The sequence below is a fragment of the Geodermatophilus sp. URMC 65 genome, from assembly GCF_053502545.1.
Genome location: NZ_CP199954.1, coordinates 4593694 through 4651364 on the forward strand (window position 1 = coordinate 4593694; position 57671 = coordinate 4651364).

At 73.9% G+C, this 57671-nt stretch carries 44 protein-coding genes and 1 riboswitch (2 of these 45 only partly in view); of the genes, 32 read left to right on the forward strand and 12 right to left on the reverse strand.

What is annotated here, in order from left to right; genetic code table 11:
- On the reverse strand, nt 1–263 hold the 5' portion of the coding sequence (locus tag ACWIX7_RS22290; protein WP_448618581.1) for a dihydrofolate reductase family protein. 472 nt of this gene lie to the left of the window's left edge; only the first 263 of its 735 coding nucleotides appear in the window; it begins with the start codon at nt 261–263; the stop codon falls past the left edge of the window.
- A 1-nt stretch (nt 264) separates the two neighbouring features.
- The gene (gene treZ, locus ACWIX7_RS22295) at nt 265–2019 is read right to left on the reverse strand and encodes a malto-oligosyltrehalose trehalohydrolase (RefSeq protein ID WP_448618582.1); all 1755 of its coding nucleotides are present in this window, start codon (nt 2017–2019) and stop codon (nt 265–267) included.
- 172 nt (nt 2020–2191) lie between these two features.
- On the opposite strand from treZ, the gene ACWIX7_RS22300 reads away from it, so the two are divergent.
- The 3 genes from ACWIX7_RS22300 to ACWIX7_RS22310 all read left to right on the forward strand — a co-directional run bounded on the left by ACWIX7_RS22300 (nt 2192) and on the right by ACWIX7_RS22310 (nt 5275).
- Nucleotides 2192–3238 carry an efflux RND transporter periplasmic adaptor subunit gene (locus tag ACWIX7_RS22300; protein WP_448618583.1) on the forward strand — a complete coding sequence of 349 codons (1047 nt, stop codon included), beginning with the start codon at nt 2192–2194 and terminating at the stop codon, nt 3236–3238.
- Nucleotides 3239–3311: 73 nt separating this feature from the next.
- Nucleotides 3312–4058 (forward strand): ABC transporter ATP-binding protein, encoded by a 747-nt coding sequence (locus tag ACWIX7_RS22305; protein WP_448618584.1) that lies wholly within the window; start codon nt 3312–3314, stop codon nt 4056–4058.
- Nucleotides 4055–5275 carry an ABC transporter permease gene (locus tag ACWIX7_RS22310; protein WP_448618585.1) on the forward strand — a complete coding sequence of 407 codons (1221 nt, stop codon included), beginning with the start codon at nt 4055–4057 and terminating at the stop codon, nt 5273–5275. The genes ACWIX7_RS22305 and ACWIX7_RS22310 overlap by 4 nt, the downstream gene beginning before the upstream one ends.
- A gap of 167 nt (nt 5276–5442) precedes the next feature.
- Here the strand turns inward: ACWIX7_RS22310 and ACWIX7_RS22315 are convergent, their stop codons facing one another.
- The 3 genes from ACWIX7_RS22315 to glgX all read right to left on the reverse strand — a co-directional run bounded on the left by ACWIX7_RS22315 (nt 5443) and on the right by glgX (nt 10961).
- A complete protein-coding gene (locus ACWIX7_RS22315) occupies nt 5443–6003 on the reverse strand; it encodes a transglycosylase family protein (RefSeq protein ID WP_448618586.1) in 561 nt (186 codons plus the stop codon).
- 27 nt (nt 6004–6030) lie between these two features.
- Nucleotides 6031–6198: riboswitch (cyclic di-AMP (ydaO/yuaA leader) on the reverse strand.
- 291 nt (nt 6199–6489) lie between these two features.
- Nucleotides 6490–8844, reverse strand: a complete 2355-nt coding sequence (treY, locus tag ACWIX7_RS22320) for a malto-oligosyltrehalose synthase (protein WP_448618587.1) — start codon at nt 8842–8844, stop codon at nt 6490–6492.
- Nucleotides 8845–8846: 2 nt separating this feature from the next.
- Nucleotides 8847–10961 carry a glycogen debranching protein GlgX gene (gene glgX / locus ACWIX7_RS22325; protein ID WP_448618588.1) on the reverse strand — a complete coding sequence of 705 codons (2115 nt, stop codon included), beginning with the start codon at nt 10959–10961 and terminating at the stop codon, nt 8847–8849.
- Nucleotides 10962–11421: 460 nt separating this feature from the next.
- Here glgX and uvrB point away from each other — a divergent pair, with 460 nt between their 5' ends.
- The 8 genes from uvrB (at nt 11422) to ACWIX7_RS22365 (ending at nt 21645) form a co-directional block, all read left to right on the forward strand.
- Entirely contained in the window at nt 11422–13536 is a 2115-nt protein-coding gene (uvrB, locus tag ACWIX7_RS22330) for an excinuclease ABC subunit UvrB (protein WP_448618589.1), read from the forward strand.
- A 381-nt stretch (nt 13537–13917) separates the two neighbouring features.
- A complete protein-coding gene (locus tag ACWIX7_RS22335) occupies nt 13918–15075 on the forward strand; it encodes a TerC family protein (RefSeq protein ID WP_448622182.1) in 1158 nt (385 codons plus the stop codon).
- A 336-nt stretch (nt 15076–15411) separates the two neighbouring features.
- Complete coding sequence (locus tag ACWIX7_RS22340; protein WP_448618590.1) at nt 15412–16518, forward strand: TerC family protein; 1107 nt, start codon at nt 15412–15414, stop codon at nt 16516–16518.
- 24 nt (nt 16519–16542) lie between these two features.
- The gene (locus tag ACWIX7_RS22345) at nt 16543–18549 is read left to right on the forward strand and encodes a S9 family peptidase (RefSeq protein WP_448618591.1); all 2007 of its coding nucleotides are present in this window, start codon (nt 16543–16545) and stop codon (nt 18547–18549) included.
- Nucleotides 18550–18731: 182 nt separating this feature from the next.
- Entirely contained in the window at nt 18732–19733 is a 1002-nt protein-coding gene (locus tag ACWIX7_RS22350) for an acetamidase/formamidase family protein (protein WP_448618592.1), read from the forward strand.
- An 18-nt stretch (nt 19734–19751) separates the two neighbouring features.
- Nucleotides 19752–20513 carry an SDR family NAD(P)-dependent oxidoreductase gene (locus tag ACWIX7_RS22355; RefSeq protein ID WP_448618593.1) on the forward strand — a complete coding sequence of 254 codons (762 nt, stop codon included), beginning with the start codon at nt 19752–19754 and terminating at the stop codon, nt 20511–20513.
- 11 nt (nt 20514–20524) lie between these two features.
- The gene (locus ACWIX7_RS22360) at nt 20525–20803 is read left to right on the forward strand and encodes a hypothetical protein (RefSeq protein WP_448618594.1); all 279 of its coding nucleotides are present in this window, start codon (nt 20525–20527) and stop codon (nt 20801–20803) included.
- A gap of 578 nt (nt 20804–21381) precedes the next feature.
- Entirely contained in the window at nt 21382–21645 is a 264-nt protein-coding gene (locus ACWIX7_RS22365) for a hypothetical protein (RefSeq protein ID WP_448618595.1), read from the forward strand.
- Between the two features lie 419 nt (nt 21646–22064).
- Here the strand turns inward: ACWIX7_RS22365 and ACWIX7_RS22370 are convergent, their stop codons facing one another.
- Nucleotides 22065–22721, reverse strand: coding sequence for an MBL fold metallo-hydrolase (locus tag ACWIX7_RS22370; protein WP_448618596.1), 657 nt, complete (start codon nt 22719–22721; stop codon nt 22065–22067).
- Between the two features lie 50 nt (nt 22722–22771).
- Here ACWIX7_RS22370 and ACWIX7_RS22375 point away from each other — a divergent pair, with 50 nt between their 5' ends.
- From ACWIX7_RS22375 to ACWIX7_RS22450, 16 genes are all read left to right on the forward strand, one after another.
- Nucleotides 22772–24184 carry an amidase gene (locus ACWIX7_RS22375; protein WP_448618597.1) on the forward strand — a complete coding sequence of 471 codons (1413 nt, stop codon included), beginning with the start codon at nt 22772–22774 and terminating at the stop codon, nt 24182–24184.
- A gap of 129 nt (nt 24185–24313) precedes the next feature.
- On the forward strand, nt 24314–27205 hold the full coding sequence (gene uvrA, locus ACWIX7_RS22380; RefSeq protein ID WP_448618598.1) for an excinuclease ABC subunit UvrA: 2892 nt from the start codon (nt 24314–24316) through the stop codon (nt 27203–27205).
- 33 nt (nt 27206–27238) lie between these two features.
- Nucleotides 27239–28468 (forward strand): saccharopine dehydrogenase family protein, encoded by a 1230-nt coding sequence (locus ACWIX7_RS22385; RefSeq protein ID WP_448618599.1) that lies wholly within the window; start codon nt 27239–27241, stop codon nt 28466–28468.
- Between the two features lie 59 nt (nt 28469–28527).
- Entirely contained in the window at nt 28528–28884 is a 357-nt protein-coding gene (locus ACWIX7_RS22390; RefSeq protein ID WP_448618600.1) for a hypothetical protein, read from the forward strand.
- An 85-nt stretch (nt 28885–28969) separates the two neighbouring features.
- Complete coding sequence (locus ACWIX7_RS22395; RefSeq protein ID WP_448618601.1) at nt 28970–29890, forward strand: alpha/beta fold hydrolase; 921 nt, start codon at nt 28970–28972, stop codon at nt 29888–29890.
- 69 nt (nt 29891–29959) lie between these two features.
- Nucleotides 29960–32101 (forward strand): excinuclease ABC subunit UvrC, encoded by a 2142-nt coding sequence (uvrC, locus tag ACWIX7_RS22400; RefSeq protein ID WP_448618602.1) that lies wholly within the window; start codon nt 29960–29962, stop codon nt 32099–32101.
- A 76-nt stretch (nt 32102–32177) separates the two neighbouring features.
- A complete protein-coding gene (gene rapZ / locus ACWIX7_RS22405) occupies nt 32178–33185 on the forward strand; it encodes an RNase adapter RapZ (RefSeq protein ID WP_448618603.1) in 1008 nt (335 codons plus the stop codon).
- The gene (locus ACWIX7_RS22410; protein ID WP_448618604.1) at nt 33185–34273 is read left to right on the forward strand and encodes a gluconeogenesis factor YvcK family protein; all 1089 of its coding nucleotides are present in this window, start codon (nt 33185–33187) and stop codon (nt 34271–34273) included. The genes rapZ and ACWIX7_RS22410 overlap by 1 nt, the downstream gene beginning before the upstream one ends.
- A 27-nt stretch (nt 34274–34300) precedes the next feature.
- Complete coding sequence (gene whiA / locus ACWIX7_RS22415) at nt 34301–35281, forward strand: DNA-binding protein WhiA (protein WP_091217613.1); 981 nt, start codon at nt 34301–34303, stop codon at nt 35279–35281.
- Between the two features lie 178 nt (nt 35282–35459).
- Nucleotides 35460–36164, forward strand: a complete 705-nt coding sequence (locus tag ACWIX7_RS22420; protein WP_448618605.1) for a GGDEF domain-containing protein — start codon at nt 35460–35462, stop codon at nt 36162–36164.
- A 111-nt stretch (nt 36165–36275) separates the two neighbouring features.
- Nucleotides 36276–37280 (forward strand): type I glyceraldehyde-3-phosphate dehydrogenase, encoded by a 1005-nt coding sequence (gap, locus tag ACWIX7_RS22425; RefSeq protein WP_448618606.1) that lies wholly within the window; start codon nt 36276–36278, stop codon nt 37278–37280.
- A 2-nt stretch (nt 37281–37282) separates the two neighbouring features.
- On the forward strand, nt 37283–38476 hold the full coding sequence (locus ACWIX7_RS22430) for a phosphoglycerate kinase (protein WP_448618607.1): 1194 nt from the start codon (nt 37283–37285) through the stop codon (nt 38474–38476).
- Nucleotides 38477–38491: 15 nt separating this feature from the next.
- Nucleotides 38492–39319 (forward strand): triose-phosphate isomerase, encoded by an 828-nt coding sequence (gene tpiA, locus ACWIX7_RS22435; protein ID WP_448618608.1) that lies wholly within the window; start codon nt 38492–38494, stop codon nt 39317–39319.
- A 33-nt stretch (nt 39320–39352) separates the two neighbouring features.
- Nucleotides 39353–41140: an ABC transporter substrate-binding protein gene (locus tag ACWIX7_RS22440; RefSeq protein ID WP_448618609.1), complete on the forward strand. Its 1788-nt coding sequence runs from the start codon at nt 39353–39355 to the stop codon at nt 41138–41140.
- A 161-nt stretch (nt 41141–41301) separates the two neighbouring features.
- Nucleotides 41302–41535 carry a preprotein translocase subunit SecG gene (secG, locus tag ACWIX7_RS22445; protein WP_091376136.1) on the forward strand — a complete coding sequence of 78 codons (234 nt, stop codon included), beginning with the start codon at nt 41302–41304 and terminating at the stop codon, nt 41533–41535.
- A gap of 286 nt (nt 41536–41821) precedes the next feature.
- Nucleotides 41822–42163, forward strand: coding sequence for an RNA polymerase-binding protein RbpA (locus tag ACWIX7_RS22450; RefSeq protein ID WP_091217129.1), 342 nt, complete (start codon nt 41822–41824; stop codon nt 42161–42163).
- Between the two features lie 398 nt (nt 42164–42561).
- On the opposite strand, the gene pgl is transcribed toward ACWIX7_RS22450, so the two are convergent.
- The 5 genes from pgl to tkt form a co-directional block, all read right to left on the reverse strand.
- Nucleotides 42562–43431, reverse strand: coding sequence for a 6-phosphogluconolactonase (pgl, locus tag ACWIX7_RS22455; RefSeq protein WP_448618610.1), 870 nt, complete (start codon nt 43429–43431; stop codon nt 42562–42564).
- Nucleotides 43428–44549 (reverse strand): glucose-6-phosphate dehydrogenase assembly protein OpcA, encoded by a 1122-nt coding sequence (locus tag ACWIX7_RS22460; RefSeq protein WP_448618611.1) that lies wholly within the window; start codon nt 44547–44549, stop codon nt 43428–43430. The genes pgl and ACWIX7_RS22460 overlap by 4 nt, the downstream gene beginning before the upstream one ends.
- Before the next feature lie 40 nt (nt 44550–44589).
- Nucleotides 44590–46107, reverse strand: coding sequence for a glucose-6-phosphate dehydrogenase (gene zwf, locus ACWIX7_RS22465; RefSeq protein ID WP_448618612.1), 1518 nt, complete (start codon nt 46105–46107; stop codon nt 44590–44592).
- Nucleotides 46108–46335: 228 nt separating this feature from the next.
- Entirely contained in the window at nt 46336–47442 is a 1107-nt protein-coding gene (gene tal, locus ACWIX7_RS22470; protein ID WP_448618613.1) for a transaldolase, read from the reverse strand.
- A gap of 86 nt (nt 47443–47528) precedes the next feature.
- On the reverse strand, nt 47529–49754 hold the full coding sequence (gene tkt, locus ACWIX7_RS22475) for a transketolase (RefSeq protein ID WP_448618614.1): 2226 nt from the start codon (nt 49752–49754) through the stop codon (nt 47529–47531).
- Nucleotides 49755–50140: 386 nt separating this feature from the next.
- On the opposite strand from tkt, the gene ACWIX7_RS22480 reads away from it, so the two are divergent.
- Both ACWIX7_RS22480 and ACWIX7_RS22485 read left to right on the forward strand, forming a co-directional pair.
- Nucleotides 50141–51061 (forward strand): heme o synthase, encoded by a 921-nt coding sequence (locus ACWIX7_RS22480; RefSeq protein WP_448618615.1) that lies wholly within the window; start codon nt 50141–50143, stop codon nt 51059–51061.
- Nucleotides 51062–51164: 103 nt separating this feature from the next.
- The gene (locus ACWIX7_RS22485; protein WP_448618616.1) at nt 51165–52163 is read left to right on the forward strand and encodes a ScyD/ScyE family protein; all 999 of its coding nucleotides are present in this window, start codon (nt 51165–51167) and stop codon (nt 52161–52163) included.
- Nucleotides 52164–52421: 258 nt separating this feature from the next.
- Here ACWIX7_RS22485 and ACWIX7_RS22490 read toward each other — a convergent pair whose 3' ends face one another.
- Nucleotides 52422–53366 carry a COX15/CtaA family protein gene (locus ACWIX7_RS22490; RefSeq protein WP_448618617.1) on the reverse strand — a complete coding sequence of 315 codons (945 nt, stop codon included), beginning with the start codon at nt 53364–53366 and terminating at the stop codon, nt 52422–52424.
- Between the two features lie 239 nt (nt 53367–53605).
- Here ACWIX7_RS22490 and ACWIX7_RS22495 point away from each other — a divergent pair, with 239 nt between their 5' ends.
- The 3 genes from ACWIX7_RS22495 to sufB all read left to right on the forward strand — a co-directional run.
- Nucleotides 53606–56149, forward strand: coding sequence for an ATP-dependent Clp protease ATP-binding subunit (locus ACWIX7_RS22495; protein WP_448618618.1), 2544 nt, complete (start codon nt 53606–53608; stop codon nt 56147–56149).
- Between the two features lie 143 nt (nt 56150–56292).
- The gene (locus tag ACWIX7_RS22500) at nt 56293–57261 is read left to right on the forward strand and encodes a helix-turn-helix transcriptional regulator (protein WP_448618619.1); all 969 of its coding nucleotides are present in this window, start codon (nt 56293–56295) and stop codon (nt 57259–57261) included.
- Nucleotides 57258–57671, forward strand: the 5' portion of a protein-coding gene (gene sufB / locus ACWIX7_RS22505) for a Fe-S cluster assembly protein SufB (RefSeq protein WP_448618620.1). The gene runs 1029 nt beyond the window's last position; 414 of the gene's 1443 nt are visible here — the first part of the coding sequence; the start codon lies at nt 57258–57260; its stop codon lies beyond the right edge, outside the window. Before ACWIX7_RS22500 ends, sufB begins: the two co-directional genes overlap by 4 nt.

A 57671-nucleotide genomic window follows, 5' to 3' on the forward strand; every position in this document is an offset into this window, starting at 1 on the left:
ACCGGGCGGTAGCCCTCGGCCGCCGCCGTCCCGTGCCCGACGAGGACGACGTCGGCGAGCGCCCGCAGCGTGCGGAACACCCGCTTGTCGCCGGGCGAGCCGAGGCCGCCGCTGCGGCCCTGCACCGTGATCGAGCCGTCCAGCGAGGCGACGAAGTCCACGCGCAGCGACCGCCCGGCCGGCAGCCGGTAGGCCTCGACCAGTGCGTCGTCGTCGAGGTCCTCCGTGTCCTCCCCACCCGCCCCGGGCAGCAGCCGGCGCACGTCAGGCGGTGGTCAGCACGGCCGCGCTCTCGGCCGGCATCGTCACCGTGGTCCCGGCGAGGTCCGGCTGGTTCCCGGTCGCGAGGAGGACGCCGGTCGCTGCGCGGTCGAGGTCCACCTCCCGCGCGTCGCCGGACAGGTTGACCACCACGCGCAGCACGCCGCGGTGCACGACCAGCCAGCGGTCCTCGTCGTCCCAGGCGACCTCCACCTGCGACAGGTCGGGGTCGACCAGGTCGGGGTGCTCCCTGCGCAGCGCCAGCAACGCCCGGGTGGTCGCGAGCAGCCGGGCGTGCGGCTCCCGCGCCACCTCCGACCAGTCCAGCTTGGAGCGGCTGAAGGTCTCCGGGTCCTGCGGGTCGGGCACCTCGTCGGCGTCCCACCCGTGCTCGGCGAACTCGCCCTTGCGCCCCTCGGCCGTCGCCCGGCCGATCTCCGGGTCGGTGTGGCTGGTGAAGAACTGCCACGGCGTCGAGGCGCCCCACTCCTCGCCCATGAAGAGCATCGGGGTGAACGGGCTGGTGAGCACCAGCGTCGCGCCGACGGCGAGCAGGCCGGGGGAGAGGGACGCCGAGATGCGGTCGCCCACCGCGCGGTTGCCGATCTGGTCGTGGTCCTGCAGGTAGCCGAGGAACTTCCAACCCGGCAGCAGCGCGGTGTCGACCGGCCGGCCGTGGTGCCGGCGGCGGAAACTGGAGTACGCGCCGTCGTGGAAGAACGCGCCGGTCAGCGTCTTGGCCAGCCCGGACAGACCCGCCGCGGCGAAGTCGCCGTAGTAGCCCTGGCCCTCACCGGTGAGCACCGAGTGCAGCGCGTGGTGGAAGTCGTCGCTCCACTGGGCGTGGATACCCGTGCCGTTGGCCACCCGCGGGGTGACCATCCGCGGGTCGTTGAGGTCGCTCTCGGCGATGAGCGTCAGCGGCCGGCCGAGCGCCACCGACAGCCGGTCGACCTCCTGCGCCATCTCCTCGAGCACGTGGGTGGCGCGCTCGTCGACCAGCGCGTGGACGGCGTCCAGCCGCAGCCCGTCGACGTGCATGTCGCGCAGCCACATCAGCGCGTTGTCGAGGATGTAGCGCCGCACCTCGTCGGAGTCCGGGCCGGAGAGGTTGACCGAGCTCCCCCAGGTGTTGGCGCCGCCCTCGCTGAAGATCGGCATGAACAGCGGCAGGTAGTTCCCGGACGGGCCGAGGTGGTTGTAGACGACGTCCTGGATGACGCCGAGACCGCGCTGGTGGCAGGCGTCGACGAAACGCTGGTAGGCCGCGGGGCCGCCGTAGCTCTCCTGCACCGTGTACCAGAGGACGCCGTCGTAGCCCCAGTTGTGCGTGCCGTCGAAGCCGTTGACCGGCAGCAGCTCGACGAAGTCGACGCCGAGGTCGACGAGGTGGTCGAGCTTCCCGATGGCGGCGTCGAGGGTGCCCTCGGGCGTGAAGGTGCCGACGTGCATCTCGTAGACCACGCCCCCGGCCAGCGGGCGGCCGGTCCAGGCGCGGTCGCCCCACTCGTACGAGGCGGGGTCGTAGCGGCGGGACAGCCCGTGCACGCCTTCGGGCTGGCGGCGCGAGCGCGGATCCGGGCGCGGTGTGTCGTCGCCGCCGAGCAGGAAGCCGTAGTCGGCCTCCGGGCCGGCCTCGACCTCCGCGCGCCACCAGCCGCCCTCCTCCCGGCGCATGTCGTGCACCGACCCCTCGACCTGCAGCCGGACCCGTTCCGGGACCGGCGCCCAGACGGCGAACTCGACGGCAGCGGACATGCAGGGGCCTCCAGAGGACTGATGGGTGGTGCGGGGGGTCATGCCCCCGCGGACGGCCGCCAACCACGCGATCCCGGCGTGCCATGCGCCACTGGCCATCCGGACCGTCGTGGTGTCGTTACCGTGCGCACCCACCGGTGCCGGAGGGCACCACCCCGCCCCGAGGAGCGCCATGAGCCGCGCCATGAACACGGTCCGCACCGTCGTCTTCCCAGCACTGCGCCTGCTGGTGTGGACCGTCATCGCCGTCGCCCTCGTGGTGCTCGCCTTCCGCGGCGGCACCGGCGAGGCGGCGCCGGCTTCGGGCGGGGCGCCGCCGGTCGACCTGACGTCCCCCGTGGTCCCCGTCGCCCGCGGCACGGTCGCCAACACCGTCACCGTCCAGGGCACCGTCGTCGCCGACGCCACCGTCCCGGTCAAGGCCACCAAGGCCGGCACGGTCCGGCGGGTGCTGGTCGGGGCCGGCGACGTCGTCGACGAGGGTGACGCGGTGCTCGAGGTCCGCTGGGAGGAGGAGCGCGAGCCGGTCGCCGGCACCGACGCCGACGGCAACCCCACCAGCACGCCCCGCGCGCCGCTCGTCCGGACGGCGAGCGTCCCCGCGCCCACGGCCGGCACCGTCACCGCCGTCGACGTGCTGGTCGACCAGGTCGTCGCGGTCGGCGACCGGGTCGCCGGCATCTCACCGGGTTCGCTGTCGGTCACCGCGACGCTGACCCAGGACGACCAGTTCCGGCTGCTCGCGCCGCCGTCCACCGCGCAGGTCGAGGCGCAGGGCGGGCCCGCCCCCTTCACCTGCACCGACCTCACGCTGGGCGCCCCTGCCCCGACGGACGGCGCCGGCGGCGACCAGGCCACCGCCGGCGCCGACCCGGCGTCCACCGGGTCCGGGCAGGGCGGCACGACCGCCCGCTGCCGTGTCCCCGCCGGGACGACGGTGTTCGCCGGCATGGCCGCCACCGTGGTCGTGGACGCCGGGGTCGCCGAGGACGTGCTGGTCGTCCCGGTGACCGCGGTCCAGGGCTCGGTGCAGCAGGGCAACGTCTGGGTGGTCGGGGCCGACGGCACCCAGGAGCAGCGCGCCGTGGTGCTCGGGATGACCGACGGCGACCAGGTCGAGGTGCGCGAGGGCCTGGCCGAGGGCGATGAGGTGCTCGCGTTCGTGCCGGTGCCCGACGACACCGTGGAGAGCCCGGGCATGGCGGGGCCGTTCGGATGAGCGAGCGTGCGAGCTCATCGATGGGCAGTGCAGCCCGGCGGACGCCGGCGACGAGCGCCAGCGAGGAGGCGGCGTGAGCCTCCTGTCGCTGCGCGGCATCAGCCGCGAGGTCGCGCTGCCCGACGGCGGCGTGCTGCCGATCCTCACCGGGGTCGACCTCGAGGTCGCCGCGGGCGAGCACGTGGCGATCGTCGGCCGGTCCGGGTCGGGCAAGTCGACGCTGCTCAACATCCTCGGGTTGCTCGACACCCCCACTGGCGGGGAGTACCTGCTCGACGGGGAGCCGACCGACGCGCTGCGGGCCCGCCGCCGCGCCCGGCTGCGCGGCGAGGTGTTCGGGTTCGTCTTCCAGCAGTTCAACCTGCTGCCCCGGCGCACCGCGGAGGAGAACGTCGCCGCGCCGCTGCTCTACGCCCGTGGCCGCGACTACCTGCACCGGCGCCGGACGGCGCGCGACCTGCTCGACCGGGTCGGCCTGGGCGCGCGCGCCGACACCGTCCCCGAGCGGCTCTCCGGCGGCGAGCAGCAGCGGGTCGCCATCGCGCGGGCGCTGGTGCGCTCCCCGCGGGTCGTCCTCGCCGACGAGCCGACCGGCGCCCTCGACGTCGAGACCGGCGCCCAGGTGATGGCGCTGCTCGCCGAGGCCGCCGCGGAGGGCGGCGCCGCGCTGGTCACCATCACCCACGACCTGAACGTCGCCCGGCTGGCCGACCGTCGCTACCGGCTGGACGCCGGCCGGCTCACGCCGCTGGAGGACCCGACGCCGACCCTGGTCGCCCCGGCCCCTGCGCCCGCCCCGCTCGAGGAGGCGCTGCCGTGATCCCGGTGCTGGCCACCGTCGCCGAGGCGTGGAGCGAGGTGCGGGTGCACAAGGCACGCGTGGTGCTCTCCCTCGTCGGCGTCTTCCTCGCCGTCTTCGCCATGACGACGGTCACCGCGCTGGGTCTGCTCGTCGCCCAGGTGCAGCAGGAGCAGGGGGAGCGGATGGGCGGCCGCGCGGCGACCATCGCGGTCACCGCGTACGACCCGCAGACCGGGATGCCGCCGGCCGCGCAGGAGTGGGACGCCGCCGTCGCCGACCTCACCGAGCGGTACGGGATCACCGCCACGGCCAGCATCGGCTACGAGGAGACCCGCTTCCGGCTGCCCGGCGGCACCCAGGCCGTGCAGACCAAGCGAGTCTCGCCGTCCTACGGGCAGCTGCACCGCATCGAGCCGATCGAGGGCCGCTGGCTGCGCGAGGGCGATCGCGCCAGCCTGGCCCCGGCCGTCGTCGTCAACGAGGCGTTCCTCGGCGCGCTCGGCGTCCCGGACCTCTCCTCGCAGCCGACGGTCGTCATCGGCGGCCGCACCCCGGTGCGCGCGGCGGTCGTCGGCGTCGTCCGCGAGGGGTACGCCGACGAGCTGCTCGCCTACCGGGTGGACCGCTCGGCCGGCCCGTGGGACGCGCCGCGCGCGGCCGACCCGTCGGAGACGGTGTCCGGCCCACCCACGCTGGAGCTCTGGGTGCCGCCGGAGCAGGCCGACGAGGTCATGGCGGTGGTCACCAACGACCTCGGGCTCGCGCTCGGCGGCGTGCAGGTCGACGCCTACCGGCAGGACTCGCAGGGCCTGGAGGAGACCCTCGGCATGCTGCGCCTGGCGATCCGCGGGGCCGGCGTCGTCGTGCTCGTCCTCGGCGGGCTCGGCGTGCTCAACATCGGGCTGGTGACGGTGCGCCAGCGGATCCGGGAGATCGGCGTCCGGCGCAGCTTCGGTGCGACCTCGGCGCGGGTCTTCTCCGCGATCGTGCTGGAGAGCGTCTGCGCCACGTTCCTCGCCGGGCTCGCCGCCGTGGCGCTGTCGGTCGTGCTGGTGCGCAACCTGCCGTTGGAGCGGCTGCTCAACAGCGGCGTCCCGCTGGCCGACACCCCCGGCTTCCCGGTGGCCGCGGCCGTGGAGGGGCTGGTCGCGGCGACCGCGGTGGGCGCGCTGGCCGGGCTGCTGCCCGCGGTCATCGCCGTCCGGGCGCGGGTCATCGACGCCATCCGCTTCTGAAGAAGGACCCCGCGGCCCCCACCGCTCGCAGGCTCGCGGCGGGACCCTGCAGCGGGGCCGTTCCAGTCCGTCGCCAGGCTCGGCGCAGGACCCGCAAGGGTGGCCGTTCCAGTCCGTCACCGGCACCCGGCGGCCGGGGGAGTGCGTCCCCCGGCCGCCGGTCCGCCTCACGGCAGCTGCAGCACCTGGCCGACCGCGATGCGGTCCGGGCTGCTCAGCTGGTCGTCGTTGGCGGCGTACAGCGCCTGCCAGCCACCCGCGACGCCCTGCTCCGAGGCGATGCGGCCGAGCGTGTCACCGGCCTGCACCGTGTAGGTCCCGCCGGTGGCGGCCGGTGCGGGGGCGGCCACCAGGGCCGATGCGGCCGGAGCCGAACCCGCCTCGGGGGCGGAGGGGTCCAGACCCTTGCCGCAGGTCGGCCAGGCACCCGGGCCCTGCACGTCGAGCGTGCGCTCGGCGACGGCGATCTGCTGCGCCTCGGTGGCCAGGTCGGCGCGCGGCGCGTACTCGGTGCCGCCGAACGCGGCCCAGGTGCTCTGGCTGAACTGCAGGCCGCCGTAGTAGCCGTTGCCGGTGTTGATGGCCCAGTTGCCGCTGGACTCGCACTGGGCGACGGCGTCCCAGTCGTTGGGGGCCGCCGCCGAGGCCGGGGCGGCGAGGACGCCGAGGGACACGGCGGCAGCGCCGCCGAGCACCACGGCGCCGCGGCGCAGGGCGCGTGCGGGCATGCGGGAAGACGAGGACGAACGCATGGAGGACTCCCGATCCGCCGCCTGCGAGGTGAGCTGTCGGGTTCGGAGCGATCGGTGCCCCGGCCGTGCGCGCACGGCTTCACCCCGAGGTGCCCGGCCGGACCGGCCGGACACCGAGATGGGTCCCCCACCCCCGTCCTGGCTGTGCAGGAGGTACGGCGGCCGACGGACGGGGTTCGGCGGATCGGCTCCGGCACCCGGTCCCGGACGGGGGGTGCCGGGACAAGGTAACGGTCAGGTCACGGCGGTTCACCTCGTGCCCCCGGGGCAACGGGGGTGACACGGCCGGCCGTCGGGACCGGGAGCGAACGGATCACCTGGTCACGTCCCCGCGGGCGCGCGTGCACCCGCGGGGACGTGAACTGCGTCTCAATCCGGCCGCCTGTGGCCCCGTCCAGGGCCCTGGCCCCCTGCAGGGCCCCGCCGCGAGCCTGCGAGCGGTGGGGGGCAGGGGGTCCTTCTTCAGTCGCGGACGAGCAGGGCCACCGGGAGCCGCTCGAGGAGTCCCGCCACCGGCAGCCCCTCGGCGTCGGAGACGAACCGGCCGCCGGTGAGCAGGTCCCGCCAGGCCCCGGTCGGCAGCTGCAGCGCGGTGTCGCCCCAACCGACGATCGACAGGCCCACGGGCAGCCGGGTCGCCACGGGCACCACACCGCCCCGGTCGAAGGCGAGCAGGTGCTCGGCGGCGACCCCGGTCGCCGCCACCGGCTCGTACCCGGCGAACCACTCCGGGTGCTCCCGCCGCGCCCGCAGCACGCGGGAGACGACGAGCAGCTTCGCCGCGCCGGTCTCGTCGACCGGGGGGACCTCGCCGGCGTCCAGCTGCGCCAGCAGCCGGCGGCGTTGCTCGTAGTCGACCGGACGGCGGTTGTCCGGGTCGACCAGGGAGAGGTCCCACAGCTCGGTGCCCTGGTAGACGTCGGGAACGCCGGGCATCGTCAGCTGCAGCAGCTTCTGCGCCAGCGAGTTGGACCGGCCGAACGGCGCGATGCGGGCGACGAACCGCTCGATCTCGGCGTTCGTCCGCTCGTCGTCGTAGGCGGCGTCGACCATCTCCTGCAGCGCCGTCTCGAACTCCTCGTCGACGTCGGTCCACGTCGTCGACGTCCCCGCCTCGCGGGCCGCCTTCTCCGCGTAGCCGTGCGCCCGCTCGCGGGACAGCGGCCAGGCGCCGACCAGGTTCTGCCACACCAGGTGCGCCAGCGGCCGGTCGGGCAGCGGGTGCCGGGTCAGCAGCCCGCGGACCAGGTCGGCCCACTCGGCGCCCAGCTCGGCGAGCACGGCCAGCCGGGCGCGGGTGTCCTCGCTGCGCTTGGTGTCGTGGGTCGACAGCGTGGTCATCGACGCGGGCTTGCGCTCCACGCGGCGCTGCTGCGCCTCGTGGAACTCCTGCACCGTGCTGCCGAACCGCGCCGGGTCGCCGCCGACCTCGTTGAGCACCACGAACCGCGCCCACCGGTAGTAGGCGCTGTCCTCGACGCCCTTGGCCATGACCGGGCCGCTGGTCTGCTCGAAGCGGGTCGCCGCCTCGGTCCCGGCCTGGGAGAGCACCGGGTGCAGCGCGTCCACCGCGGCGGCGAGGTCGGGACGGCGCTCCCGCACGGCGGCCACGGTGGCGTCCAGGTGCTCGCGCCCGTCGGGCAGGTAGGTGCGGTAGACCGGGAAGCTGGCCAGCAGCTCGGCCAGCGCCTCGGTCTGCTGCTCCCGAGGAACGCCGGGCAGCTCGCCGATGACCCGCACCAGCCGGGCCACCTCCGAGCCGAGGATCCCGTCGGTCACCTCGCGCTTGCAGTCGTGCACCAGCCGCGCGTAGTCGACCGGCGCGCCCGTGAGCTCGGTGTCCAGCGCGCTCAGCACCGCCTCCCCGGCCGGGTCGACCAGCACGTCGTCGACCTCGGCGAGGGCGTCGTAGCCCGTCGTCCCGGCGGTCCGCCACGACTCCGGGAGGTCCTCCCCGGGCTCGAGGATCTTCTCCACCACGGTCCAGCGGCCGCCGGAGGCCTCGGCCAGCCGGTCGAGGTAGCCCTTGGGGTCGGCCAGGCCGTCGGGGTGGTCGATGCGCAGTCCGTCGACCGCGCCCTCCTCGACCAGTTGCAGCACGAGCCGGTGCGTCGCCTCGAAGACCGCCGGGTCCTCCGTGCGCAACCCGGCCAGGGTGTTGATCGCGAAGAACCGGCGGAAGTTGAGGTCGCGGTCGGCGCGCCGCCAGTCGACCAGCTCGTAGTGCTGCCGGTCGTGCACCTCCTGCGGGGTCCCGCGCTCGGTGCCCGGCGCGACGGGGAAGCGGTTGTCGTAGTAGTGCAGCTCCGGGCCGTCCGGTGTCTCGACGACCTCGAGCTTCTCGACGTCGTCCGCCGACCCGAGCACCGGGATGCGCACCCGGCCGCCGCCGAAGTCCCAGTCGACGTCGAAGGCGGCCGCGTGCGCGCTGTCCCGCCCGTGCTTGAGCACGTCCCACCACCAGGGCGCCTCGGCCGGGTCGGCGACCCCCATGTGGTTGGGCACCAGGTCGAGCACCAGGCCGAGGCCGTGCTCGTGCAGCGCCGCGACCAGCCGGTCGAAGCCGGGCCGACCGCCGCGCGACTCGTCGATGTGCGCGTGGTCGACGGTGTCGTAGCCGTGCGTGCTGCCCGACGCCGACCGCAGCAGGGGTGAGGCGTAGGCGTGGCTGACCCCGAGGTCGGCCAGGTAGCCGGCGAGGGACGCGGCGTCGTCCAGCGTGAAGTCGGCGGTGACCTGCAGCCGGTAGGTCCCGGTGGGGACGTCCCGGCGGCGGGCGGCGCTGTCCGGCGGCTCGGCCGCCGGTCCCGTGGACACCCTCACGACCGGCGCGGCGCGCTGAGCACGACCATCGAGCGGTCCTGCAGCGTCAGCGACTCGCCCGGTTTGAGCTCGCGGGGCTCCACCGCGCCCATCTCGGCGGTGTCGACGACGACGGTCCACGCCTGGGCGTACTCCTCCGACGGCAGGGTGAACTCGATCGGCTCGTGGTGGGCGTTGAAGGCCAGGTAGAAGTGGTCGTCGACCACGTACTCCCCGCGCTCGTCGGTCTCCCGGATGCCGTGCCCGTTGAGGTACATGGCGATCGTCTTGGCGTAGCCGGCGTCCCAGTCGTCCTCGGTCATCAGGTCGCCGGACGGGGTCAGCCAGGCGACGTCCTGCACCGGGTCCTCCGCGCCGCGGCGCACCGGGCGGCCGTGGAAGAACCGGCGGCGGCGGAACGTCGGGTGGTCGTGGCGGAGTTTGGTGACCAGCTTGGTGAACCCCTGCAGCCCCTCGTCCACCTCGTCCCAGTGGATCCAGGTCAGCGGCGAGTCCTGGCAGTAGCCGTTGTTGTTGCCCTGCTGGGTGCGGCCCAGTTCGTCGCCGTGCAGCAGCATGGGGACGCCCTGGCTGAGCATCAGCGTGGCCAGGAAGTTGCGCCGCTGCCGGGCGCGCAGGTTGAGCACCTTCTTGTCGACGGTCGGGCCCTCGACGCCGCAGTTCCAGCTGCGGTTGTGGCTCTCGCCGTCGTTGTTGCCCTCGCCGTTGGCCTCGTTGTGCTTCTCGTTGTAGGAGACCAGGTCGTTGAGGGTGAACCCGTCGTGCGCGGTGACGAAGTTGATGCTCGCCACGGGGCGCCGGCCGGAGTGCTGGTAGAGGTCGGCCGAGCCGGTGAGCCGGCTGGCGAACTCGCCGATGGTGGAGGGCTCGCCGCGCCAGAAGTCGCGGACGGTGTCGCGGTACTTGCCGTTCCACTCGGTCCACAGGGCCGGGAAGTTGCCGACCTGGTAGCCGCCCTCGCCGACGTCCCACGGCTCGGCGATGAGCTTCACCTGGCTGACCACCGGGTCCTGGTGCACCAGGTCGAAGAAGGCCGACAGCCGGTCGACGGCGTGCAGCTCGCGGGCCAGCGTGGAGGCCAGGTCGAAGCGGAACCCGTCGACGTGCATCTCGGTGATCCAGTACCGCAGCGAGTCCATGATCAGCTGCAGCGCCTGCGGGGTGCGGGCGTTGAGCGAGTTCCCGGTGCCCGTGTAGTCCATGTAGTACTGCGGGTCGTCCTCGACCAGCCGGTAGTAGGCCCGGTTGTCGATGCCCTTGAACGACAGCGTGGGGCCGAGGTGGTTGCCCTCGGCGGTGTGGTTGTAGACGACGTCGAGGATGACCTCGATGCCCGCCTCGTGCAGGGTGCGGACCATCCCCTTGAACTCCTGCACGTGCATGCCGTTGTCGGTGTTGCTCGCGTACTCGTTGTGCGGCGCGAAGAACCCGATCGTGTTGTAGCCCCAGTAGTTGCGCAGGCCCTTCTGCTGGAGGGTGTCGTCCTGCACGAACTGGTGCACCGGCATGAGCTCGACGGCGGTCACGCCGAGTTCCTGCAGGTAGGAGATGACGGCCGGGTGCGCGATGGCGGCGTAGGTGCCGCGCAGCTCCTCCGGGACGTCGGGGTGGGTCATCGTCAGGCCCTTGACGTGGGCCTCGTAGATGACCGTCTTGTGGTACGGCGTCCGCGGCGGCCGGTCGACGCCCCAGTCGAAGTACGGGTTGACGACGACGGACTTCGGCATGTGCTCGGCCGAGTCGTCGTCGTTGCGCTCACCGCTGTCGAAGTCGTAGCCGAAGACCGACGGGTCCCAGTCGATCTGGCCGTCGATCGCCTTGGCGTAGGGGTCGAGCAGCAGCTTGTTGGGGTTGCAGCGCAGGCCCTGGGACGGGTCGTAGGGGCCGTGCACCCGGTAGCCGTAGCGCTGCCCGGGCTGGATGCCGGGCAGGAAGGCGTGCCAGACGTAGCCGTCCATCTCGGGGAGCCGGATGCGCTCCTCGTTGCCGTGGTCGTCGAAGAGGCACAGCTCGACCTTCTCGGCGACCTCGCTGAAGATCGCGAAGTTGGTGCCGGTGCCGTCGTAGGTCGCGCCGAGGGGGTAGGCGGTTCCAGGCCAGACCTGGTTCATGGACGGGGTCCTCCTGTGCTGGCGCCCCCGGACGCCGGGGGCCGGTGGCCTCCCCGCCGCGGGGCGTCGTCGGGGAGGTCGGTGCGCGTGGTGTTCCGGACCGTCCTGCCCGAGCGCGCCGCCGTCCAACCCTCTCCGAGGTCAGGGCTCGGAGACGTCGGTCACGCCCCCGGAGGGAGGAGCCGTGGTGGGACGACGACGCCCCCCGCGGAGGTCTCCGTGGGGGGCGTCGTGCGCAGGTCCGGCCGGGGCAGTGACGCCGGGTCCGACCTCGTCCTGGGCGCAGGGCCCCGGGTGGCACTGGTCCTCGGCGGTGACCGCTCCTGCGACCGGGGACGCTAGGCGGCGACCCCAGCACGTGCAAGCACCGGACGCCAGCCCCGCAGTCCCACTCGTCCCTCGCGTCCGCCCACCGCTCACGGACGGCTTCCTGTCACTGGGGGGTCGTACCGTCGACCCCGTGCGCACGACCACCGACCTCCGGCCCACCCGCGGGCGTTTCCGCGTCGTCAGCGAGTTCGAGCCCTCGGGCGACCAGCCGGCCGCGATCGAGGCGCTGGCCGAGCGGGTCAACTCCGGCGCGACCGACACCGTCCTGCTCGGTGCGACCGGTACCGGCAAGTCGGCGACGACGGCCTGGCTGATCGAGCAGGTCCAGCGGCCGACGCTGGTGATGGCCCCGAACAAGACGCTGGCCGCGCAGCTGGCCAACGAGTTCCGGGAGCTGCTGCCCGACGCCGCGGTGGAGTACTTCGTCTCGTACTACGACTACTACCAGCCCGAGGCCTACGTCCCGCAGACCGACACCTACATCGAGAAGGACTCCTCGATCAACGAGGAGGTCGAGCGGCTGCGGCACTCCGCCACCAACAGCCTGCTCACCCGGCGCGACGTCGTCGTCGTCTCCACCGTCTCCTGCATCTACGGCCTGGGGACGCCGGAGGAGTACGTCGACCGGGCGCTGAAGATCAAGGTGGGGGAGGAGCGCGACCGCGACGAGCTGCTGCGCACCCTGGTCACCGAGCAGTACACCCGCAACGACCTCTCGTTCACCCGCGGCACCTTCCGGGTGCGGGGCGACACGATCGAGGTCTTCCCGGTGTACGAGGAGCTCGCCTGCCGGATCGAGATGTTCGGCGACGAGGTCGAGCGGCTGTACTACCTGCACCCGCTCACCGGTGAGGTGGTCCGCGAGGTCGACGAGCTGTTCGTCTTCCCGGCCACCCACTACGTCGCCGGCCCGGAGCGGATGGAGCGGGCGATCGCCTCCATCGAGGCCGAGCTCGAGCAGCGGCTGGCCGAGCTGGAGCGGCAGGGCAAGCTCCTGGAGGCCCAGCGGCTGCGCATGCGCACCACCTACGACATCGAGATGATGCGGCAGGTCGGGTTCTGCTCCGGCATCGAGAACTACTCGCGGCACATCGACGGGCGCGCCCCCGGCAGCGCCGGCGCCTGCCTCATCGACTACTTCCCCGACGACTTCCTGCTGGTCATCGACGAGTCGCACGTGACCGTGCCGCAGATCGGCGGCATGTACGAGGGCGACATGAGCCGCAAGCGGACGCTGGTCGAGCACGGCTTCCGGCTGCCCTCGGCCATGGACAACCGCCCGCTGAAGTGGGAGGAGTTCACCGACCGGATCGGGCAGACGGTGTACCTGTCGGCGACCCCGGGGCCCTACGAGCTCGGGCGGGTCCAGGGCGACGTGGTCGAGCAGGTCATCCGCCCGACCGGCCTGGTCGACCCGGAGGTCGTCGTCAAGCCGACCAAGGGGCAGATCGACGACCTGGTGCACGAGATCCGGGTGCGCACGGAGAAGGACGAGCGGATCCTGGTCACCACGCTGACCAAGAAGATGGCCGAGGACCTCACCGACTACCTGCTCGAGCTGGGCATCAAGGTCCGCTATCTGCACTCCGAGGTCGACACCCTGCGCCGGGTGGAGCTGCTGCGCGAGCTGCGGCAGGGCGAGTACGACGTGCTGGTCGGCATCAACCTGCTGCGCGAGGGCCTGGACCTGCCCGAGGTGTCGCTCGTGGCGATCCTCGACGCCGACAAGGAGGGCTTCCTGCGCTCCGGCACCTCGCTCATCCAGACGATCGGCCGCGCGGCGCGCAACGTCTCCGGCCAAGTGCACATGTACGCCGACACGGTGACCCCCTCGATGGCGCTGGCGATCGAGGAGACCAACCGGCGGCGGGAGAAGCAGATCGCCTACAACCGCGAGCACGGCATCGACCCGCAGCCGCTGCGCAAGAAGATCGTCGACATCCTCGACGGCATCTACCGGGCCGCGGAGGACGCCGAGAACATCGAGCTGGTCGGCGGCTCGGGCCGGCAGCAGTCCCGCGGCAAGGCGCCGGTGCCGGGGCTGTCGTCGAAGAAGGCGGGCAAGGCCGGCGGCATCGACGTCCAGGGCCTGCCGCGGGCCGAGCTGGCCGACCTCATCACGCAGATGAACGATCAGATGCTGGCCGCCGCCCGCGAGCTGCAGTTCGAGGTGGCCGCCCGGCTGCGCGACGAGCTGACCGAGCTGAAGAAGGAGCTGCGCCAGCTCGACGCCGCGCACGCCTGAGGAAGGACCCCTCTGCCCCCCGCCACTCGCAGGCTCGCGGCGGGACCCTGCAGAGGAGCCGCCCTCCGCTCGACCCGGATCGCGGCCACCGGGCCGGTGGTCCATGTCACGCCGGACGAATTGGTTTCCCTTCGAGGAATGCAACGCATCGCGGTAGCGTCATGGGGTAAGCAACCCGCTCGACGGCGGCCCTGCAGTGGGGGTCGGCGTCGGCGGTTCCGTGGAGGGGAGTATCCCCGCGCGGCGGTGTCGTCAGTACGGGGTCCCCATGGACCCCCGGCGCCGCTGGCCACCTCAGCAGTGAGGGGGCGGGAGAGACCTCTGGTTCGACATCGCGGCGCCTCGTGCGCCGCCGAGTCACCGGAGGTATCTGCCTTGGACGTGCCCTTCTGGGTCTGGGCCCTGACGATCGCCGCGATCGTCGGGATGCTGGTGTTCGACTTCGTCGGTCACGTGCGCACCCCGCACGCACCGACGCTGCGCGAGTCGGCGATCTGGTCGGCGGTCTACGTCGGCATCGCCGTGGTCTTCGGTCTGCTGGTCCTGTGGTTCTCCGGTGGTCAGTACGCCGGTGAGTACTTCGCCGGGTACATCACCGAGAAGAGCCTCTCGGTCGACAACCTCTTCGTGTTCGTCCTGATCATGGCCAGCTTCGCGGTCCCACGGGAGCTGCAGCAGAAGGTGTTGCTGTTCGGCATCGCTTTCGCCCTGGTCCTGCGGACGGCGTTCATCTTCGTCGGCGCGGCCGCCATCGAGCAGTTCAGCTGGATCTTCTACGTCTTCGGCGGGTTCCTCATCTGGACCGCGTGGGCGCAGGCGCGCAGCGGCGGCCACTCGCACGACGAGGAGTTCAAGGAGAACGCCGCGCTGCGGCTGGCCCGCAGGGTCTTCCCGACCACTGACGAGTACCACTCCGACAAGATGGTGACCAAGCTCAACGGCCGGCGGTACATCACCCCGCTGGCCATCGCCCTGGTCGCCATCGCCAGCGCGGACATCCTCTTCGCCGTCGACTCGATCCCGGCGATCTTCGGGCTGACCCAGGAGACCTACCTCGTCTTCACCGCCAACGCCTTCGCGCTGCTGGGCCTGCGGCAGCTGTTCTTCCTCATCGACGGCCTGCTCGACCGGCTGGTCTACCTGTCCTACGGGCTGGCCGTGATCCTCGGTTTCATCGGCGTGAAGCTGCTCATCCACGCCCTGCACGAGAACGAGCTGCCGTTCATCAACGGCGGTGAGCACGTCACGGTCATCCCCGAGGTGCCCACCTGGCTGTCGTTGACGGTCATCCTGGTCACGCTCCTCGTGACCACGGTGGCGAGCCTGGCGAAGAACCGGCGTGACGCGGCCCGCGGCCTCGAGTCGCCCACCGGCGCGGGGGACGCGGCGGCCGGCCGCGAGGGTCTGGCGGCGCAGGGGCCCGGCGACCGCGACCCGCGCGCGCGCCGTCCCGACGAGGTGCCGCCCTCGCCGCACGACGTGCCGGTGACCGGTGCCCCCGAGCCCGCGGGCAGCAGCTCCACGCGTCACCGCGGCTGACCGCCTCCGCACCACCACACCGGGCCCGTCCTCTCCCGAGGGCGGGCCCGGTGCCGTCTGCCGGCCGACCGTGACCAACGGCGCCAGGGAGATCACCCGGGACGTCGCGTCGAGGGACGACGAGCGGGCGGGTACGGTGGGCGCGGCTTCAGAAGGCCGCAGCCAGCGACGACTGCGCCGGTCCGGGGCCGTTCGATGGAGGGGAGTATCCCCCCGTGGCAGTGTCGTCATCACGAGGTCCCATGGCCTCCGGTGCTGCCGATCGCCGGCCCTCGGGCCGGCGGTGGGAGAGACCTCCGGTGCTGACACCTGCCTGTCCCCGGAGGAAATGGCCGTATGGAACTCCCCGTCTGGTTCGAGATCGCCACGTTCGTGGGCCTCACGGCCCTGCTGCTGGCCGACCTCGCCATCGTCGCGCGTCGCCCCCATGAGCCCTCCGTCAAGGAGGCGAGCATCTGGGTGAGCTTCTACGTGGCCCTGGCCCTGCTGTTCGGGCTGCTGCTGCTGAGCTTCACCAACGGCACCTACGCGACGGAGTTCTACGCCGGCTGGCTCACCGAGTACTCGCTGTCGGTGGACAACCTCTTCGTCTTCGTGATCATCATGGCCCGCTTCCGGGTGCCCCGGCACCTGCAGCAGGAGGCCCTGATGGTCGGCATCATCATCGCCCTGGTCCTGCGCGGCATCTTCATCCTGCTGGGCGCCGCGGTCATCGAGCGCTTCATCTGGGTCTTCTACATCTTCGGCGCGTTCCTCGTGTACACCGCCATCAACCTGGTGCGTCACCGCGGCGAGGACGAGGACTACGAGGAGAACGCGTTCATCCGGCGGATGCGCCGCGTGCTGCCGATGACCGACGACTTCCAGGGCGCCAAGGTCCGGGTCACCGAGAACGGCAAGAAGCTCTGGACGCCGATGGTCATCGTCTTCCTCGCCCTGGGGACGACGGACCTGCTCTTCGCGCTCGACAGCATCCCGGCGATCTTCGGCCTCACCCGGGAGCCGTTCATCGTCTTCACCGCGAACGTCTTCGCACTGATGGGCCTGCGGCAGCTGTACTTCCTGCTCGGCGGCCTGCTCAAGCGGCTGGTGTACCTGTCGCTGGGGCTGGCGGTCATCCTCGCCTTCATCGGCGTCAAGCTGATCCTCGAGGCCCTGCACGAGAACAACCTGCCGTTCATCAACGGCGGCGAGCACGTCGAGGCGGTCCCGACCATCCCGATCTGGCTGTCCCTCTCGATCATCCTCGGCGTCCTGCTCGTCGCCACCGTCGCGAGCCTGCTCAAGACCCGCGGTCAGCTGCCGGACGAGGACTCGGGCCCGGGAGCTCCGGACGTCGCGCCGGAGACCGCCGAGTCCGTGGCCACGGGTGGGCCGGCCGCGGCGGCGAAGGCCGAGGCGCGGCTCACGGTGGAGCCCGATGAGGAGACCCGCCGCCGCTGAGCCCCGCGCCCGGCGAGCACCACCGTGCGCCCTGACGACCTCGCGCTGCTGCGCACGCCCGGCGTCCCCACGGTCTCCCCGGACGGGCGCATGGCCGTCGTCGCGGTCACCCGGTCCGACCCGGGGGACGACGCCGAGCGCAGCCGGCTGTGGGCCGTGCCCACCGACGGGTCGGCGCCGGCCCGCCCGCTGACGCCCGGTCCGCGGGACACCGACCCGGTCTTCTCCCCGGACGGCCGCTGGCTGGCCTACCGGGGTGCCGAGCCGGGTGGGCCGCCGCAGCTGCACCTGCTGCCCACGGCCGGCGGCGCACCGCGCCGGCTGACCGACGCCCCGCTGGGGACCGGCCGGCCGGTCTGGTCCCCGGACTCCCGCCGGCTGGCCTGGACCGGCCGGGTGCCGCAGGTGGACCGCTCCGGCGCGGACCGCGCCGCGCAGCCGCCGTGGCTGGTCACCACGCTGCGCTGGCAGGCCGACGGGGCCGGGGTCGTGACCGACCGGCACAGCCACGTCTTCGTCCTCGACCTGCTGGCCGACGGGGAGGACGACGGCACGCCGCCGCGGCCCCGCCAGGTCACCGACGGCAGCGTCGACGACACCGACGTCACCTGGAGCCCGGACGGCGCGGAGCTGGCGTTCGTCTCCGCCCGGCACGCGCGCGCCGACCGCGACCTGGTGCGTGACGTGTACGCCGTCCCGGCCGCGGGCGGGACGCTGCGCCGGGTCACCGACGGCCGGGCGGAGTGCGCGCGGCCCGCCTACGACCCCTCCGGCGACTGGATCTGGCTGACCGCCCGGCTCGAGCTGGGCCGCGACGGGCTGGACGTCGCCGGCCGCGGCGCCACGCTCTGCCGGGTACGGGCCACCGGCGGCGCGCCCGAGCCGGTGCTGGCCCCCGCCGCCACCGACCGGGGCGACGCGACCCCGGCCACCGTGCTGGCCGGCGGAGCGGCCCACCTCGGAGTGCGGTCGCGCGGCGCCGTCGAGCTGCTCCGCGTGCCGCTGCACGGCGGGTCGCCGGAGGCACTAGTCGACGGGCCGTTCACCGTGCACGGGCTGGCCGCGGCCGGCGGGGTCGTCGTCGCCACGGTCGGGCACGACCGCTCCGCGGGTGAGCTGATCGCCGTCACGCCCGGCCGACGGCGGCTGCTCACCGGCTTCGGCCGGGCGCTCGGCGCGACCGGGCGGCTGCGCCGCTCCGAGGAGCGCACCGCGACCGCACCGGACGGCACCGAGGTGCACGGGTGGGTGACCCTGCCCGACGGGCCGGGGCCGCACCCGGTGCTGCTGTGCCTGTCCGACCCGCTGCACCGTCCCGAGGGCTGGTCGCTGTCGGTGGACACCCAGGTGCTGGTGTCGGCCGGCTACGCCGTCGTCCGCTGCGCCCCGCGGGGCTCGCCCGGGTACGGGCAGGCGCACGCCCGGGCGGTGCGCAGCGCCGGCGGCACGGTGGACGCCGACGACGTCACCGCGTTCCTCGACGCCGTGCTGACCGACCCGGCGCTCGACCCGGAGCGGGTCGGGGTCATGGGCACCGGCTACGGCGGCTGGCTGGCGACGGTGCTCACCGGCCGGACGACGCGGTTCGCCGCGGCCGTCGTCGACGGAGCGCTCACCGACCCGGCCGGGCTGGTCGGCACCTCGGACGTGGGCTGGTGGTTCATCGACCAGTACCTCGGCGCCGACCCGCCGGTCCCGTCGGCCGGGACCGCCACGCCCACCCTGGTGGTGCACGGGGAGGACGACCGGCGCTTCCCGCGTGAGCAGGGGATGCGGCGCTACGTCGAGCTCAAGCGCCGCGGCGTCCCCGCGGAGCTGCTGCTCTTCCCCGGGGAGGGCTCGGACCTCGGCCGCACCGGGCGGCCCCGGCACCGGCTGGCCCGGCTCGAGCACCTGCTGCGCTGGTGGGCGCGCTGGCTGCCGGTCACCCCTGATCAGGACCTCCCGGCTGCGGTCGTGGACGGCGGACCGCGGCCGGGCGACCATGACCGCCGGGAGCCGCTGACCGTGCGGGCGACCCGGCTGGACTGAGCGGACGGTCTGCTCACCGCCGAGCCGCTGGAGTCGATCTCCCTCCCCGGGCGCGACGGTCGCCGACCTGCGGGCGCGGCGCGGGACCGGGCGGAGCGCGCCGGTCGTGCAGGGCGTAGAGACGGCTCTGGGTGGAGGCAGGACGGTTTGCCGTCGGTGTCCCCGCGTCCCTAGGGTGCGGCATGGACGTCGTCGAGGTCACGCCCACGTTCGAGCAGTACGCCTACACCTTCGGCGGCGTCGCGCCGCTCATGCGGATCAGGCCGGGGACGGCGCTGCGGGTGTGGTCCGAGGACGCGTTCAACGGTGCGCTCCGCTCGACCAAGGACCTCTCGAGCGACAAGGTCGACCTGCGCTTCATCAACCCGCAGACCGGGCCCTTCCACGTCGAGGGCGCCGAGCCCGGGGACACGCTGGCCCTGCACTTCGTGGCGATGGAGCCGGCGCGGGACTGGGGCGCCTCGGCCGCCATCCCGTTCTTCGGCGGACTGACCAGCACCGCGGTGACCGCCACCCTGCAGGAGGCGCTGCCGGACACCACCTGGATCTACGAGCTCGACCGCGCGGCCAACACGGTGACCTTTGCCGCCCGCCACACCGACCTGGAGATCGCCCTCCCGGTGGAGCCGATGCTGGGCACCGTCGGCGTCGCGCCGATGGGCGGCGAGGTGCGCAGCTCGCTGGTCCCCGAGCGCTTCGGCGGCAACATGGACACCCCGCAGATGCGGGCCGGCACCACCTGCTTCCTCGGGGTCAACGTCGAGGGCGCGCTGTTCTCGGTCGGCGACGGGCACTACCGGCAGGGCGAGGGCGAGGCCTGCGGCACCGCTGTCGAGGGCGCGATGACCACCACGCTGATCGTCGAGCTCATCAAGGGCGACGCGCCGGCCTGGCCGCGTCTGGAGGACGACACCCACTGGATGACCGTCGGTTCCAGCCGTCCGCTGGAGGACGCCTGGCGGATCGCGCAGGTGGAGCTGGTGCGCTGGTTCCGCGACCTCTACGGGCTGCACCCGATGGACGCCTACCAGCTCCTGTCGCAGACCGTCGAGGTGCCGATCGCCAACGTCGTCGACGCCAACTACAGCACCGTCGTGAAGGCGCGGAAGTCGCTGCTGCCACGGGCCACCGCGTACGGCGGACTGCACGAGGACCTCCGCCGCCGCGCGGCCACCCTGCTCTGACGCCCCCTGGAGGTACCCGTGGACCTGCAGCTCACCGGCTTCCGCGTGCTCGTCACCGGCGGCACCCGCGGCATCGGCCGGGCCGTCGTCGAGACCTTCGTCGACGAGGGCGCCGTCGTGGAGTTCTGCGCCCGCGACACCGCCGAGATCGAGGCGGTGGAGAAGGCGGTGGTCGAGCGCGGCGGTCGGGCGACCGGCGCGCAGCTCGACGTCCGGGACGGGCCGGCGCTGACCGGCTGGGTCGAGGCCGCCGCCGGCCGGCTCGGCGGGATCGACGCCGTCGTCGCCAACGTCAGCGCGCTCGCCATCCCCGACACCGAGGAGAACTGGTACGCCTCCTTCGAGGTCGACCTCATGCACACGGTGCGGCTCGCCACGGCCGCGATCCCGCACCTGGAGGCCAGCCCGAACGGCTCGATCGTCGCCGTCTCCAGCGTCTCCGGGCGCGAGGCCGACTTCGCCTCCGGCCCCTACGGGACGATGAAGACCGCCATCGTCGGCTACGTCTCCGGGCTGGCGTTCCAGCTGGCCGGGCGCGGGGTGCGGGCCAACGTCGTCTCGCCGGGCAACACCTACTTCACCGGCGGGGTCTGGGACCAGATCGAGCAGGGCCAGCCGGACCTGTACTCGTCCGCGCTGGGCCTCAACCCCACGGGCCGGATGGGGACGCCGGAGGAGATGGCCCGCGCCGTGGTCTTCCTGTCCAGCCCGGTGTCGAGCTTCACGACCGGCACCAACCTCGTCGTGGACGGCGCCCTCACCCGCGGCATCCAGCTCTGAGAGGCTGCGGCATGGCACTCATCTACCCCGTGCAGGCCGACTCCCCGGAGCCCGAGGACGGCACCGACCCCGAGTTCGCCGAGCTGGCCGCCGACCTCTCCGACACCTGGCTGGTCGAGATCGCCCTCAGCGACGACGGGGACGACGCGTGCTTCGGCCCGCTGTCGGCCCGCGCGGCCTGGGATCTCGCGCTCGGCATCGACGAGCGGCGTCCCGGGTGGACGGTGTCCGTCGTCCCCCTGCACGTGGCCGGCACCCCCGACGAGCTGGTCGCGCTCTTCGAGGAGTGACCGCGGGTCGACGACCCGCCCGGGCCCCGTCGCCGGAGTGGGTGATCCGACGACCGGGTCCTGCCCACCCGCCGAGGAGCTGGAGCCCGCCAGACCGGCAGCACTCCGAGGCTGCCGGTTCCCGGCCTCACCGGTGGTGATGTGTTGCACGTGGACGGCGACACCCGGCCGACCGGCCGTCGCGCAGGGGATGGCGCAAGCGGTCGGTGGTTGCCCAGCCATCCGGACGGGACGAGCATCCCGCGCGCACTCGGCGGTGGGTCGAACACCGCGGGTGCCCGAGGCGTGGAGTCCCTCCCGTCTCGGCGGGAGAATGATCGTCGATTGCGGCCGGACTCGTGGCCGCGACGCGTGAGTCCGGCCCGGAGGAGGTGTACGCGGTGCTGGGTGAGCGTCTGGGTGAGTCCTCGGGGAAGTTCACGAGCATCCGAGTCCTGCCTTCGGAAGGAGAGCGGGTCTGGCTGGAGGTGTCCTTCTAGGGGCGCGGGACCCTGCTGGGGCGGGAGATCACGGACACCGGAACCTATCGGCAGACCTTCCGTCCCGGAGGTGTCCTCGTCGGTGAGGGCCACGTGCTGATGATCACAGACACCGGGGATCTCGCCGACTGGGTGGGCGGTGGGGTGGGCCGTCAGACGGGCCCCGGCTACCAGGCCAGCTTCGGCGTGTGGGGCTCGTGCCCATCAGCGACGGGTGCCCTGTGTCGTCTCGCCGAGGTCGCTGACGTCATCGAGTACGAGGTCGAGGAAGACGGCAGCTACCACTGGACCATGTGGGCGTGGACGGGCGCCGGCGTCCCGTCGATCCCGCGCCAGGAGGCCCCGACCGGTGCGATGGCCTGACCGATCTCGGTGACGGGGTCGGGGTCACAGGCCCCGGCCCCGGTGGCACGGCCGGATCCGCTCCCGGCAGGTCCCGTCCGCCGGCCCTGCTCAGCGCGTCCGCCGTGCGGGGCCGTTCGGCGCCCGGGGATCCGTCGGTCACGGCTTCGCCCTTGGACGGCCAAGGCTTGGATGATCGCCCGGCCCAAGAGCAGACACCGCTGCTGACGATCGACCTGCCGGAGGACGACATCCTCGGCGTGCCACCTCAGCAGGCGCTCTCCGTCGCCGCCGGCTTCGTCGCGCTCCTGCACCCGCTACCACCGGCGACGCACGAGATCGTGATCACCGGCACGGGCACCTTCTTCGGCGACTCCACCAACGTGACGACGATCGTGGTGGAGCCGGGCCGCCCCGGGGCAGCAATCCGGACCTGGAGGTCACCACCCCCGAGCGCGCCACTCCGCGAGGTGCGGGCGCTCGGCGCCCAGGGTCGTGTCCTTGCCGTGCCCGGGGTAGACCCAGGTGTCGTCGGGCAGCGCGCCGAACAGCCGCTCCTCGACGTCGTCGACCAGGCTGGTGAAGTCCTCGGGCGACCAGGTCTTGCCCACCCCGCCGGGGAAGAGGCTGTCTCCGGTGAAGAGGTGCGTGCCGGCGCCCTCGGGCCCGCGCCAGAGCAGCGCGATGCTGCCCGGCGTGTGGCCGCGCAGGTGGATGACCTCGAGGGTCTGCCCGCCGACGCGGACCGTGTCACCGTGCACCACCGGCCGCTGCACGGGCACGGGCAGGTCGTCGGCGTCGGCGGGGTGTGCGACGGTGACCGCGCCGGTCGCCTCGACCACCTGGGGCAGCGCGCGGTGGTGGTCCCAGTGCCCGTGCGTGGTGACGACGGTGTGCACGGCGGCGTCCCCGATGAGGGCGCGCAGCGCCTCCGGCTCGGCCGCGGCGTCGATGAGCAGCGCCTCGCCGGTCTCCGGGTCGCGCACCAGGTACGCGTTGTTGGCCATCTCGCTGACCGCCAGCTTGCTGATCGTCAGCCCCGGCAGCTGCCGGACGTCGGCCGGCCCGCCCACCTCGACGTCCCCGGTGTAGCCCATCCCGTGCCTCCCGTTCGGAGAGTGTCGGCGGCCGCGGTTACGGTCCAGGCATGGACGCTAGCGGAGGTCTCACGGCCGGTCGGATCGTCGGGCTCCCCGCCACCGAGCTGGCCACCCGCGTTCGGTCGGGGGAGCTGACCGCGGTCGAGGTCGTCCGCGCCCACCTGGCCCACGTCGACGCGGTCGAGCCGCGCCTCAGCGCCTTCCGCGTCGTCCGCCGCGAGGCCGCCCTGGCCGAGGCGCACGCCGTCGACACCGCGCTCACCCGCTTCGCGATGCCGCTGGCCGGGGTGCCGGTCGCGGTCAAGGACAACGTCGCCGTCGCCGGTGAGGTCTGCACCGACGGCTCCGCCGCCCGCACCGGGCCGCCGGAGACCCGCGACGCCGAGGTGGTGAGACGGCTGCGCCGGGCCGGGGCGGTCGTCGTCGGCATCACGCGCGTGCCCGAGCTGTGCCTCTACGGCGCAACCGACGGGCCGGGCACGGTCACCCGCAACCCCTGGGACACGGCGCGGTCGCCGGCCGGCAGCTCCGGCGGCAGCGCGGCTGCGGTCGCCTCCGGCGCGGTCCCGCTGGCCCACGGCAACGACGGCATGGGCTCGCTGCGGCTGCCCGCCGCCGCCTGCGGGCTGGTCACCCTCAAACCCGGCCGGGGCGTCGTGCCCGGCGGCATCGGCGCGGACGACTGGTCCGGCATGGCCGTCAACGGCGCGCTGGCCACCACGGTCGCCGACCTCGCCGTGGCGCACGCCGTGCTGGCCGGCGAGGAGCCCACCCCGCTCGAGGCGCCCGACCGGCCGCTGCGCATCGCCGTCTCCACCCGCTCCCCGGTGCCCGGCACGCGCGCCGACGGGCCCGCCCGCGCAGCCGTCGACACGGTGGTCGCGGCCCTCACCGCCGCCGGCCACACCGTCGTCCGCCGCGACCCGCCGATCTCCACGGGGGCCGCGGCCGGCGCGCTGGCCCGCTGGATGGCCGGCGCCGCCGACGACGCCGCGCACCTCGGCATCCCGCTGGCCGACCTCCAGCCGCGCAGCCGCACGCACGCGCGCATCGGCCGCGCCGTCCGGGCCGCCGGCCTGGTCCGCCCGGCGACCGCCGAGCGGTTCCGCGAGCGGATGACCGCCTTCTTCGCGGACGTCGATCTACTGCTCAGCCCGGTCACGACCGGCCCGCCGCTGCCCGCCCGGCCGTGGCACGAGCGCTCGTTCCTGGCCAACGTGACGGCCAACGCGCGCTGGGCGCCGTGGACGGCGGCCTGGAACCTGGCCGGCCTCCCGGCTCTCGTGCTGCCCGCCGGCACCCGCCCCACGGGGCAGCCGCTGGCGGTCCAGCTGGTCGGCCCCCCGGGTGCCGAGAGACGACTACTCTGGCTGGCCGGAGAGCTGGAGCGTCGGCTGCCCTGGCGTCGTCACGCTCCGGTCTTCGACCCCGCCGGAGCGTCGTCCCCGGCTCCCGTCTGAGCACCCCGGCGAGCGGCAACGTCGCCGTCGTCACGGATTGCACCCGGGCGGTGACGGCGTTGTCCGTATCGACATCTCCACCGCGGGCCCGGCGCGACCGGCCGGCCCGGCTGACCGACAGGGATCACATTGGACCGTCTCGTCGTCCGCGGCGCCCGCGAGCACAACCTCAAGGACGTCCACCTCGACCTGCCCCGTGACGCGCTGATCGTCTTCACGGGACTGTCCGGCTCGGGGAAGTCCAGCCTCGCCTTCGACACGATCTTCGCCGAGGGCCAGCGCCGCTACGTCGAGTCGCTGTCGGCCTACGCCCGCCAGTTCCTGGGCCAGATGGACAAGCCCGACGTCGACTTCATCGAGGGCCTCTCGCCGGCCGTCTCGATCGACCAGAAGTCGACCAACCGCAACCCGCGGTCGACCGTCGGCACGATCACCGAGGTCTACGACTACCTCCGGCTGCTCTACGCCCGCGCCGGGCAGCCGCACTGCCCCAACTGCGGCAAGCCGATCTCGCGCCAGACCCCGCAGCAGATCGTCGACCAGGTGCTGGCCATGGAGGAGGGCACCCGCTTCCAGGTGCTCGCGCCCGTCGTCCGGGCCCGCAAGGGCGAGTACGTCGACCTGTTCAGCTCGCTGCAGACCCAGGGCTTCTCCCGCGTCCGCGTCGACGGCGTCGTCCACCAGCTCACCGACCCGCCGAAGCTGAAGAAGCAGGAGAAGCACACGATCGAGGTGATCGTCGACCGGCTCACCGTCAAGGGGAGCGCGAAGCGGCGGCTCACCGACTCGGTGGAGACGGCGCTGGGCCTGGCCGGCGGCCTCGTCGTCCTCGACTTCGTGGACCTGCCCGAGGACGACCCCTACCGCGAGCGCACCTTCTCCGAGCACCTCGCGTGCGTGGACGACGGGCTGTCCTTCGAGGCGCTCGAGCCCCGCTCGTTCTCCTTCAACTCACCGTTCGGCGCCTGCCCCGAGTGCACCGGCATCGGTACCCGCAAGGAGGTCGACCCCGACCTCGTCGTGCCCGACCCGGAGAAGAGCCTGGCCCAGGGCGCGATCGCCCCGTGGGCCACCTCGATGAGCAACGAGTACTTCACCCGGCTGCTCACCGGCCTCTCCCAGCAGCTCGGCTTCTCCATGGACGACCCGTGGGAGCGGCTGCCGGCCAAGGTGCAGAAGGCCGTGCTGCACGGCTCGCCGGACCAGGTGCACGTCCGCTACCGGAACCGCTACGGCCGCGAGCGCAGCTACTACGCCGCGTTCGAGGGCGTGCTGCCCTTCCTCGAGCGGCGGCACGAGGACACCGACAGCGAGTACATGCGGGACAAGTACGAGGGCTACATGCGCGACGTGCCCTGTCCCGTCTGCCACGGCACCCGGCTCAAGCCCGAGATCCTCGCGGTGAAGCTCAACGGCCGCTCGATCGCCGACGTCACCGGGCTGTCCATCGGCGAGGCCTCGGAGTGGCTGGGTGCGCTGGAGCTGGGTGAGCGGGAGCGGGCCATCGCCGACCGCGTGCTCAGGGAGATCCAGGCGCGGCTGTCCTTCCTCGTCGACGTCGGCCTGGACTACCTCTCGCTGGACCGGCCGGCCGCCACGCTGGCCGGTGGCGAGGCGCAGCGGATCCGGCTGGCCACCCAGATCGGCTCCGGGCTGGTCGGCGTGCTCTACGTGCTCGACGAGCCCTCCATCGGGCTGCACCAGCGCGACAACACCCGGCTGATCGAGACCCTCGTGCGGCTGCGCGACATGGGCAACACGCTCATCGTCGTCGAGCACGACGAGGACACGATCAAGACCGCCGACTGGGTGGTCGACATCGGCCCCGGCGCCGGCGAGCACGGCGGCGAGGTCGTCGTCAGCGGCACCGTCGAGGAGCTGATGGCCAGCGAGCGGTCGCTGACCGGGCAGTACCTCTCCGGGCGCAAGGAGATCGCCGTCCCGCAGGTGCGCCGCCAGCCCACGCCCGGCCGCGAGCTGGTGGTCAAGGGCGCCCGCGAGCACAACCTCAAGGGCGTCGACGTCACCTTCCCGCTGGGCCTGCTGGTCGCGGTCACCGGCGTCTCGGGCTCGGGCAAGTCCAGCCTGGTCAACGACATCCTCTACACGACCCTCGCCAACGAGCTGAACCGCGCGCGGATGGTGCCCGGCCGGCACCGCACCATCACCGGCCTCGACCAGCTGGACAAGGTCGTGCACGTCGACCAGTCGCCCATCGGCCGCACCCCGCGGTCCAACCCGGCGACCTACACCGGCGTCTGGGACCACGTGCGCAAGCTGTTCGCCAGCACCTCCGAGGCGAAGATCCGCGGCTACCAGCCCGGCCGGTTCTCCTTCAACGTCAAGGGCGGCCGCTGCGAGGCCTGCTCCGGCGACGGCACGCTGAAGATCGAGATGAACTTCCTGCCGGACGTCTACGTGCCGTGCGAGGTGTGCAAGGGCGCCCGGTTCAACCGGGAGACCCTCGAGGTGCACTACAAGGGCAAGACGGTCGCCGAGGTCCTCGACATGCCCATCGAGGAGGCCGCCGACTTCTTCGCCGCCATCCCGGCCATCTCGCGGTACCTGCGCACCCTCACCGAGGTCGGGCTGGGCTACGTCCGGCTCGGCCAGCCAGCGACCACCCTCTCCGGCGGCGAGGCGCAGCGGGTGAAGCTGGCCAGCGAGCTGCAGAAGCGGTCCAACGGCCGCAGCATCTACGTGCTCGACGAGCCCACCACCGGGCTGCACTTCGAGGACATCCGCAAGCTGCTCATCGTGCTCCAGGGCCTGGTCGACAAGGGCAACTCGGTGGTCGTCATCGAGCACAACCTCGACGTCATCAAGAGCGCCGACTGGCTGATCGACATGGGCCCCGAGGGCGGCTTCCGCGGCGGCACGGTCGTCGCCGAGGGGCCGCCGGAGTTCCTCGCCACCATCCCGGAGAGCCACACCGGCCGCTACCTGGTGCCGGTGCTCGACCCCGACGCGGTGGCCGCCGCGGCGGCGCCGAAGAAGCGGGCCCGCAAGAAGGCCAGCTGAGCGGCGGTCGGGCACCCGGGCGAGGATGGCCGGGTGTCCGATCCCGCGCGCACGCACGACCTCGTCGTCTACGGCGCCACCGGCTTCGTCGGCCGGCTGCTCGCCGCCTACCTCGCCGAAGCCGCCCCGGCCGGCCTCCGCATCGCGCTGGCCGGGCGGTCCCGCAGCCGGCTCGAGCAGGTGCGCGGCGAGCTGCCGGCGGCCGCCCGCGACTGGCCGCTGGTCGAGGCCGACTCCACCGACGCCGCCTCGCTCGCCGCGCTGGCGGCCTCGACCCGGGCGCTCGCCACCACGGTCGGTCCCTACCTCCGCCACGGCCTGCCGGTGGTCGAGGCCTGCGCCCGGGCCGGCACCCACTACGCCGACCTCACCGGCGAGGTGCTCTTCGTCCGCCGGGCGATCGACGCCACGGACGCGGTCGCCCGCGACACCGGCGCCCGCATCGTGCACGCCTGCGGCTACGACTCCATCCCCTCCGACCTCTCCGTCCTCCTGCTCGCCGAGCGGGCGCGGGCCGACGGTGCCGGCGGCCTGCATGAGGTGCAGCTGGTCGCCACCGCCCGTGGCGGGGTCAGCGGCGGCACCGTCGACTCCGTCCGCGCCCAGTTCGAGGAGCTGGGTCGCGACACCACGGCGCGCCGGCTGGCCGGCGACCCGTACGCGCTGAGCCCCGACCGCGACGCCGAGCCCGACACCCGTCAGCCGCGAGACGCCGGTCCGCCGTCGCGCACCCCCGACGGCCGGTGGACGGCGCCGTTCGTCATGGCCCCGTTCAACACCCGCGTCGTCCGCCGCAGCAACGCCCTGCAGGACTGGGCGTACGGCCGCGGGCTGCGCTACGGCGAGGTGATGGGCTGCGGGCGGGGGATCCCCGGTGCCGCAGCGGCCACCGCGGTCACGGCCGCGCTGGCCGGCTTCGCCGCCGCGATGAGCCTCCCCCCGACCCGATCCCTCCTGGACCGGGCGCTGCCCGCACCGGGCACCGGGCCCGGCGAGCGGACCCGGGCGCGAGGCTGGTTCCGCATGGAGGTCGACGCGACCACCGGGAGCGGACGCCGCTACCGCGCCACCGCCGCCGGACAGGGCGACCCCGGCTACGCCGCCACCGCCGTCATGCTGGGCGAGACCGCCCTCGGGCTGGCGCTGGACGGCGACCGGCTGCCCGACCGGGCCGGGTCGCTCACCCCGGCCACCGCGCTCGGACCCGTGCTGGTCGAGCGCCTGCGCGCCGCCGGGCACACCTACGAGGTCGCGGAGACCTGAGCCCTCCTACCGGGGGACGCCGGGCTTGAGCGGAGGGCGACCTCCGCCCTACCCTCCGTGTGACCCACGTCACGCCGGTGTCCCTGCGTGGCGGGTCCCCGATCGAGGAGGCGCTGGTGACCGCGCTCACGCCCGACTGTGACCCGGACCTGTCGAACTGCGGCTCGCCGACGTCCCCACCCGGAGGCGGCGTGCGGTCCACGGTCGTCCTGCTCGCCCTGGTGACCATCGCGGTGCTCGCGGTCACCGGCGAGGCGGTGCCGGGCGCGGTGGCCGTCCTCGCCGGCGGCGTGGGTCTGGTCTCGGCCCTGGTGCTGGCCGGGCGGGCGGTGCGGCTGGCCGGGCGGGCCGGTGCCGCCGTCGCGGCGCACGGGCCCTGGGCCGGGGCGGCGCACCGCTCGCGCCCGGTCGGCTGACCGCGGCGGGTCGCCCCCGGACCTGCGCGGGCGGGGGTGGACGGGCAGGCTGACCGGCGACGACGCCGTCCGAGGAGGCCTCCCGATGACCAGCCCCGCCCCCGTCACCTGGATCGACGCCCGCGACGGCGTCCGGCTGGCCGAGCGCCGCTGGATGCCCGACGGCGCGGTGCGGGGGACCGTCCAGCTGGTGCACGGGCTCTCCGAGCACGCCGGGCGGTACGAGCGGCTGGCCGGCGCGCTCACCGCCCAGGGTTTCGCCGTGGCCGCGCTCGACCAGCGCGGGCACGGGCTCACCGCGGAGTCCACCGGCCCCGGCGGCTTCGGCGAGGGGGCCACGAGCGACGCCGTCCTCGACGACGTCCGCGACCTGGGGGAGCGGCTGGCCGCCGAGCACCCCGGCGTCCCGCGCTTCCTGCTCGGCCACTCGCTGGGCTCGGCGGTCGCGCTGGCCTCCGCCGAGCGGGACGGCGTGGACCTGGCCGGCCTGGTGCTGTTCGGGCCGATCGGCGTCGCGCCGCAGCTGGCCGAGGCGGTGCCGCAGCTGGAGGCGGCCGTCGCCGGCGGCATGGGGGAGCAGCCGATGGACGCCCTCGGCGCCTTCAACGCGCCCTTCGAGCCGGCCCGCACGCCCTACGACTGGCTCACCCGCGACCCCGCGGAGGTCGACGCCTACCTCGCCGACCCGCATTGCGGCGACGACGTCCCGCCCACGTACCGCTACGGCGCCGGCATGTTCGCCCTCGTCACCCGGGCGGCGAGCCCCGAGGGCGTGGCCGGGCTGCCCGACGGGCTGCCGGTGCTGCTGCTGGCCGGGCAGCGCGACCCGGTCGGCGGGACCGACGCCGCCCAGGTCGCCGCCCTGGCCGACCTGCTGCGCGACCGCGGCCTGCCGGTGGAGCTGCGGGTCTACCCCGACGCCCGGCACGAGGTCTTCAACGAGACCAACCGCGACGAGGTGACCGGCGACCTGCTCGCCTGGCTGGGTGCCCGGCTCGGCGGCTGACCGGCGTCCGAACCACACCGGTGTCATCCGGACGGCGAACCGTCGTCCCGCCGACCTAACCTGGGGTACATGCCCGACCCGTCCACGTACCGACCGGCGGTCGGCAGCATCCCGGAGTCACCCGGCGTCTACAAGTTCCGCGACCCCAACGGCCGGGTCGTCTACGTCGGCAAGGCCAAGAGCCTCCGGCAGCGGCTGAACAGCTACTTCGCCGACGTGGCGGGCCTGCACCCGCGCACCCGGCAGATGGTGACGACGGCGGCCAGCGTCGAGTGGACCGTCGTCGGCACCGAGGTCGAGGCCCTCCAGCTCGAGTACAACTGGATCAAGGAGTTCGACCCGCGGTTCAACGTCCGCTACCGCGACGACAAGAGCTACCCGTCGCTGGCCGTGACGCTGAACGAGGAGTACCCGCGGCTGCAGGTCATGCGCGGCCCGAAGAAGAAGGGCGTGCGCTACTTCGGCCCGTACGCCCACGCCTGGGCCATCCGCGAGACGCTCGACACCCTCACCCGGGTCTTCCCGGCCCGCACCTGCTCCAACGGGGTCTTCAAGCGCGCCGGGCAGATCGGCCGGCCGTGCCTGCTCGGCTACATCGGCAAGTGCGCCGCGCCCTGCGTCGGCCGGGTCTCCGCCGAGGAGCACCGGGAGATCGTCGACGGCTTCGTCGAGTTCATGGCCGGCCGCACCGACCAGATGGTCCGCCGCCTCGAGCGCGAGATGGCCGCGGCCGCCGAGGCGATGGAGTACGAGAAGGCCGCCCGGCTGCGCGACGACCTCGGCGCGCTGAAGCGGGCGATGGAGAAGCAGGCCGTCGTCCTCGGGGACGGCACCGACGCCGACGTCGTCGCCTTCGCCCAGGACGAGCTCGAGGCCTCGGTGCAGGTCTTCCACGTGCGCGGCGGGCGGGTGCGCGGCCAGCGCGGCTGGATCGTCGACAAGGTCGAGGAGGTCAGCACCGGCGAGCTGGTCGAGCAGTTCCTGCTGCAGGTCTACGGCGGCGTCGACGAGGCGACCGGCGTCGGCGAGGCGGGGGAGGCGGTGCCCAGGGAGGTGCTCGTCCCCGAGCTGCCCGACGACGCCGACGTCTACGAGGAGCTGCTCGGCGAGCTCCGCGGCAGCCGGGTCAGCCTCCGGGTGCCCCAGCGCGGCGACAAGCGAGCCCTGCTGGAGACGGTCGAGCGCAACGCCAAGGAGGCCTTCGCCCGGCACCGGGTCAAGCGGTCCAGCGACCTCACAGCGCGCTCGCTGGCGCTCTCGGAGCTGCAGGAGGCGTTGGAGCTGCCCGAGGCGCCGCTGCGGATCGAGTGCATCGACATCTCGCACGTCCAGCAGACCAACGTCGTGGCGTCGATGGTGGTGTTCGAGGACGGGCTGGCGAAGAAGTCGGACTACCGCCGCTTCTCGGTGCAGCAGGGCACCGACGACACCGCGGCGATGGCCGAGGTCGTCCGCCGCCGGTTCGCCCGCCACCTCAAGGAGGAGGCCGACCGCCGCGACGAGCAGGGGATCGCCGCGGAGGAGGGCCGGCCGCGCCGGTTCGCCTACCCGCCGAACCTGCTCGTGGTCGACGGTGGCGCGCCCCAGGTCGCCGCGGCCGCCCGGTCGCTCGACGAGCTGGGCGTCGTCGACGTCGCCGTGTGCGGCCTGGCCAAGCGGATGGAGGAGGTGTGGCTGCCCGGGGAGTCGGACCCGGTCATCCTGCCGCGCACCTCCGAGGCGCTGTACCTGCTGCAGCGGGTCCGCGACGAGGCGCACCGCTTCGCGATCACCTACCACCGGCAGAAGCGGTCCACCAGCATGCTGGTCTCCCTGTTGGACGACGTCCCCGGTCTCGGGGAGACGCGGCGGAAGGCGCTGATGAAGCAGTTCGGGTCCCTCAAGCGGCTGCGTGCCGCCACCGTCGAGGAGCTGGTGGCCGTGCCCGGCATCGGCCGGCGGACGGCGGAGGCCGTCCTCGCGGCGGTGGCGCAGCCGGAGGTGGGGGAGGCGACGGCGGCGCAGCCGGAGGTGGGGGAGGCGACGGCGGCGCAGCCGGAGGTGGGGGAGGCGACGGCAGCACAGCCGGAGGCGACGGCAGCACAGCCGGAGGACGACGCCGCCGCGGAGGAGACCGTGGAGACGACCACCGCCCCGGCCGGCCCGGCCGAGCGCGGCACACCCCGCAGCGGCTCCGGCGCCACCGCCGAGGTCGGACTGGTGGCCTCGTGAGCGGACAGGGGCGTGAGCATCGCAGCGAGGAACGAGCGAGGAGCGGAGCGCCCCGCGGGAGCGAACGGGGAGCATCGTGAGCGAACGGGTCGAGACAGCACCCCAGGACGCCGCACCGCAGGACACCGGACACCGGGACACCGCCCACCTCGAGGTGCCCCCCGGCGCGCCGGGTCACCCGCACACCGACGTCTCGCCGCCGCTGGACCCGTCGTCCACCGAGACCCAGCCGCTGGACGTCGTCGTCGTCACCGGGCTCTCCGGCGCCGGCAAGAACAGCGCCGGGCGGGTGCTGGAGGACCTCGGCTGGTTCGTCGTCGACAACCTGCCGCCCGCGCTGCTGCTGCCGATGGTGGAGCTCGGCGCGCGCGGTGACGTCCGCCGGTTCGCCGCCGTCGTCGACGTGCGCAGCCGGGCCTTCTCCAGCGACCTGCAGGAGGCGATCCGGGTGCTCGCCGAGGCCGGCCACCGCCCGCGGGTGGTCTACGTGCACGCGCGCGACGAGGTGCTGGTCCGCCGCTACGAGTCCAACCGGCGGGAGCACCCGCTGCAGGGCGGTGGCACGCTCATCGACGGCATCACCGAGGAGCGGGCGCTGCTCACCGGCATCGCCGGCGAGGCCGACCTCTGGGTCGACACCAGCGACCTCAACGTGCACCAGCTGCGCGCCACGCTGGAGAACGCCTTCGCCCGCGAGGGCAAGGCGCCGCCGCTGACCGCGACCGTGCTCAGCTTCGGCTTCAAGTACGGTCTGCCGCTGGACGCCGACCTCGTCGTCGACGCCCGCTTCCTGCCCAACCCGCACTGGCTGCCCGACCTGCGCCCGCACACCGGCCAGGACCCGGACGTGCGCGACTACGTCCTCGGCCAGGAGGACGCCCGGCCCTTCCTCGACCGCTACACCGACGTGCTGCGGCTGCTCATCCCCGGCTACCGCCGCGAGGGCAAGCGCTACCTGACCCTCGCCGTGGGCTGCACCGGCGGCAAGCACCGCAGCGTCGCCATCGCCGAGGAGTTCGCCCGCCGGCTGCGCGCCGACGGCGTCGACGCCGCCGTCCAGCACCGCGACCTGGGCCGCGAGTAGTGGGGGCCCCGGAGCTCGCCCCGTCCGCCGGGCCGGACGGGGGCGCGGTCCGACCGCCGCGGGTCGTCGCCTTCGGTGGGGGCCACGGCCTGGCCGCCGCGCTCGCCGCCTGGCGCCGGATCACGCCGGACCTCACCGCGGTCGTCACCGTCGCCGACGACGGTGGCTCGTCGGGACGGATCCGCCGGGAGATGCCCGTGCTGCCGCCCGGCGACCTGCGGATGGCGCTGACCGCGCTGGCCGGCGACCGCGAGGACACCCGGCAGCTGGCAGCGCTGCTGCAGCACCGTCTCGGCGGCACTGGTGTCCTCGCCGGCCACTCGGTGGGCAACCTCGTGCTCACCGGGCTGACCGAGATGCACGGCGGGGACACCGTCCGTGCGCTGGACGACGTGTGCCGGCTGCTCGGCGCCCGCGGGCGGGTGCTGCCGATGGCGGACGTCCCGCTCGACCTGGTCGCCCAGGTGGAGAGCGCCGACCCCGACGACCCGGTGCGCAGCCGCACGATCCGCGGCCAGTCGGCGATCGCCGCGACCCCCGGCCGGGTGCGCCACATCATCGTCTCGCCGTCCGACCCGCCGGTGGACCCCGCCGTCCTCGACGCCATCGCCGCGGCCGACGTCGTCTCGCTCGGCCCGGGCTCCTGGTACACCTCCGTGCTGCCGCACCTGCTGGTGCCGCGGCTGCGCGCCGCGCTCGCCGCGAGCAGCGCCCGGGTGGTCGTCGTCCTCAACCTCGAACCGCAGCCGGGGGAGACCGACGGCTTCTCGCCCGAGGAGCACCTGACCGTCCTGCGGAGCCATCTCCGCGGAGTGGCATTGCACACGGTGATCGCCGATGAGGAATCGGTGGTTGACCGCTGTGGTCTCCTGTCTGCGGTACGTGAGTGCGGTGCCGAGCTCGTGCTGGCCCCGGTCGCCGAGGACGGCGGCGTGCCGCGGCACGACCCGGCACGCCTGGCCGGAGCTCTCCGGCAGGCGCTCGGGACGCGGCAGGGCATGGAAAAACGCGAGCCGGTACCGCACCCTCACGTACCGGATCCGGTCCGAGGGGGAGATGAAGGGAACGCCGCACATGGGGCTGGTTGAGCCCGGGGGAACGTGGGGGTGGACGGCATGGCGATGACTGCCATGGTCAAGGACGAGCTGTCGCGCGTGGAGTGCACGAAGACCTCCGAGCGCAAGGCGGAGGTCACCGCGCTGCTGCGGTTCAGCGGCGGCCTGCACATCGTCGGTGGCCGGGTGGTCATCGAGGCAGAGCTGGACACCGGGTCGGTGGCCCGTCGGCTGCGTCGCGACATCAGCGAGGTCTACGGCTACACCAGTGGCGTGAGCGTGCTGGCCGGCGGCAACATCCGCCGCGGGGTGCGCTACCTGGTCCGCATCGCCAAGCACGGCGAGGGCCTGGCCCGGCAGACCGGGCTGGTCGACCAGCGCGGTCGTCCGGTCCGCGGGCTGCCGCCGTCGGTGGTCAGCGGTGGGATCAACGACGCCGAGGCCGCCTGGCGGGGGGCCTTCCTGGCGCACGGCTCGCTGACCGAGCCCGGCCGATCCTCCTCGCTGGAGGTCACCTGCCCGGGTCCCGAGGCCGCGATGGCCCTGGTGGGTGCGGCCCGTCGGCTGGGCATCGCCGCGAAGGCCCGCGAGGTCCGCGGCGCCGACCGGGTGGTCGTGCGGGACGGCGACGCGATCAGCGCGCTGCTGACCCGGATGGGCGCCCACGACGCGGTGCTGGCCTGGGAGGAGCGGCGGATGCGTCGCGAGGTCCGGGCGACCGCCAACCGGCTGGCGAACTTCGACGACGCCAACCTTCGCCGCTCGGCCCGCGCCGCGGTCGCCGCCAGCGCCCGCGTGGAGCGGGCGCTGGAGATCCTCGACGGCGACGCCCCCGAGCACCTGCTCGTCGCGGGCCGGCTGCGGCTCGAGCACGGCCAGGCGTCGCTGGAGGAGCTCGGCCAGCGCGCCGAGCCGCCGATGACCAAGGACGCCGTCGCGGGCCGGATCCGGCGGTTGCTGGCCATGGCCGACAAGCGCGCCAAGGACCTCGGCATCCCGGACACCGAGTCCGTCGTCACCGAGGACATGCTGACCCAATGAGGACCACCCCTCCCCCCACGCCTCGCACGCTCGGCGCGGGACCCTGAAGGGCGGCCGTTCCAGCACGTCACCTGGGGCGCCTCCCGCTGCTGCGGGGGGCGCCCCGTCGCTTCACCCGGCCGGGTGAGGGGACCTCCAGCCGTGCGTCCGCCTCGTCGATGCCCGGTTCACGAGGCGTGTGATCGGACGCGCCCGGTGGCGCATCGTCGTCGTCCGGGACCTGAGCGAGCAGCACGAGCGGCAGGCTGCCGTCGAGCAGCTCGACCGGCAGCTGGCCGAGCAGGTCGAGGTCATCGAGCGGCTGCGGGCCGAGCTCGCCGAGGTGGCCGTGCGCGACCCGCTGACCGGGCTGCACAACCGCCGGCACCTCGACCGCGCGCTCGCCGCCGCCCTGGCCCGCCGGCCGCGCGCCGGACAGCTGTCGCTGCTGGTGGTCCACGTCGACCACTTCGCGAGCGTCAACGACCGCTTCGGCCACGCCGCCGGTGACACCGTCCTCACCTCGGTGGCCACCACGCTGTCCGCCGCGGTGCGCGCGGGCGACACCGCCGCGCGGCTGGGCGGCGAGGAGTTCGTGCTGGTCCTGCCCCGCGCCGGGCGCGAGCAGGCGATCGAGCGGGCCGAGCAGGTCCGCCGGCAGGTCGCCGCCGTCCGGCACCTGCTCGACGGCGACGACGTCGGCGTCGCCGTGAGCATCGGCGTCGCCGTCTGCCCCGCGGACGGCAGCGACCCGGCCGCGCTCCTGGGGGCCGCCGACCACGCGCTCTACACCGCCGAGGCCACCGGCCGGGACCGGGTCGTGGCCGCGGTCCCCGGCGGTCCCGACGGGGTGCTCGTCCCCGCTGCTGGCGCCGGCGCGGCTGAGCTGGTGTCCGGCCGCTGAGCCTGGACCGGACGGCCGGGGCCCTGGCCGATAGGGTCGTCGCAGATCGCGGCCGCGCGCCCGCGCGGCCGACCGAGGCGACAGTCCCATCGAGCACATGGAGGGTCAGCTGTGACCGTACGAGTGGGCATCAACGGTTTCGGCCGGATCGGGCGCAACTTCTACCGGGCGGCCGCCGCCAGTGGCAAGGACATCGAGATCGTGGCGGTCAACGACCTGACCACCCCCGAGACGCTCGCGCACCTGCTGAAGTACGACAGCATCCTGGGCACGTTCCCCGAGGAGGTCTCCGCCGTCGGCGACGGGATCAAGGTCGGTGGCGCCACCCTCAAGGTGCTGGCCGAGCGCGACCCGGGGAACCTCCCCTGGGGTGACCTGGGCGTCGACGTCGTCGTCGAGTCCACCGGCTTCTTCACCAAGGCCGACGACGCGCGCAAGCACGTCGACGCCGGCGGGGCCAAGAAGGTCGTCATCTCCGCGCCGGCCACCGGCGACGACCTGACGATCGTCATGGGCGTCAACGACGACCTGTACGACGGCTCGCAGACGATCATCAGCAACGCGTCCTGCACCACCAACTGCCTGGCCCCGCTGGCCAAGGTGCTCAACGACGCGTTCGGCATCGAGCGCGGCCTGATGACCACCATCCACGCCTACACCGCCGACCAGAACCTGCAGGACGGCCCGCACAAGGACCTGCGCCGCGCCCGCGCCGCCGCGCTCAACATGGTGCCGACCTCGACCGGCGCCGCGAAGGCGATCGGACTGGTGCTGCCCGAGCTGAAGGGCAAGCTCGACGGTTACGCCATCCGCGTGCCCGTGCCCACCGGCTCGGCGACCGACCTCACCGTCCAGCTGTCCCGCGAGGCCTCCGCCGAGGACATCGACGCCGCCTACCGCGAGGCCGCGGCCGGCCCGCTGGGCAAGTACCTCACCTACACCGACGCGCCGATCGTCTCCTCCGACATCGTCACCGACCCGTCGTCGTGCATCTACGACGCCAAGCTCACCAAGGTGTTCGGCCCGATGGCCAAGGTGCTGGGCTGGTACGACAACGAGTGGGGCTACTCGAACCGCCTGGTCGACTCCGTCGAGCTCGTCGGGCGATCGCTGTAACGATGCGGACCCTCGACGACCTGCTCGCCGAGGGCGTCTCGGGTCGGCGCGTGTTCCTGCGCGCCGACCTGAACGTCCCGCTGGACAAGACCACCCGGGCCATCACCGACGACGGCCGGATCCGCGCCAGCCTGCCCACGCTGCAGGCGCTGCGCGACGCCGGTGCCCGCGTCGTGGTCGCCGCCCACCTGGGCCGGCCCAAGGGCGCGCCGGACCCGCAGTACTCGCTGGCGCCGGTCGCCGCGCGGCTCGGGGAGCTGCTCGGCGCCGACGTCCCGCTGGCGGCCGACGTCGCCGGGGACGACGCCCGGACCCGGGCCGAGGCGCTCGGCGACGGGGACCTCCTGCTGCTGGAGAACGTGCGCTTCGAGGCCGCTGAGACGTCCAAGGACGACGCCGAGCGGGGCGGGCTGGCCGACCGGTTCGCCGCCCTCGCCGACGTCTTCGTCGACGACGCTTTCGGTGCGGTGCACCGCAAGCACGCCTCGGTGTACGACGTGGCGCTGCGGCTGCCGCACGTCGCCGGGCGGCTGGTGGCCACCGAGCTCGACGTGCTGACCCGGCTGACGCAGGACCCCGAGCGGCCCTACGTCGTGGTGCTCGGCGGCTCGAAGGTCAGCGACAAGCTCGCCGTCATCGAGGCGCTGCTGCCCAAGGTCGACCGGCTGCTGGTCGGCGGGGGGATGTGCTTCACCTTCCTGGCCGCCCAGGGCCACGGTGTCGGGAAGTCGCTGCTGGAGGCCGACCAGGTCGAGACCTGCAACCGGCTGCTGGCCGAGGCGGGGGAGCGGATCGTGCTGCCGCTCGACGTGGTCTGCGCGCCGGAGTTCAGCGCGGAGGTGGAGACGACCACCGTCCCCGTCGACCAGATCCCGGACGACCAGCTGGGCCTGGACGTCGGCCCGCGCACGGTGGAGGCCTTCGGTCGCGAGCTGGGCGGCGCCCGGACGGTCTTCTGGAACGGCCCGATGGGCGTCTTCGAGCTGGCGCCGTTCCAGGCCGGCACCCGCGGGGTGGCCGAGGCGGTGGCCGCGGTCGACGGCCTGTCGGTCGTCGGCGGCGGCGACTCCGCCGCCGCGGTGCGCCAGCTCGGCCTCGACGAGGCCGCCTACGGCCACATCAGCACCGGCGGCGGCGCGTCGCTGGAGTACCTCGAGGGCCGGGAGCTGCCCGGCCTCGCGGTGCTGGCCGACTGAGCGAGGAGGACGGACGTGGCACGCAGGGGCACTCCCGCACGCCGTGAGGGACGCCGGCCGCTCATCGCCGGCAACTGGAAGATGCACCTCACCCACCTCGAGGCGATCGGGCTGGTGCAGAAGCTCGCCTTCAGCCTCAAGGAGCCCGAACTGGAGGCCGCCGAGGTCGTCGTCCTGCCGCCGTTCACCGCGCTGCGCAGCGTGCAGACGCTGGTGACCGGCGACAAGCTCGAGATCGGCTACGGCGCGCAGGACCTCTCGGTGCAGGACTCCGGTGCCTACACCGGCGAGGTCAGCGGCGCGATGCTCGCCGCGCTGGCCTGCCGCTACGTCGTCGTCGGGCACTCCGAGCGGCGCGCGCTGCACGGTGAGGACGACGCCGTGGTGGCCGCCAAGGTGCAGGCGGCCCTGCGGCACGGGCTGGTGCCGATCCTCTGCGTGGGGGAGGGGCTGGAGGTGCGCCGGTCCGGCGAGCACGTCGGGCACTGCACCGCCCAGCTCGACGCCGCGCTCGAGGGGTTGACCGCCGAGCAGCTCACGAGCCCTGGAGAGGGCACCGGCATCGTGATCGCGTACGAGCCGGTGTGGGCGATCGGCACCGGCGAGGTCGCCACGCCCGAGGACGCTCAGGAGGTGTGCGGTGCCCTACGGCCACGGCTCGCCGAGCGTTTCGGCGCCGAGACCGCCGGGATCGTCCGTATCCTCTACGGCGGGTCGGTGAAGGCCGCGAACACGGCCGGGATCCTGGCCGGGCCGGACGTCGACGGTGCACTCGTCGGGGGCGCCAGCCTGGACGCCGACGAGTTCGCGCAGATCTGTCGGACAGCCGCCGACGGCAGCTGACCGCCGCCGCCGGACGGGCGGGGAGCGGGTGGGGTGGACAGCACGCTGGAGCGGGGCCCCGCCTGGGCGCGGGGCACCCGCGGCCGGGTGGCCGGCATCGCCGCCGTCGTCCTGCTGGTGGTCGGGGTGGCGGTCGGCTGCGCCAACGCCGGTGAGGACGGCTCCACGCTGCCCGTCTTCGGCGGCGGCCCGGACACCGGCGTCACCGGCGTCCGGGCGCCGTCCGAGGCCGCCGGCGGCACGCTGCGGGTGGTGACCGGCGAGGTCGACAACCTCGACCCGCAGCGCTCCTACCTCCCCGGCGTGTGGAACCTCATGCGGCTCTACACCCGCACGCTGGTCAGCTACTCCTCCGAGCCCGGCCGCACCGGCGAGCTGGTGCCGGACCTCGCCACGGACCTCGGCACCACGCCGGACGGCGGCACCACGTGGACGTTCACGCTCCGCGAGGGCGTCCGCTTCGAGACCGGCGCGCCGATCACCTCGCGCGACGTCAAGTACGGCATCGAGCGCTCGTTCGCCTCGGACGTCGTCGTCGGCGGCCCCACCCGCGTGGTCGAGCTGCTCGACGACCCGGACAACCCCTACGCCGGGCCGTACCAGGACGAGACCGCCGGCCGGCTGGGTCTGGCCTCGGTCGAGACCCCCGACGACCGCACGATCACCTTCCGGCTGCGCGCGCCGCAGCCGGACTTCCCGTACGTCATGGCGCTGCCCTCGAGCAGCCCGGTGCCGGCCGACAGCGACACCGGCGCCGACTACGGCCGCGACCCGGTGTCCTCCGGCCCGTACCTGGTCGCCACGCGGGACGACGTCACCGGCATCGTGCTCGAGCGCAACCCGCAGTGGGACCCGACGACCGACGAGGTCCGCACCGCGCTGCCCGACCGGGTCGTCGTCCGCTCCGGGCTGAGCGGCGTGGAGCGCGACCAGGCGCTGCTGGCCGGGTCGGCCGACGTCGACATCTCCGGTGCCGGCATCCAGGCCCCGACGACGGCCCGGCTGGGCGAGGACACCAGCGGCGACGTCCCGCTGGTCGACCGCATCGACGAGGTGACGAACAACGTCGTCCGGCTGCTCGCGCTGCCGACCGACGTCGCGCCGTTCGACGACCCGGCCTGCCGGGCCGCGGTCGCCGCCGTGGTGGACCGCGTCGCCGTGCAGGAGGTGCTCGGCGGGCCGACGGAGGCGGTGCGCACCTCGCAGCTGTGGCCGCGCGGTGTGGAGGGCGGGCCGGAGGAGCCCGACCCGACGCCCGACCCGGCCGCGGCCGAGGAGGCCCTGGCCACCTGCGGGCAACCGGAGGGCTTCGACACCGTGCTCGCCGTCCCGGACGCCCCGACCGGTGTGGCCGTCGCCGAGGAGGTGGCCGAGCAGCTGTCGGGCGTCGGCATCCGGGCCGAGGTCCGCCCGCTGGACGCGCCCAGCTTCTACGCCACCGAGGTGGGCAACCCCGACCGGGTCCGCGACAACGGCATCGGCATCGTGCTGGCCACCTGGACCGCCGACTTCCCGACCCCTGGATCGTTCCTCGTGCCGCTGGTCGACGGCCGGTCGGTGAGCACCGTCGGCAACACCAACTTCGCCCGGCTCGCCGACCCCGGGATCGACGGCCTCATCGACGCCGCGCGCGCGGCGGCCGGCGACCCGGAGGCCGCCCGCGCCGCTTGGCGGGAGGTGGCGACCGCCGCCACCGCCACCGGCGCGTACGTGCCGCTCGCCGAGTCGCGGGTGCAGCTGCTGGCCGGCCAGCGGCTGCGCAACGGCGTGGTGATGGGCCCGTACACCAGCTACGACCTGGCGACCGCCGGCGTCCGCTGACAGCCCGGGGAGCATCGCAGCGAGCGCCAGCGAGCGAGGAGCGGACCCGGGCGCGGAAGCGGACCGTGTGCACAGCCGCTGACCGCTCCGGGGGAGGACGGGGTGGCCGGGGACACGGTCGGTTGGACGGCCCACCGCGGCCGGTCGGTTACCCTCGGGGCATGGTCGAGCTGGTCCTCAACGTGCTGCTGGTGCTCACCAGCGTGCTCCTCGTGGTGCTGATCCTGCTGCACCGCGGCAAGGGCGGGGGCCTGTCCTCGATGTTCGGCGGTGCGGTCTCCTCGCAGCTGTCCGGTTCCTCGGTGGTGGAGAAGAACCTCAACCGGCTGACGGTCTTCATCGGCCTGATCTGGACGGTCTGCATCATCGGCCTGGGCATCCTGCTCAAGGTCTGAGAGAGGACCACCCTTCCCCCCACGCCTCGCCAGCTCGGCGCGGGGCCCTGACGGGTGGCCGTTCCAGTGGTCACCCAGCTCGTGGCGAGCCTCTGGACGGGGTCGGGCGCCCTGCAGGGGCCGTGCCCGGGACGCAGCCGCGGCGCGCCTCTGGACGGGGGCGGCGGCGGACCCGCGAACGCCGAGGTCACCGGGACCAAAGTCCTCTCCGCGGCAAGACCCAGGCCCTAGACTGCCCCGGCGGCCACTCGTCGCCGCAGATCGCCGAGACGCGCAGGGGGCACTGGTGGCTGGTGGTAACGCGATCCGGGGGACGCGGGTGGGGGCGGGCCCGATGGGCGAGGCCGAGCGCGGCGAGGCAGCGCCCCGCCGGCGAGTGCCGTTCTGGTGCGCCCAGGGCCACGAGACGCAGGTGTCCTTCGCCTCCGACGCCGAGGTGCCCGAGCTGTGGGACTGCCCCCGCTGCGGCCTGCCGGCCGGCCAGGACCAGGCGGCGCCGCCCCCCGCGCCGCGCACCGAGCCCTACAAGACCCACCTGGCCTACGTCCGCGAGCGGCGCAGCGACGCCGACGGTGACGCCCTCCTCGAGGAGGCGCTGGCCAAGCTGCGGGCCCGCCGCGGCGCCTGACAGCGGCGCCTGACAGAGGACCCCGTCCTCCCCACCCTTCGGAGAAGGACCCCCTGCCCCCCGCCACTCGCGCGCCCGCGGCGGGACCCTGCAGGGGGCCTGCGGGACCCGGGACGGGCCACCCCCTGAGGTCCCTCTCTACTCGCGGGGCGGTCGCGGCTGAGGCACGGTCGTCCAGGCAACCCAGGCCGCCCGCTCCCAGTTCCAGTAGCACCCCCGGTGCCCCGGCGGTGCCACGGGGACGACCTCCCGCACCGGACGAGGCGTGCGGCGGACGGCGGGGGCAGAGAGCGTCATCGCGGGCTCCACGAGGAGGGCCTGCGGCCGGGTGGCTGCCGGTCGCAGGCCGCAGTCTGCGCGCCACCCGGCCTCCCCGCCAGGGTCGCCGGACCCCCGGCTCAGCTCCGTCCGTCGAGCTCCGCTGCGGCCTCGGCGTCCAGCAGCCACCGGGTGGCCCGGCGTCCGTGCACCCCGGCCGCGGGCACCTCGTCCGGCGTCGTGCCGGCGGTGAGCGCCCGCGCCACGGCCGGTGCCTTAGCCGAACCGGAGACGAGCAGCCACACCTCCTCGGCCGCGTTGATCGCGGGGAAGCCCAGGCTGACCCGGGTGGGTGGTGGCTTGGGGCAGTCACGCACGGCGACCACCGTGCGCTCGTCGGAGACCGCCGGCGTCCCCGGGAAGATCGACGCCACGTGACCCTCCGGGCCCACGCCCAGCAGCAGCACGTCGATGCGGGGGAGTGGCTCGCCCTCCGGTGCCGCGGCGGCCAGCTGCTGGGCGTACCAGGCGGCGGCGTCCTCGGGCTCGGCGAACCCGGCGTCCGAGGCCGGCATCGCGTGCACCCGCTCCGCCGGGACGCCGGCCGGGTCCAGCAGCGCCCGCCGGGCGCCGAGCTCGTTGCGCTCGGCGTCGTCGGCCGGGACCCAGCGCTCGTCGCCCCACCAGACGTCGACGGCGGTCCAGTCCACCCGCTCCCGCGCCGGCTCGCGGACCAGGTCGGCGACCCGCTCCAGGACGGCGGTGCCGATGCCCCCGCCGGTGAGGACGACCGACGCCGTCCCGTGCACCGCCTGCGCCGCCGCCAGCCGGGCGACCAGCGCCGCGGCGACCGCGCGGGCCAGCCGGTCGGCGTCGGGCTCGACGACGACGTCCGGGACTCGGCCCTCCTGCAGGGGTGCATCGCGAGCTTGCGAGCGGTGGGGGGCAGGAGGGTCCTTCAGCTCGTCGGCCAGTCGGGCGGCGATCCGGTCCCCGGGTGGCAGCGTCACGAGACGGCCTGTCCGGCGTCGCGAGCGCCCTGGTCGGGGTCGTCCACGCCCTGCTCGGCGACCTCGTCGGTGCCCTCCGAGTCCGGCGGGACGGCGGGGAGCGTCTCCCCGCCGCTGCCGGCGTTCTCCTCGGCGGGGTCGAACCACACGTACTCGCGCACGGGGGAGCGGTACGTCAGGTCCGGGACGCCGGTCGTGGCCTCCAGCGCGTCGGCGAACGGCTCGTCGGGGTCCAGCCGGCGCAGCTCCTCGCCGACCAGGTCGCCGAGCTGCCGGTCGGGCAGGGCCACGGTCGCCCCGGGCCGGTAGGGCTGGTGGATGACCGCACCGCCGCGCCGGTCGGCCTCCACCCGCACCTGCTCGTCCTGGTCGAGCTCCAGCGCCACGGCCGAGACGCCGCTGGGGCCGGCGCGTCGCTCACCGGGCACCACCGGGATCTCGCAGCCGCAGCGCGCACGCAACCAGCCGGCCAACAGCAGCGCGGTCGCGTGCCCGGGGTCGCCCTCGACCCGGCCACCGAGCACCCGGACGGCGTCCCCGCGGCGCCCGGACACCGAGTCGACCGTCGAGGTGAGCGTGGACCGCCACGGCGTGCTGCGGGTCCAGGCCAGGTCGGTGTCGCCGGGCGCGTAGTCCTCGGCGCGGGCGCGCAGCGCGGCCTGCTGGTCCGCGGCCAGCGAGCTGTCGGTGATCCGGCGGTCGGCGATCACCGCCAGCGCGTCGGTGGCCAGCTGGTCCGGCGGGGTGCCGTGCCACCAGGTCACCACGGGCGCGTCGGCGGCCAGCAACGGCAGCACGACCGACTCGGCGTGCAGCGCCAGCCGGCCGTACATGCGCATGACCACGGCCTCGCCCGGCCCCAGCCGCCCGCCGATCAGCACCTCGGCGTCCAGCCGCGGCGTGGGTGCCTCGATCTGCCGGCGGACGACGATCAGCAGCCGGCAGGGGTGCTGCTCGGCGGCGGCGGTCGCGGCCTCCTCGGCCTCGGCCACCCGGTTCTCGTCGGCCACGACCACGAGGGTCAGCGCGACGCCGGAGAGCACCGCTCCGCCGGTGCGCCGCTGCGCGGCGAGCTCCTTGACCACCGCGGAGCCGGTGGTGTCCCACAGGGTCGTCATCGGGTTCCCTCCCGTCGGGCGGCTGTAGCGGGTACGCCGCTCACGGACGCCGCCACCGGCGGCCCTCGGCGGCGAGCATCTCGTCGGCCGCCCGCGGCCCCCACTCGCCGGCCCGGTACGGCTGCGGCGTCGTCCCGGTCCAGAACTCCTCGAGCGGGTCGATCACCGACCACGACGCCTCCACCTCGGCGTTGCGGGGGAACAGCGTGGCGTCCCCGAGCAGGACGTCGAGCAGCAGCCGCTCGTAGGCCTCGGGGCTGGCCTCGGTGAACTGCTCGCCGTAGAGGAAGTCCATCGACACGTCCCGGACCTCCATCACGCTGCCGGGCACCTTCGACCCGAACTTGAGGGTGACCCCCTCGTCGGGCTGCACGCGCACGACCAGCTGGTTGTTGCCCAGCTCCTCGGTGTCGGTGTCGGCGAAGGGCAGGTGTGGCGCGCGCTTGAACACCAGCGCGATCTCGGTGACCCGCCGCGGCAGCCGCTTGCCGGTGCGCAGGTAGAACGGCACGCCTGCCCAGCGGCGGGTCTCCACGCCCAGCCGGACGGCGGCGTAGGTCTCGGTGGTGGAGTGCGGGTCGACGCCCTCCTCCTGCCGGTAGCCGGTGGCCCGCTGGCCGGCCAGCCACCCCTGCTCGTACTGGCCGCGGACGGCGAAGGTCGAGAGGTCCTCGGGCAGCGAGACCGCGCGCAGCACCTTGAGCTTCTCGGTGCGGATCTCCTCGGCGGAGAACTCGACCGGCTCCTCCATCGCGGTGAGCGCCAGCAGCTGCAGCAGGTGGTTCTGCAGCACGTCGCGGGCCGCGCCGGTCTGCTCGTAGAACTGCGCCCGCCCGCCGATGCCGACGTCCTCGGCCATGGTGATCTGGACCGAGTCGACGTGGTGGCCGTTCCAGACCGGCTCGAACAGCTCGTTGGCGAACCGCAGCGCCATCAGGTTCTGGACGGTCTCCTTGCCCAGGTAGTGGTCGATGCGGAAGACGTCCTCGGCGGTGAACACGGAGTCGACGAGCTCGTTCAGCTCCCGGCTGGAGGCCAGGTCGGTGCCGAACGGCTTCTCCACGACCACCCGGCGCCACCGTCCGGGGGTGCTGTCGGCCATGCCGGTGCGCTGCATCTGCTTGAGCACGACCGGGAACATCGACGGCGGGATGGACAGGTAGAAGGCGGCGTTGCCGCCGATGCCGTGGCTGCCCTCGAGGTCGCCGAGGGTGGCGGCCAGCTCGTCGAAGGCGTTGTCGTCGTCGAAGGACCCCTGGACGAAGCGCACACTGGCGGCCAGCCGCTCCCAGACCTCCTCCCGCCACGGGGTCCGGGCGGCCTTGCGGGCGGCGTCGCGGGCCAGCTCGGCGAAGTCCTCGTCACCCCAGTCGCGGCGGGCGAAGCCCAGGAGCGCGAAGTTGGTGGGCAGCAGCCCGCGGTTGGCCAGGTCGTAGACGGCCGGGAGGAGCTTCTTGCGGGCGAGGTCCCCGGTGATGCCGAAGACGACCAGGGCGCAGGGCTCGGGTACGCGGGGCAGCCGCCGGTCCCGCGGATCGCGCAGCGGGTTGGTGATCATGTCCGTCCTCGAGGTCGGGAGGGGACCCGCGACCCGGCGCGGCGGTGCACCGAGCGACGGGAGCGTGCGGGGACTGTGTCGATTCTCCGTCTCCACGCCGGATCCGCGCGGCGAGCGGCCTCCCACGGCGCGGCAGACCCCGGACCGGGAGCCCCCGCTCGGCTCCCGGCCGCGACGGATCCGGGCCCCACGCACCCGCCGACGTGGTGGGTGCGCGGGGCCCTGGGGTCAGGCCTTGTCCTCCAGCTCGGTCCGCACGGACTCGGTCAGCTCGTCCCACGAGTCGATGAACTTCTGCACGCCCTCGTCCTCCAGCACGCGGAAGACGTCGTCGAGGTCGACCCCGGCGTCGGCGATCGCGCGCATCACCGAGGCGGCCTCGTCGTAGGTCTTCTGCACCGGGGTGCCGATGCTGCCGTGGTCGGCGAAGGCCTCGAGGGTCTTCTCCGGCATCGTGTTGACCGTGCCCGGCGCGACGAGCTCGCTGACGTACAGCGTGTCGGGGTAGTCGGGGTTCTTCACGCCCGTGGACGCCCACAGCGGCCGCTGCGGACGGGCGCCCTTGGCCTCGAGGGCCTTCCAGCGCTCGGAGGAGAAGACCTCCTCGTAGGCCTGGTAGGCCAGTTGCGCGTTGGCCAGCGCCGCCTTGCCCTTCAGCGCGGGATCGGCGCCCGCCTTCTCCAGCCGCTTGTCGATCTCGCTGTCCACGCGGGACACGAAGAACGACGCGACCGAGGCGATGCCGGACAGGTCGGCGTCGGCGTCGTCGGCCAGCCGCTGCTCCAGCCCGGACAGGTAGGCGTCCATGACCGCCCGGTACCGCTCGAGACTGAAGATGAGGGTGACGTTGACACTGATGCCCCGCGCGATGGACGTCGTGATGGCCGGCAGGCCCGCCTCCGTCGCCGGGATCTTGATGAACAGGTTGGGCCGGTCGACCAGCCACCACAGGTGCGCCGCCTCGGCCGCGGTGGCGTCGGTGTCGTGCGCCAGGCCGGGAGCGACCTCCAGCGACACCCGGCCGTCGCCGGGCTGCCGCTGCGCGACCGGCGCGAGCAGGTCGCAGGCGTCCCGGACGTCGGCGGCGGTGATGGTGCGCAGCGCCTCCTCCACGCTCACCTTGCGCACCGCGAGGGCGTGCACCTGGTCGTCGTAGGACTCCGACCCGCTGACCGCCGCGGCGAAGATGGTCGGGTTCGTGGTGACGCCGACGACGGAGTACTCGTCGACCAGGGACTGCAGGTTCCCGCTGCGGATGCGGTCGCGGGAGAGGTCGTCGAGCCAGACGGCGACCCCGGCCGACGACAGCTCGGCCAGTTTCTCGTTCTGTGCCATCTCAATTGCCCTTCTCGATGGGAGTGATCGGCCCCGCTGCAGGGTCCCGCCGCGAGCCTGCGAGCGGTGGGAGGCAGCAGGGTCCTTCAGCGGTCGCCGGTGGGGTGCGGCAGGCCGCCGGTTGCGGCGACGGGGCCGGCCGGGACGGCGTCGCCGGAGCGGGCCGCCTCGATGCTCTCGCGGGCGGCGGCCACGACGGCCTCGTCGGTGAGGCCGAACTGCTCGTAGAGGACGGAGTAGGCGGCGCTGGCCCCGTAGTGGGTGAGGCCGACGATCCGGCCGGCGTCGCCGACGAACTCGCGCCACCCCATGGGCACGCCGGCCTCGACGCTGACCCGGGCGCGGACGGTGGGCGGCAGGACCTCGTCCTTGTAGGCCTGGTCCTGGTCGGCGAACCACTCGACGCAGGGCACCGAGACGACCCGGGTGGGCACGCCGTCGGCCTCCAGGCGCTCGCGGGCCGCGACGGCGATCTGCACCTCGGAGCCGGTGCCGAGCAGGATCACCTCGGGGCTGCCGTTCGACGCCTCGGCCAGGACGTAGGCCCCGCGGGCCACGCCCTCGGCGGAGCCGAACTCCGAGCGGTCGAACACCGGCAGGTTCTGCCGCGACAACAGCAGGCCGGCCGGGCGGTCGTTGTTCTCCAGCACGGTCCGCCAGGCGACGGCGACCTCGTTGGCGTCGGCCGGGCGGACGACGTCCAGCCCCGGGATGGCCCGCAGCGCCGCGAAGTGCTCGATCGGCTGGTGGGTCGGGCCGTCCTCGCCCAGGCCGATGGAGTCGTGCGTCCACACGTAGGTGACCGGCAGCTGCATGAGCGCGGCCAGCCGCACCGCGCCGCGCATGTAGTCGGAGAAGGTGAGGAAGGTGCCGCCGTAGACGCGGGTGCCGCCGTGCAGCGCGATGCCGTTCATGATCGCGCCCATCCCGTGCTCCCGGACGCCGAAGTGCAGCGTGCGCCCGTACGGCCCGCCCGACCACATCTTGGTCTGGCGGTCGGCCGGCAGGAACGACGGTTCGCCCTTGACCGCGGTGTTGTTGCTCTCCGCGAGGTCGGCCGAGCCGCCCCACAGCTCGGGCACCACCGGGTAGAGCGCCGCGAGCACCTCGCCGGAGGCCTTGCGGGTGGCCACGCCCTTCGGGTCGGCGTCCCAGCTCGGGAGGTCCCGGCCGAAGCCCTCGGGCAGGGTGCGGGTGCGCATCCGCTCGAGCAGCGCGGCCGCGTCGGCGTCGTCCCGCTGCCAGGCGGCGAACCGCTCGTCCCACTCGGCGCGCTCCTTGCGGCCCTTCTCGACGACCGAGCGGGCATGGGCCAGGACCTCCTCGTCGACGTCGAAGGTCTTCTCCGGGTCGAAGCCGAGGACCTCCTTGGTGGCGCGCACCTCGTCGTCGCCGAGCGCCGAGCCGTGCGCGGCGCCGGTGTTCTGCTTGTTCGGCGCCGGCCAGGCGATGATCGTGCGGAGCACGATGAGCGAGGGGCGGCCGGTCTCGGCCTTGGCCGCGGCGAACGCGGCGTCGACCGCGGCGAGGTCCTCACCGTCGTCCACGTGCTGCACGTGCCAGCCGTAGGCCTCGTAGCGCTTGCCGACGTCCTCGGTGAAGGCGACGTTGGTGTCGTCCTCGATCGAGATCTGGTTGTCGTCGTAGACGAGGACGAGGTTGCCCAGCTGCTGCGTACCGGCCAGGGACGACGCCTCGCCGCTGACGCCCTCCTCCATGTCGCCGTCGGAGGCGAAGCACCAGACGGTGTGGTCGAAGAGGCTCTCGCCCTCGGGGGCGTCGGGATCGAACAGGCCGCGCTCGCGGCGGGCGGCCATCGCCATCCCGACGGCGTTGCCGACGCCCTGGCCCAGCGGACCGGTCGTCGTCTCCACGCCGGGGGTGTGGTTGACCTCGGGGTGGCCCGGGGTCCTCGAGCCCCAGGTGCGCAGCGCCTCGAGGTCCTCCAGCTCCAGGCCGTAGCCGGAGAGGTAGAGCTGGATGTAGAGGGTCAGGCTCGAGTGGCCCATGGAGAGCACGAAGCGGTCGCGGCCGATCCAGTTCGGGTCGCTGGGGTCGTGCCGGAGCCACTTGTGGAACAGCAGGTAGGCGGTGGGGGCCATGCTCATCGCCGTCCCCGGGTGGCCGTTGCCCACCTTCTGGACGGCGTCCATCGCCAGCACGCGCACGGTGTCGATGGCGCGGCGGTCGAGCTCCCCGAAGCCCTCCGGGAGCGTCGGGTGCGGCTGGCGCGGGTCGCCGGTGGGTGCGTCGGTGGCGGCCTCGGCCGGGGCCTCGGCCTCGGTGCTCTTCGTCGCGTCGTCGGTGGTCATCGGTCTGTCGTGCTCCCTCGGGTCGGCCGTACGGGACCCGCCCGGGTGATCTGCGGCGACCTGTCAGACCCGGGCGGACGGCGGTGCCTGGCCCCAGCGACCGGCCTCGCGTCAGTCACGGCCCGGCTGCTCGTCACCAGGACGCACCGTCGTCGTCGACATCGGCCCTACCCGCTGCGTGCGCAGCACCAACGTGATCGACCCTAGTGGTCTGCCCGGGGGAGGGGACCCTGGTCATGCCGACCGTGGGCGGGGGTGGCCGCGGGCTACAGTTGGGCCGTTCTCCCGTCCCCGGTCGAAAGGGACCCCGTGCTGCCTCCGTACCCGGTGGAGCTGTGCCCGGTGGTGCCCTGGGCGCGCGTCGACTCCCCGTCGGTGGCCGCCCGGTGACGACGCTCTCGGAACGCCCGGCGGTCCAGGCCCGCCGGCTGTCGACCACGCTGCGCGCCTACGTCGCGCTGACCAAGCCGCGGATCATCGAGCTGCTGCTGGTCACCACCCTGCCGGCGATGATGCTGGCCTCCGGCGGGCTGCCCTCGTGGGAACTGCTCCTGGCCACGATGGCCGGCGGCACCCTCGCCGCGGCCGCGGCCAACGTCTTCAACTGCTGGTACGACCGCGACATCGACCGGCTCATGCACCGCACCGAGCGGCGCCCGCTGGTGACCGGCGAGGTCACCCCGCGGGCCGCGCTCGTGTTCGGCCTGGTGCTGACCGTGCTGTCGGTCGCGCTGCTGTACGCGACGACGACGCCGCTGGCGGCTCTGCTGGCCGCGGGCGCGATCTTCTACTACGCCGTCCTCTACACCATGGTGTTCAAGCGGTACACCCGCCGCAGCACCGAGTTCGGCGGGGTGCCGGGGGCGGCCCCGGTGCTCATCGGGTGGGCGGCGGTCACCGGCACGCTGGCCTGGCCGGCGGTGGTGTTCTTCGGCGTCGTCTTCTGCTGGCAGATGCCGCACTTCTGGGCGCTCGCCATGCGGTTCCGCGCCGACTACGCGCGCGCCGACGTCCCGATGCTCCCGGTGGTGGCCAGTCCGCTGTCGGTCGGCCGGCAGACCGTCGCCTGGACCTGGCTGACCGTCGCCGTCTCGCTGCTGCTCTGGCCCGTGGCCGACGGCTTCGGGATCGGGTGGGTATACACGGCCGCCGCGGCCGCCCTGGGGCTGTGGTTCGTCGTCGAGGCGCACCGGCTGCTGCGGCGCATCCGCGCGGGCGGGGAGACCAAGCCGATGCAGCTGTTCCACGTCTCGATCACCTACATGACCCTGCTCTCCATCGCGATCATCGTCGACGTCCTGGTCTGAGCCGGACGATCCCGGTCCCCGCCGTGACGCGGCGGTGACGCCGCGGTGACGGACCGCCCCTAACCTGTGCGGCGCCCTGCCGGACGCTGCCGGGATGGTCGCCATGCGGAATCGTCAACGGGCGCCGCTGCTCCTGCTGGTCACGCTGCTCGGCGCGCTCGCCGCCGCGGCGGGGGCGCAGGCGGGTCCGCCCCCAGGGGGCGCCCCCGAGCTCCTGGTGACCGGCCTGGCGGGCGGCTCGGGTAGCACGGTGGGGCCCGACGGTGCGCTGTACGTGCCCGAACCCGTCTCGGGTGAGGTGACCCGGATCGACCCGGGGAGCGGGGCGACGACGGTCGTCGCCTCGTGCCTGCCTCCGCAGGTGCTCGTGGGAGATGCCGGCGGCGCCATGGACGTCGCGTTCCTCGGCTCGACGATGTACGCCCTCACCTCGCTGGTCAGCGAGGACGTCGGTGGCAGCGCCGTCACCGGCGTCTTCCGCGTCGAGGACGGCACCTGCGAGGTCGTCGCCGACATCGGCGCATGGACGATGGCCAACCCGCCACCGCCGGACTTCGACTACTTCGTGCCCACCGGTGTGCCGTACGCGATGGAGGCGTACCAGGGCGGCTTCCTCGTCACCGACGGGCACGCCAACCGCGTGCTGCAGGTCACGCTGGACGGCCAGGTCCGCACGGTGCTGCAGCTCGGCAACGTCGTCCCGCTCGGGCTCGACGTGGTGGACCCCACGGTGTACTTCACGCTGGCCGGCCCGGTCCCGCACCTGCCCGAGGACGGCCAGGTGTTGTCGTTGGACGTGGGGTCGGGCGACTCCGAGCTCGTCGCCTCGGGTGGACGGTTGCTGATCGACGTGGAGGCCGGCCGGCACGCGCTGTACGCGCTCGCCCAGGGCGACTTCCCCGAAGGGGCACCGGAGGGGTCACCGGCCCTGCCGGACACCGGTCAGCTGCTGGTGGCGGACCGGGCCGGCGGCTTCGACGTGGTCGCCGGTGGACTGGACCGCCCGACGTCGATGGAGGTCGTCGACGGGAACGGCTACGTGGTCACCTACGACGGTGAGGTCTGGCGGATCGAGGACCTGCCCGGCTGCCGGCACCGCTGACCCGACCGGGCCTCGCTGGTCGGACCGATCGGCCGGCGACGAGCGGGTGGCCGGCCGGCTGACCCGCCGTCCACGGTGAACACCAGCACGTCCACCCTGGCCTTCGACGACGACGGGCGGCGCTGACCGAGATCCGGAGCGTCGGCGGGTGACGGACCACCGCGTGCCTGGGCGGACTCTCGCGCTGTTCCTGCTGCTCGTGCGCTCGTGCACCAGCGCACGAGCGTGGGAAGCGGCGCGGGAGTGGGCCCGCGCCCGTCAGCGGGTGGCGGATGCCGGGACCTGCGAGGAACTCAGCGGGGCCTCGGACGCCGGGCCGCGGACCGACCACACCAGGCGGGCGGTGAACACGGTGACCAGCACCGCGCCGAGCATGTGCAGCAGCACCAGCACGACCGGCAGGTGCGTGAAGTACTGCACGAAGCCGATCACGCCCTGCAGCAGCTGGATGACGAGGAGGTCGCGGGCGGCGCGGCGGACCCGGCCCGGGGCGTCGGTGGCGTACAGGGCCACCAGCAGGGCGATCGTGAGGCCCACGAGCAGGAACACGACGTCGGCGTGCAGCTGGCTGACCAGCTCGATGTCGAAGCCCATCCGGTCGCCGGTCGGGACGTCGTTGTCGTCGACATCGCCGCTGTGCGGGCCGCTGCCGGTGACGATCGTCCCCAGCACGAGCACGGCCGCGGTGACCGCGGCGATCCCGCCGACCAGCAGGGCCATCGGGCGGCGGACCAGCGGCTGGCCCACCCCCGGCTCCCGGGACCGCAGCCACAGCACCGTGGCCACTGCGGTCAGGACGACGGAGACCAGGAAGTGGACCGCCACCGTCCACGGGTTGAGCCCGGTCAGCACCGTGACGCCGCCGATGGCCGCCTGGGCCGGGATGCCGAGGAACGCCAGCACGGCCAGCGGGCGCAGGTCGCGCCGGGGCGAGCGGAGGACCGCCACGAGCAGGGCGACGGCGACGGCCGTGAGGACGAAGGTCAGCAGCCGGTTGCCGAACTCGATGACGCCGTGACCGGCGAGTTCGGGGGTGGTGACGAAGCTCTCCTCGGTGCACCGCGGCCAGGTCGGGCAGCCGAGCCCCGAGCCGGTGAGCCGGACGACACCGCCGGTGACGATGATCGCGCCGTTGGCGACCACGTTGGCCAGCGCCAGGCGTGAGATGGCGGCAGGGGAGAAGGCGGTGGGGAGGACCGGCACGCGCCGATGCTAGCCGCGCGGACGGACGCCCCTCGGTTCGCCGAGAGCGGAGCGCGGAGCGGAAGGACGGGCCGCCGTCCTGCGCTGTACGGGACGCGAGCGGCCGAGTCGCCGCCACCGGTGTCGGTGCGCCCACCCGGGTAAGGGAGCTGCAGCGGGAGCCCGCCGCGAGCTGGTCCCCGAGTCCCGCGGGACCTCCCGGGCGCCCCCCGACCGATCCGATCTCCTGGACGTGAGGCATGACCACCCCCTTCTTCCCGGGCCCCTACGGGAGCCCCTTCGACGACTTCTTCGCCCGCTACCTGGGCGGGGAGCAGCGCACGCCGCGGCAGCGCGTCGACATCACCCAGTTCCTCAGCCAGCAGGCGCGGGAGCTGGTCAACGCGGCCGCGCGCGAGGCGGTCTCCACCGGCAGCGCCGACCTGGACACCGAGCACCTGCTGTGGGCCATGACGGGCGACGAGAGCACCCGCCAGTTCCTGTCCCGCTCCGGCACCGACCCCGACCGGCTGCGTGCCTCCCTCGAGGAGCAGATGCGACGCGGCGAGCCGCGGGACGAGGCGCCGTCCCTCACCCCGGCCGCCAAGCGCGCCCTGCTCGACGCCCACCGCGTCTCCCGCGCCCTCGGCTCCACCTACATCGGCCCCGAGCACCTGCTGTTCGCCCTGGCCGTCAACCCGGACTCCCCGGGCGGGCGGCTGCTGCGTGAGCGCGGCGTCACGCCGGAGGCGCTGCAGCAGGCCGCCATCGGCGGCGGCCAGCCAGGCGGCGGGCGCCCCGGCGGTCCCGGGCAGGGCCAGTCGAGCACCCCGACGCTCGACGAGTACGGCCGCGACCTGACCGAGATGGCCCGCAACGGCCAGATCGACCCGGTGATCGGCCGGGAGGTCGAGATCGAGCAGACCGTCGAGGCGCTCTCCCGGCGGCGCAAGAACAACCCGGTGCTCATCGGCGAGGCCGGCGTCGGCAAGACCGCGATCGTCGAGGGCATCGCGGCCCAGATCGTCGAGGGCGACGTCCCGGAGACGCTGCGCGGACGGCGGCTGGTCGAGCTGGACCTCACCGGCCTGGTGGCCGGCACCCGCTACCGCGGTGACTTCGAGGAGCGGCTCAAGAAGATCATGGACGAGATCCGCGAGCACAGCGACGAGGTCATCGTCTTCATCGACGAGCTGCACACCGTCGTCGGCGCGGGCGCCTCGGAGGGCTCCGGCGGCGCCGGCAACATGCTCAAGCCGGCCCTGGCCCGCGGCGAGCTGCACATCATCGGCGCGACCACGCTCGACGAGTACCGCCGCAACATCGAGAAGGACGCCGCCCTGGAGCGCCGGTTCCAGCCCATCCTCGTCAGCGAGCCCGGCGTCGAGGACACCGTGCAGATCCTCTGCGGGCTGCGCGACCGGTACGAGGCCCACCACGAGGTGCGCTTCACCGACGACGCGATCCGGGCCGCGGTGGAGCTCTCGGACCGCTACATCACCGACCGCCACCTCCCGGACAAGGCCATCGACCTCATCGACCAGGCCGGCGCCCGGGTCCGTCGGCGGGTGAAGACCCCGCCCACCGACCTGCGCGGACTGGAGCAGGAGGTCGAGCGGCTGCAGCGGGAGAAGGACCAGGCCGTCGCCGCTGAGCAGTACGAGCGCGCCTCCGAGCTGCGCGACCAGCTCAGCGAGGCCCAGGAGCGGCTGGAACAGGCGCGCACCGGCGGCGGGCAGTCCGGCTCGGGTGTGCCGGAGCTCGGCGTCGAGGACATCGCCGAGGTGGTCTCCCGGGCCACCGGCATCCCGGTCAACCAGCTCACGCAGGAGGAGGTGCAACGGCTGCTGCAGCTCGAGGAGCACCTGCACCAGCGGGTCGTCGGCCAGGAGGACGCCGTCCGCGTGGTCGCCGAGGCGGTGCGCCGCTCGCGCGTCGGCCTGGGTGACCCCGACCGGCCGATCGGCAGCTTCTTGTTCCTCGGGCCCACCGGCGTCGGCAAGACCGAGCTGGCGCGGGCGCTGGCCGAGGCGCTGTTCGGCGACGAGGACCGGATGATCCGGCTGGACATGAGCGAGTTCCAGGAGCGGCACACGGTCAGCCGGCTGGTGGGCTCCCCGCCCGGGTACGTGGGCTACGAGGACGCCGGCCAGCTCACCGAGGCGGTGCGCCGCCGTCCGTACTCGGTGGTGCTGCTCGACGAGATCGAGAAGGCGCACCCCGACGTCTTCAACACCCTGCTCCAGGTGCTCGACGACGGCCGGCTCACCGACTCGCAGGGCCGCACGGTGGACTTCAAGAACACCGTGCTGATCATGACCAGCAACCTGGGCTCGGAGCTCATCCAGGGCCGCAACACCCCCCTCGGCTTCGGCTCCGGCGACGGTGCGTCGTCCGACAACGGGCTGCGGGAGCGGCTGATGCGGCGGCTGCGGGAGCAGTTCCGGCCGGAGTTCCTCAACCGGATCGACGAGGTCGTGGTCTTCCAGCAGCTGGAGACCGAGCAGCTGGCCCGGATCACCCGGCTGCTGCTCGACGAGACGCGTCGCCGGCTGGCGGCCCAGGACATCGAGGTGGCCTTCACCGACGAGGCGGTCACCTGGATCGCCGAGCACGGTTTCGAGCCGCAGTTCGGCGCCCGGCCGCTGCGCCGCGCCATCCAGCGGGAGGTCGACAACCCGCTGGCGCGGCTGCTGCTCGACGGCCGCCTGGAGCGGGGCCGGCGGGTCACCGTCGGCGTCCGGGACGGCCGGCTGGACTTCGCCGTCGACCAGCCCGCGGAGCCCGCGACGGCCGGCGTCTGACCTGCGCCGACGTGGTCTCGGTCACAGGGCCGGCGGAGGAGGTGTGCGACACCGCCTCCGCCGGCTCTGCCTCAGGCCCGGAGCCGTGCCCGGCTTAGGTTGCCCTTGCTTGCACGCCGCCGGAATTAGGTGAGACTCGTGTTGTGGAAAGCAGCGCGGTGCAGGTCGGCGGCGAGGCGAGCAGCCCGTCGCGCCCCTCGCCGTCCGCCGAGGACGGGCGCACGCGGCACCGCGTCACCGCCCTGCTGCTCGAACACGGGCCGCAGACCGCGACCGAGCTCGCCGGGCGGCTGGGGGTCTCGCCGACCGCCGTCCGGCGGCACCTCGACGCGCTGGTGACCACCGGCCGTGTCGAGGAGCGGCAGGGTGGGGCGGGGACCAGCAGGGCGCCCCGGGGCCGGGGCCGACCGGCCCGGCTGTTCCACCTCACCGACGCCGGCCGCTCGGCCTTCCCGCACGCCTACGACGACCTGGCGCTGACCGCGCTGCGGTTCGTCGCGGCGCAGGGCGGGCCGGACGCCGTCCGCGCGGTGGCCGAGGTCCAGCTCGCCGGGTTGGAGCAGCGCTGCTCGGCCGCGGTGGAGACGGTGCCGGGGCCGCCGGTCGACCGGGCCCAGGCCCTCGCCGCGGCGCTCACGGCCGAGGGCTACGCTGCCTCGGCCTCGGCGATCTCGGGTGGCGGCCAGCTGTGCCAGCACCACTGCCCGGTCGCGCACGTGGCGGCGGAGTTCCCGCAGCTGTGCGAGGTCGAGACGGCCGTGATCGGCCGGCTCGTCGGCACGCACGTGCAGCGGCTGGCCACGATCGCCCACGGCGACGGGGTGTGCACCACGCACATCCCCGGGCCGGTCCGCCGCAGCGACTCGTGGCCCCAGGGAGAACCCCGTCCCACTCACCCCTCGCACGCTCGGGGCGAGCCTCCGGACGGGGCCGACGACGGGGTCACGGCTCACACGCGCGCGGGGAACAGATCGGGCCCCGCGAGCCCTGTACCGGACGAGCGCGCGGCGCACCGGCTCCGAGCCGGCGGGCGCACCGCACCGTCCACCAGCACGACCCAACCACCCGCCCGACCCAGCCCCGTGAACGACCGGGAGAGGACGCCCGCATGACCAGCACCCAGCAGCCGGTGACCGGTACGCCGCTGACGCAGGACGAGCAGATCGAGCAGCTCGGCCGCTACCAGTACGGCTGGGCCGACGCCGACGTCGCCGGGGCCTCCGCCCGCCGCGGCCTGGACGAGGACGTCGTCCGGGACATCTCGCGCCGCAAGAACGAGCCCGAGTGGATGCTCGAGCGGCGGCTCAAGGCCCTCAAGCTCTTCGGCCGCAAGCCGATGCCCGACTGGGGCTCGGACCTGTCCGGGATCGACTTCCAGAACATCAAGTACTTCGTGCGCTCCACCGAGGCCCAAGCGGCCTCGTGGGAGGACCTGCCCGACGACATCAAGAACACCTACGACCGGCTGGGCATCCCGGAGGCCGAGAAGCAGCGGCTGGTCGCAGGCGTCGCGGCGCAGTAC

Excerpts from the sequence above, each read along its gene's own strand:
- ACWIX7_RS22315 (WP_448618586.1), bottom strand. The coding sequence starts at position 6,003 with ATGCCCGCACGCGCCCTGCGCCGCGGCGCCGTGGTGCTCGGCGGCGCT.
- glgX (WP_448618588.1), bottom strand. The coding sequence starts at position 10,961 with ATGAACCAGGTCTGGCCTGGAACCGCCTACCCCCTCGGCGCGACCTAC.
- tal (WP_448618613.1), bottom strand. The coding sequence starts at position 47,442 with ATGGCACAGAACGAGAAACTGGCCGAGCTGTCGTCGGCCGGGGTCGCC.
- ACWIX7_RS22365 (WP_448618595.1), top strand. The coding sequence starts at position 21,382 with ATGATCACAGACACCGGGGATCTCGCCGACTGGGTGGGCGGTGGGGTG.
- secG (WP_091376136.1), top strand. The coding sequence starts at position 41,302 with ATGGTCGAGCTGGTCCTCAACGTGCTGCTGGTGCTCACCAGCGTGCTC.
- ACWIX7_RS22430 (WP_448618607.1), top strand. The coding sequence starts at position 37,283 with ATGCGGACCCTCGACGACCTGCTCGCCGAGGGCGTCTCGGGTCGGCGC.
- ACWIX7_RS22460 (WP_448618611.1), bottom strand. The coding sequence starts at position 44,549 with ATGACGACCCTGTGGGACACCACCGGCTCCGCGGTGGTCAAGGAGCTC.
- whiA (WP_091217613.1), top strand. The coding sequence starts at position 34,301 with ATGGCGATGACTGCCATGGTCAAGGACGAGCTGTCGCGCGTGGAGTGC.
- ACWIX7_RS22340 (WP_448618590.1), top strand. The coding sequence starts at position 15,412 with ATGGAACTCCCCGTCTGGTTCGAGATCGCCACGTTCGTGGGCCTCACG.
- ACWIX7_RS22350 (WP_448618592.1), top strand. The coding sequence starts at position 18,732 with ATGGACGTCGTCGAGGTCACGCCCACGTTCGAGCAGTACGCCTACACC.
- ACWIX7_RS22360 (WP_448618594.1), top strand. The coding sequence starts at position 20,525 with ATGGCACTCATCTACCCCGTGCAGGCCGACTCCCCGGAGCCCGAGGAC.
- zwf (WP_448618612.1), bottom strand. The coding sequence starts at position 46,107 with ATGATCACCAACCCGCTGCGCGATCCGCGGGACCGGCGGCTGCCCCGC.
- ACWIX7_RS22375 (WP_448618597.1), top strand. The coding sequence starts at position 22,772 with ATGGACGCTAGCGGAGGTCTCACGGCCGGTCGGATCGTCGGGCTCCCC.
- uvrC (WP_448618602.1), top strand. The coding sequence starts at position 29,960 with ATGCCCGACCCGTCCACGTACCGACCGGCGGTCGGCAGCATCCCGGAG.
- ACWIX7_RS22300 (WP_448618583.1), top strand. The coding sequence starts at position 2,192 with ATGAGCCGCGCCATGAACACGGTCCGCACCGTCGTCTTCCCAGCACTG.
- ACWIX7_RS22495 (WP_448618618.1), top strand. The coding sequence starts at position 53,606 with ATGACCACCCCCTTCTTCCCGGGCCCCTACGGGAGCCCCTTCGACGAC.
- ACWIX7_RS22395 (WP_448618601.1), top strand. The coding sequence starts at position 28,970 with ATGACCAGCCCCGCCCCCGTCACCTGGATCGACGCCCGCGACGGCGTC.
- treZ (WP_448618582.1), bottom strand. The coding sequence starts at position 2,019 with ATGTCCGCTGCCGTCGAGTTCGCCGTCTGGGCGCCGGTCCCGGAACGG.
- ACWIX7_RS22370 (WP_448618596.1), bottom strand. The coding sequence starts at position 22,721 with ATGGGCTACACCGGGGACGTCGAGGTGGGCGGGCCGGCCGACGTCCGG.
- ACWIX7_RS22485 (WP_448618616.1), top strand. The coding sequence starts at position 51,165 with ATGCGGAATCGTCAACGGGCGCCGCTGCTCCTGCTGGTCACGCTGCTC.
- tkt (WP_448618614.1), bottom strand. The coding sequence starts at position 49,754 with ATGACCACCGACGACGCGACGAAGAGCACCGAGGCCGAGGCCCCGGCC.